The 56595-nt window shown below is 63.5% G+C and carries 54 protein-coding genes (2 of these 54 cut by a window edge); 32 read left to right on the forward strand and 22 right to left on the reverse strand.

Annotated elements, in window-relative coordinates; genetic code table 11:
• The 10 genes from CR105_RS07745 to CR105_RS07790 form a co-directional block, all read left to right on the forward strand.
• Window positions 1–39: the end of a penicillin acylase family protein gene (locus CR105_RS07745; protein ID WP_099787840.1), read on the forward strand. Its footprint begins 2172 nt before the window's first position; the window shows 39 of its 2211 coding nt (coding positions 2173–2211); its start codon lies off the left edge, out of view; the stop codon is at window positions 37–39.
• Window positions 40–183: 144 nt separating this feature from the next.
• On the forward strand, window positions 184–837 hold the full coding sequence (locus CR105_RS28250) for an FxDxF family PEP-CTERM protein (protein WP_229413716.1): 654 nt from the start codon (window positions 184–186) through the stop codon (window positions 835–837).
• A gap of 215 nt (window positions 838–1052) precedes the next feature.
• Window positions 1053–1691, forward strand: a complete 639-nt coding sequence (locus CR105_RS07755; protein WP_099787841.1) for a PEP-CTERM sorting domain-containing protein — start codon at window positions 1053–1055, stop codon at window positions 1689–1691.
• A 153-nt stretch (window positions 1692–1844) separates the two neighbouring features.
• The gene (locus CR105_RS07760; RefSeq protein ID WP_099787842.1) at window positions 1845–2393 is read left to right on the forward strand and encodes a thymidine kinase; all 549 of its coding nucleotides are present in this window, start codon (window positions 1845–1847) and stop codon (window positions 2391–2393) included.
• A gap of 12 nt (window positions 2394–2405) precedes the next feature.
• Window positions 2406–2966, forward strand: a complete 561-nt coding sequence (locus CR105_RS07765; RefSeq protein ID WP_099787843.1) for a hypothetical protein — start codon at window positions 2406–2408, stop codon at window positions 2964–2966.
• Window positions 2967–3138: 172 nt separating this feature from the next.
• Window positions 3139–5358, forward strand: a complete 2220-nt coding sequence (locus tag CR105_RS07770; RefSeq protein ID WP_099787844.1) for a carboxy terminal-processing peptidase — start codon at window positions 3139–3141, stop codon at window positions 5356–5358.
• 224 nt (window positions 5359–5582) lie between these two features.
• The gene (locus tag CR105_RS07775; protein ID WP_099787845.1) at window positions 5583–6770 is read left to right on the forward strand and encodes an acyl-CoA dehydrogenase family protein; all 1188 of its coding nucleotides are present in this window, start codon (window positions 5583–5585) and stop codon (window positions 6768–6770) included.
• 8 nt (window positions 6771–6778) lie between these two features.
• Window positions 6779–7921: an acyl-CoA dehydrogenase family protein gene (locus CR105_RS07780; protein WP_099787846.1), complete on the forward strand. Its 1143-nt coding sequence runs from the start codon at window positions 6779–6781 to the stop codon at window positions 7919–7921.
• On the forward strand, window positions 7918–8376 hold the full coding sequence (locus CR105_RS07785) for a MaoC family dehydratase (protein ID WP_099787847.1): 459 nt from the start codon (window positions 7918–7920) through the stop codon (window positions 8374–8376). Before CR105_RS07780 ends, CR105_RS07785 begins: the two co-directional genes overlap by 4 nt.
• Window positions 8369–8824: a MaoC family dehydratase gene (locus CR105_RS07790; RefSeq protein WP_099787848.1), complete on the forward strand. Its 456-nt coding sequence runs from the start codon at window positions 8369–8371 to the stop codon at window positions 8822–8824. Before CR105_RS07785 ends, CR105_RS07790 begins: the two co-directional genes overlap by 8 nt.
• Before the next feature lie 69 nt (window positions 8825–8893).
• On the opposite strand, the gene CR105_RS07795 is transcribed toward CR105_RS07790, so the two are convergent.
• From CR105_RS07795 to CR105_RS07805, 3 genes are all read right to left on the reverse strand, one after another.
• The gene (locus tag CR105_RS07795; RefSeq protein ID WP_099787849.1) at window positions 8894–10153 is read right to left on the reverse strand and encodes an acyl-CoA dehydrogenase family protein; all 1260 of its coding nucleotides are present in this window, start codon (window positions 10151–10153) and stop codon (window positions 8894–8896) included.
• Between the two features lie 33 nt (window positions 10154–10186).
• The gene (locus CR105_RS07800; protein ID WP_099787850.1) at window positions 10187–11254 is read right to left on the reverse strand and encodes a phosphotransferase; all 1068 of its coding nucleotides are present in this window, start codon (window positions 11252–11254) and stop codon (window positions 10187–10189) included.
• Window positions 11255–11318: 64 nt separating this feature from the next.
• Window positions 11319–12029: a histidine phosphatase family protein gene (locus tag CR105_RS07805; protein WP_099787851.1), complete on the reverse strand. Its 711-nt coding sequence runs from the start codon at window positions 12027–12029 to the stop codon at window positions 11319–11321.
• A 173-nt stretch (window positions 12030–12202) separates the two neighbouring features.
• On the opposite strand from CR105_RS07805, the gene CR105_RS07810 reads away from it, so the two are divergent.
• The 3 genes from CR105_RS07810 to CR105_RS07820 all read left to right on the forward strand — a co-directional run bounded on the left by CR105_RS07810 (window position 12203) and on the right by CR105_RS07820 (window position 15775).
• A complete protein-coding gene (locus CR105_RS07810; protein WP_180288123.1) occupies window positions 12203–13750 on the forward strand; it encodes a CHASE2 domain-containing protein in 1548 nt (515 codons plus the stop codon).
• 32 nt (window positions 13751–13782) lie between these two features.
• Window positions 13783–14142 carry a hypothetical protein gene (locus CR105_RS07815; protein WP_131021655.1) on the forward strand — a complete coding sequence of 120 codons (360 nt, stop codon included), beginning with the start codon at window positions 13783–13785 and terminating at the stop codon, window positions 14140–14142.
• A gap of 196 nt (window positions 14143–14338) precedes the next feature.
• A complete protein-coding gene (locus CR105_RS07820) occupies window positions 14339–15775 on the forward strand; it encodes a M48 family metallopeptidase (protein WP_180288124.1) in 1437 nt (478 codons plus the stop codon).
• A gap of 332 nt (window positions 15776–16107) precedes the next feature.
• On the opposite strand, the gene CR105_RS07825 is transcribed toward CR105_RS07820, so the two are convergent.
• Complete coding sequence (locus CR105_RS07825) at window positions 16108–17496, reverse strand: cache domain-containing protein (RefSeq protein WP_099787855.1); 1389 nt, start codon at window positions 17494–17496, stop codon at window positions 16108–16110.
• 36 nt (window positions 17497–17532) lie between these two features.
• Complete coding sequence (locus CR105_RS07830) at window positions 17533–18513, reverse strand: serine/threonine-protein kinase (protein WP_180288125.1); 981 nt, start codon at window positions 18511–18513, stop codon at window positions 17533–17535.
• A 249-nt stretch (window positions 18514–18762) separates the two neighbouring features.
• Here CR105_RS07830 and CR105_RS07835 point away from each other — a divergent pair, with 249 nt between their 5' ends.
• Complete coding sequence (locus CR105_RS07835; protein ID WP_099787857.1) at window positions 18763–19809, forward strand: asparaginase; 1047 nt, start codon at window positions 18763–18765, stop codon at window positions 19807–19809.
• 47 nt (window positions 19810–19856) lie between these two features.
• Here the strand turns inward: CR105_RS07835 and CR105_RS07840 are convergent, their stop codons facing one another.
• Entirely contained in the window at window positions 19857–20786 is a 930-nt protein-coding gene (locus CR105_RS07840) for an HD-GYP domain-containing protein (RefSeq protein ID WP_099787858.1), read from the reverse strand.
• Window positions 20787–21052: 266 nt separating this feature from the next.
• Between CR105_RS07840 and CR105_RS07845 the strand changes: the two genes are divergently transcribed.
• Window positions 21053–21496, forward strand: a complete 444-nt coding sequence (locus CR105_RS07845) for a hypothetical protein (RefSeq protein WP_218968673.1) — start codon at window positions 21053–21055, stop codon at window positions 21494–21496.
• A 52-nt stretch (window positions 21497–21548) separates the two neighbouring features.
• A complete protein-coding gene (locus CR105_RS07850) occupies window positions 21549–21995 on the forward strand; it encodes an LIC_13387 family protein (protein WP_099787859.1) in 447 nt (148 codons plus the stop codon).
• On the opposite strand, the gene CR105_RS07855 is transcribed toward CR105_RS07850, so the two are convergent.
• Both CR105_RS07855 and CR105_RS07860 read right to left on the reverse strand, forming a co-directional pair.
• Window positions 21992–23149, reverse strand: coding sequence for a pyridoxal phosphate-dependent aminotransferase (locus tag CR105_RS07855; protein WP_099787860.1), 1158 nt, complete (start codon window positions 23147–23149; stop codon window positions 21992–21994). The genes CR105_RS07850 and CR105_RS07855 overlap by 4 nt on opposite strands.
• A 28-nt stretch (window positions 23150–23177) precedes the next feature.
• Window positions 23178–23633 carry a putative toxin-antitoxin system toxin component, PIN family gene (locus CR105_RS07860; RefSeq protein WP_099787861.1) on the reverse strand — a complete coding sequence of 152 codons (456 nt, stop codon included), beginning with the start codon at window positions 23631–23633 and terminating at the stop codon, window positions 23178–23180.
• Window positions 23634–23671: 38 nt separating this feature from the next.
• On the opposite strand from CR105_RS07860, the gene yaaA reads away from it, so the two are divergent.
• Complete coding sequence (yaaA, locus tag CR105_RS07865) at window positions 23672–24439, forward strand: peroxide stress protein YaaA (RefSeq protein ID WP_099787862.1); 768 nt, start codon at window positions 23672–23674, stop codon at window positions 24437–24439.
• Between the two features lie 104 nt (window positions 24440–24543).
• On the opposite strand, the gene CR105_RS07870 is transcribed toward yaaA, so the two are convergent.
• Window positions 24544–25353 (reverse strand): outer membrane protein assembly factor BamD, encoded by an 810-nt coding sequence (locus CR105_RS07870; RefSeq protein WP_099787863.1) that lies wholly within the window; start codon window positions 25351–25353, stop codon window positions 24544–24546.
• 58 nt (window positions 25354–25411) lie between these two features.
• Between CR105_RS07870 and CR105_RS07875 the strand changes: the two genes are divergently transcribed.
• The 6 genes from CR105_RS07875 (at window position 25412) to CR105_RS07905 (ending at window position 32735) form a co-directional block, all read left to right on the forward strand.
• Complete coding sequence (locus CR105_RS07875) at window positions 25412–26464, forward strand: RluA family pseudouridine synthase (protein ID WP_229413718.1); 1053 nt, start codon at window positions 25412–25414, stop codon at window positions 26462–26464.
• Entirely contained in the window at window positions 26449–27240 is a 792-nt protein-coding gene (gene pgeF / locus CR105_RS07880; protein ID WP_099787865.1) for a peptidoglycan editing factor PgeF, read from the forward strand. Before CR105_RS07875 ends, pgeF begins: the two co-directional genes overlap by 16 nt.
• A 323-nt stretch (window positions 27241–27563) precedes the next feature.
• Complete coding sequence (gene phaC / locus CR105_RS07890; RefSeq protein ID WP_099787867.1) at window positions 27564–29303, forward strand: class I poly(R)-hydroxyalkanoic acid synthase; 1740 nt, start codon at window positions 27564–27566, stop codon at window positions 29301–29303.
• 186 nt (window positions 29304–29489) lie between these two features.
• Entirely contained in the window at window positions 29490–30041 is a 552-nt protein-coding gene (gene phaR / locus CR105_RS07895) for a polyhydroxyalkanoate synthesis repressor PhaR (protein ID WP_099787868.1), read from the forward strand.
• A 118-nt stretch (window positions 30042–30159) separates the two neighbouring features.
• The gene (rimO, locus tag CR105_RS07900; RefSeq protein WP_229413723.1) at window positions 30160–31569 is read left to right on the forward strand and encodes a 30S ribosomal protein S12 methylthiotransferase RimO; all 1410 of its coding nucleotides are present in this window, start codon (window positions 30160–30162) and stop codon (window positions 31567–31569) included.
• A 2-nt stretch (window positions 31570–31571) separates the two neighbouring features.
• Window positions 31572–32735, forward strand: a complete 1164-nt coding sequence (locus CR105_RS07905; RefSeq protein ID WP_099787869.1) for a cystathionine beta-lyase — start codon at window positions 31572–31574, stop codon at window positions 32733–32735.
• A 65-nt stretch (window positions 32736–32800) separates the two neighbouring features.
• Here CR105_RS07905 and CR105_RS07910 read toward each other — a convergent pair whose 3' ends face one another.
• Together CR105_RS07910 and CR105_RS07915 are read right to left on the reverse strand one after the other, a co-directional pair.
• Window positions 32801–33550, reverse strand: a complete 750-nt coding sequence (locus CR105_RS07910) for a response regulator transcription factor (protein ID WP_099787870.1) — start codon at window positions 33548–33550, stop codon at window positions 32801–32803.
• A complete protein-coding gene (locus tag CR105_RS07915) occupies window positions 33547–35568 on the reverse strand; it encodes a PAS-domain containing protein (protein WP_099787871.1) in 2022 nt (673 codons plus the stop codon). The genes CR105_RS07910 and CR105_RS07915 overlap by 4 nt, the downstream gene beginning before the upstream one ends.
• A 174-nt stretch (window positions 35569–35742) precedes the next feature.
• Between CR105_RS07915 and CR105_RS07920 the strand changes: the two genes are divergently transcribed.
• The 7 genes from CR105_RS07920 to CR105_RS07950 are packed head-to-tail and all read left to right on the forward strand — an operon-like array spanning window position 35743 to window position 43559.
• A complete protein-coding gene (locus tag CR105_RS07920; RefSeq protein WP_229413725.1) occupies window positions 35743–36108 on the forward strand; it encodes a DUF485 domain-containing protein in 366 nt (121 codons plus the stop codon).
• On the forward strand, window positions 36105–37781 hold the full coding sequence (locus tag CR105_RS07925; protein WP_099787872.1) for a cation acetate symporter: 1677 nt from the start codon (window positions 36105–36107) through the stop codon (window positions 37779–37781). The genes CR105_RS07920 and CR105_RS07925 overlap by 4 nt, the downstream gene beginning before the upstream one ends.
• 23 nt (window positions 37782–37804) lie before the next feature.
• Window positions 37805–39481: an acyl-CoA synthetase gene (locus tag CR105_RS07930; protein ID WP_218968674.1), complete on the forward strand. Its 1677-nt coding sequence runs from the start codon at window positions 37805–37807 to the stop codon at window positions 39479–39481.
• 9 nt (window positions 39482–39490) lie between these two features.
• Window positions 39491–39976, forward strand: coding sequence for a MaoC family dehydratase (locus tag CR105_RS07935; protein ID WP_099787874.1), 486 nt, complete (start codon window positions 39491–39493; stop codon window positions 39974–39976).
• A 28-nt stretch (window positions 39977–40004) separates the two neighbouring features.
• Window positions 40005–40754, forward strand: a complete 750-nt coding sequence (locus CR105_RS07940) for an electron transfer flavoprotein subunit beta/FixA family protein (RefSeq protein WP_099787875.1) — start codon at window positions 40005–40007, stop codon at window positions 40752–40754.
• A 28-nt stretch (window positions 40755–40782) separates the two neighbouring features.
• Window positions 40783–41715, forward strand: a complete 933-nt coding sequence (locus CR105_RS07945; protein ID WP_099787876.1) for an electron transfer flavoprotein subunit alpha/FixB family protein — start codon at window positions 40783–40785, stop codon at window positions 41713–41715.
• Window positions 41716–41756: 41 nt separating this feature from the next.
• Entirely contained in the window at window positions 41757–43559 is a 1803-nt protein-coding gene (locus CR105_RS07950) for an acyl-CoA dehydrogenase (RefSeq protein ID WP_099787877.1), read from the forward strand.
• Between the two features lie 202 nt (window positions 43560–43761).
• On the opposite strand, the gene CR105_RS07955 is transcribed toward CR105_RS07950, so the two are convergent.
• From CR105_RS07955 to trxC, 3 genes are all read right to left on the reverse strand, one after another.
• Window positions 43762–44718, reverse strand: a complete 957-nt coding sequence (locus CR105_RS07955) for a chemotaxis protein (protein WP_099787878.1) — start codon at window positions 44716–44718, stop codon at window positions 43762–43764.
• 92 nt (window positions 44719–44810) lie between these two features.
• Complete coding sequence (locus CR105_RS07960) at window positions 44811–45164, reverse strand: DUF4870 family protein (protein ID WP_099787879.1); 354 nt, start codon at window positions 45162–45164, stop codon at window positions 44811–44813.
• Between the two features lie 73 nt (window positions 45165–45237).
• On the reverse strand, window positions 45238–45678 hold the full coding sequence (gene trxC / locus CR105_RS07965; RefSeq protein WP_099787880.1) for a thioredoxin TrxC: 441 nt from the start codon (window positions 45676–45678) through the stop codon (window positions 45238–45240).
• Between the two features lie 114 nt (window positions 45679–45792).
• Here trxC and CR105_RS07970 point away from each other — a divergent pair, with 114 nt between their 5' ends.
• Complete coding sequence (locus CR105_RS07970) at window positions 45793–46569, forward strand: DUF72 domain-containing protein (protein ID WP_307189615.1); 777 nt, start codon at window positions 45793–45795, stop codon at window positions 46567–46569.
• A 9-nt stretch (window positions 46570–46578) separates the two neighbouring features.
• Here the strand turns inward: CR105_RS07970 and CR105_RS07975 are convergent, their stop codons facing one another.
• The 8 genes from CR105_RS07975 to CR105_RS08010 all read right to left on the reverse strand — a co-directional run bounded on the left by CR105_RS07975 (window position 46579) and on the right by CR105_RS08010 (window position 56139).
• Window positions 46579–47238 (reverse strand): hypothetical protein, encoded by a 660-nt coding sequence (locus CR105_RS07975; protein ID WP_131501989.1) that lies wholly within the window; start codon window positions 47236–47238, stop codon window positions 46579–46581.
• A gap of 163 nt (window positions 47239–47401) precedes the next feature.
• Window positions 47402–49612, reverse strand: a complete 2211-nt coding sequence (locus CR105_RS07980) for an ATP-binding protein (protein ID WP_099787882.1) — start codon at window positions 49610–49612, stop codon at window positions 47402–47404.
• 92 nt (window positions 49613–49704) lie between these two features.
• Entirely contained in the window at window positions 49705–50619 is a 915-nt protein-coding gene (locus CR105_RS07985; protein WP_229413727.1) for an EamA family transporter, read from the reverse strand.
• A gap of 2 nt (window positions 50620–50621) precedes the next feature.
• Window positions 50622–51350, reverse strand: a complete 729-nt coding sequence (locus CR105_RS07990) for an ABC transporter ATP-binding protein (protein WP_099787884.1) — start codon at window positions 51348–51350, stop codon at window positions 50622–50624.
• Between the two features lie 11 nt (window positions 51351–51361).
• Window positions 51362–53311: a branched-chain amino acid ABC transporter ATP-binding protein/permease gene (locus CR105_RS07995; RefSeq protein WP_099787885.1), complete on the reverse strand. Its 1950-nt coding sequence runs from the start codon at window positions 53309–53311 to the stop codon at window positions 51362–51364.
• Between the two features lie 2 nt (window positions 53312–53313).
• On the reverse strand, window positions 53314–54204 hold the full coding sequence (locus CR105_RS08000; protein ID WP_099787886.1) for a branched-chain amino acid ABC transporter permease: 891 nt from the start codon (window positions 54202–54204) through the stop codon (window positions 53314–53316).
• Window positions 54205–54300: 96 nt separating this feature from the next.
• The gene (locus tag CR105_RS08005; protein WP_099787887.1) at window positions 54301–55458 is read right to left on the reverse strand and encodes an ABC transporter substrate-binding protein; all 1158 of its coding nucleotides are present in this window, start codon (window positions 55456–55458) and stop codon (window positions 54301–54303) included.
• A gap of 246 nt (window positions 55459–55704) precedes the next feature.
• Window positions 55705–56139 (reverse strand): hypothetical protein, encoded by a 435-nt coding sequence (locus CR105_RS08010; RefSeq protein ID WP_099787888.1) that lies wholly within the window; start codon window positions 56137–56139, stop codon window positions 55705–55707.
• Window positions 56140–56236: 97 nt separating this feature from the next.
• Between CR105_RS08010 and CR105_RS08015 the strand changes: the two genes are divergently transcribed.
• Window positions 56237–56595 carry the 5' portion of a GNAT family N-acetyltransferase gene (locus CR105_RS08015; RefSeq protein WP_099787889.1) on the forward strand. The gene runs 193 nt beyond the window's last position, so only the first 359 of its 552 coding nucleotides appear in the window; its start codon is at window positions 56237–56239; its stop codon lies beyond the right edge, outside the window.

Here is a 56595-nt window from a genome sequence, read left to right on the forward strand (position 1 = left end):
GAGGCTTCGCTCGAGCGCAAATACCATCCCGGCAAATAGGTTCCCGGCAGAGTTTGCATCTTCCACTTTGCGCAAGATGTAATTAAATAAAGATTAAGGTTATTGCAATGACTTCTGGAATCGGATTAACCTGAGCCTGCTTTTATCGCTGGCTCGACCTAACCATTTCCCAGGAGTGCAAACGTGAAATCGAAATCGTTGTCGCTTAAATCCCTGTCCTTCGCTGCCGCGCTGCTGTGCGCGTCAGCGGCGGCGCAGGCCGAAATTATTTTCTTCACCGACCGCGCGGCCTTTCTGGCCGCGCTCAGTTCGTCCGGCACCGATACCTTCGACGACCTCACCGTCAGCCAGACCAGCTCGCCGTTGCTGCGCAGCGCCGGCGCCTACAGCTATCGCGCCAGCGTCGGGCCCGTGTCGAATTTCTGGCCGGCCGGCACCACCGGCGGCGATGTCTGGCTGGCGGCGACCGTCAGCAACGACATCATCACATTCGACAATTTCGGCGGCCTGCGCGCCGTCGGCGGCAACTTCTTCGGCTCGGATGCGGCCGGCGCTTTCTCGCCCAACCGCTCACTCGTGCTGACCGCCACCGGCGGCGCCACCACGCGCACGGTCAATCTGTACGACACGACCATATCGACTTTCCTCGGCTTCATTTCTACCGATGCGCTGTCGACGGTGACCTTGCAGACCGAGGGCATCCCTGGCGGCACGGCATACTGGTCGACGGCCAACAACGTGACCATCGGCATGCCGGTGCCGGAGCCGGAAACCTACGGCATGCTGCTGCTGGGCCTCGGCCTGGTCGGCTTCATGGCGCGCCGCCGCGCCCGCTGACGGTACCGGCGTCGACAGCCGCGGCAACGTGCCGCGGCTGTTTGCATTTGGCAATCCGCTGCCTCGAACTTGCGAGCGGGGAATTGCTCAGTTTCTTCGTGCAGATCAAGTTATCACTACATTAACCTTGGTTCCATTGCAGGCATTGAGCGCCTGATATCTACTGGAGCCAGCAGTCGCTGTGCTCATCCGATGTGTTCACAAGGGGAACTACCATGAAGAAGAAAACGCTTTCGCTAAACGCGCTGGCGCTAGCCGCGTTGCTATGCGGCGGCGCCGCCGCCCAGGCGCAGATCACCGTCTATAACGATCACACCGCGTTCCTGGCCGCCGTCACCAACGCCGGCACCGACACCTTCGACGACTTGCCGATGTCGCCGCTGCCTACGCCGCTGTCGCGCTCGGCCGGCATCCACAGCTATTTCGCCAGCGCCGGACCGGCCTCGATATTCTTCCCCGCCGGCACGGGCACCGACCACTGGCTGTCGACCGCCGACTCCACCGACTCGATCACCTTCTCGGGTTTCTCGCCCGGCGTGTATGCACTCGGCGGATTTTTCTTTGGCTCTGATGCCAATGGCGCCTTCCTGCCCGGTACCACGGTGACGTTGACGGCGCTGTCGGGCGAGACCCGGACCGTGTCGCTCACCGACACCTTGACCACCACCTTCCTCGGCTTCACCTCCGACGTGCCGCTGATCTCGGTGGTGCTGACCGCGTCCGAGATCGGCGGCGCCGTCTGGCCCACCGCCAACGACCTGACGCTGGCGGTACCGGAACCTGGCGCCTATGGCATGTTGCTGGCTGGCCTGGGCGTGGTCGGTTTTGCGGCGCGCCGCCGTCGCGCCCGCTGAAGGCGCGCAGGCGAACGTAGCGGCCGCGCTCCCCGCGGCCGCTTTCGGCTTGCAATGACGGCCGCCTCTGCCGGCTGCCGCTGCGCCCGATGCTGGCCCGGCAGCACACGCGCTTGCTATAATTCCGGCTTCCAACAGGCGACAGGGCAGGCAGTGGCAAAACTTTACTTCAGGTATTCGGCGATGAACGCCGGTAAATCGACCGCGCTGCTGCAAGTGGCGCACAATTACGAAGAACAGGGCCAGCGCGTCAAGCTTTTCACCGCCGCCATCGACAGCCGCTATGGCGTCGGCCAGGTCACCTCGCGCCTCGGCCCTCAGCGCCAGGTCGACACCTTCGACGCCGACTACAACTTCCTCGCCGAAGTGCCGCAGGTAGCCTGCGTGCTGGTCGACGAAGCGCAATTTCTCAGCACCGTCCAGGTCCAGCAGCTGCACCAGCTGGCCCAGGTGCGCGGCGTGCCGGTCATCTGCTACGGCCTGCGCAGCGATTTTCGCGGCGAGCCGTTTCCCGGTTCGGCTTACCTGCTGGCGCTGGCCGACGATATCGAAGAGCTCAAGAATATCTGTACGTGCGGCAAGAAGGCGACGATGAACGTGCGCATCGACGAAGATGGCCGCCGCATCCGCGATGGCGAGCAGGTCAGCATCGGCGGCAATGAGCGCTATCGCCAGGCTTGCGGCCGCTGCTTCTACGCGTAAGCGCGCGCGGCGATGTCATTCCTGGCCAGCTGCCAGACCATCGTGCCGGCTGCTGCGTGCCAGCACAGCGACCTGCTGCTGTACCTGCTGCCCTCGGCCGCGCTCGCTTTCCTGATCCGGCTACTGGCAGGCACCCATCCGTTCTTTTTCCTGTTCACCGTGGCCGGCACCATCTGCCACGAACTGGCGCATTTTGCGGTCGGGCTGCTGACCGGCGCCCGGCCCGGTTCGCTGACGATCATCCCGCGCCGCGCCGGCCACACCTGGGAGCTTGGCTCGGTGACCTTGATGCGGGTGCGCTGGTACAACGCCGCACCGGCCGCGCTGGCGCCGATCCTGATCATCGCGCTGCCTTTTCTGGTGGCACGCTGGCGCACTACGCCGGGCTGGACGTTCCAGCCGGTCGACCTGGCGATTGCCTTTGCGCTGGCGCCGCAGTTCCTGTCGTTCTGGCCGTCGAAGGTCGACTGGCGCATCGCCTTGCGCTCCTGGCCGTACCTGGTGATCGTCGGCGCCGCCGCCGCGCTGGCGTGGACCGTACGCCCCAGTCTGTTTCAATTTGTAAGACCTTGAACGGGCGTGCGGCGCGCCCCGTAAGCTTGCCACGTGAATCTACGCAAGCTGCTCCTGTGCGGACGCGCTATGCTGTTAGAATCGATCAGATAACGCGTTCGGCGCGCGCGCACCCCTTGTGTTCAGACAGTCCCGCCCGCAGTTACCAGCACCACGCATGGAGAGACCAAGAATGAAGAAGCAGATGTTCATCGTTGCACTGGCGGTCGCCTTGACCGCCCCGGCCACCTTTGCCCAGCCCGAGAAAGTCGGCACCACCCAGCTCAAGCCAATCCCGTCGCAGGCGACCGCGGCGCTGTGGGCGTCGAAGATGCTGGCGCGCCATCACTACAAGGCAATCCCGCTGGACGATGCGATGTCCGAGAAGATCTTCGACCGCTACTTCAAGACGCTCGACGGCGAAAAGATGTACTTCCTGCAGAGCGACATCGACCAGTTCGACGTCGTCCGCAACAAGCTCGACGATGCGATCAACAACGAAAACCTGACCCTGCCGTTCGTCCTGTTCAACGTCTACCAGCAGCGCTTCACCGAGCGCATGGCGTATGCGCGCGACCTGCTCAAAACCAGGCTCGACTTCACCAGCGACGAGACATACACGATCGACCGCGAAAAAGCGGCGTGGCCGAAAAGCGAAGACGAGGCGCGCGAGCTGTGGCGCAAGCGCGTCAAGAACGACTGGCTGCGCCTGAAACTGGCCGGCAAGGACGACAAGGCAATCCGCGAGGCGCTCGACAAGCGCTACGACAACTACCAGGTGCGCCTGCGCAAGCTGAACAACGAAGACGTGTTCCAGATGTTCATGAACGCCTACGCCACGTCGATCGAGCCGCACACCAACTACCTCGGCCCGCGCGCCGCCGACAATTTCGACATCGCCATGCGATTGTCGCTCGAGGGCATCGGCGCCGTGCTGCAAACGCGCGAAGAGTACACCGTGATCCGCGAGATCGTCGCCGGCAGCCCGGCCGGCCTGTCCGGCAAGCTGAAGGTAGGCGACCGCATCGTCGGCGTTGCCCAGGGCGATGCTGCGTTTACCGATGTGCTCGGCTGGCGTATCGACGACGTCGTCCAGCTGATCCGTGGCCCGAAAGACTCCGCTGTGCGCCTCGACGTGTTGCCTGAAGGTGCAGGCACCGACGGCAAGCACGTGGCCGTGTCGCTGGTGCGCAAGAAGATCAACATGGAAGAGCAGTCGGCCAAGAAAACGATCATCGAAGTGCGCGACGGCGGCGTCAAGCGCCGTGTCGGCGTCATTTCGCTGCCGACGTTCTACCTCGATTTCGACGCCCGCCGCCGCGGCGACAAGGATTACAAGAGCGCCACGCGCGACGTCGCCCGCATCCTCGGCGAGCTGAAGAAAGAAAAAGTCGACAACGTGCTGATCGACCTGCGCAACAACGGCGGCGGCTCGCTGATCGAGGCGGTCGAGCTGACCGGCCTGTTCATCGACAAGGGGCCGGTGGTGCAGCAGCGCACCGCGGAAGGGCGCATCGAAGTCGAGAGCGACACCAACGCCGGCCTGGCGTGGGATGGCCCGGTGGGCGTGCTGATCAACCGCGGTTCGGCGTCGGCGTCGGAAATTTTCGCCGCCGCGATCCAGGACTACGGCCGCGGCCTGATCATCGGCGAGCCGAGCTTCGGCAAGGGTACCGTGCAGACGATGATCAACCTCGACCGTTTCGCGCCGACGACCGAGAAGGTGCACTACGGCGAGTTGAAGATGACGATCGCCCAGTTCTTCCGCATCAACGGCGGCACCACGCAGTTGCGCGGCGTGTCGCCCGACATCAAGCTGCCGGTGACGTCCGACAACGAGAACTTTGGCGAATCGAGCTACGACAACGCGTTGCCGTACGTATCGATCAAGCCGGCCAGCTATGTCGCTTCGGGCGACCTGAAGGAACTGATCGCACCGCTGCAGAAGCGACACGAGGCGCGCATCGCCAGGGACAAGGACTTCCAGTACCTGCAGGAAGACATTGCCGAGATGCGCAAGCTGCGCAAGGAAAACGCCATTTCGCTCAACGAGTCGGTGCGCCGCAAGGAGCGCGATACGCAAGAGGCGAAGGCCAAGCTGCGTGAAGCGCGGGTTGCGTCGCAGGGCACGGCCGACGACAAGGAAGCGCGCAGCAAGGTGCCCGATCCGACGGCCAAGCCGGCCAAGGCGCTTGCCGTCAAGGGCTCGCCGCGCCAGGACGACGGCCTGCAGGCGGACGAGCGCAGCCTGGCGGCCGAACTGGCTGCCGAAAAAGCTGCCAAGAACGCCAAGGACGTGATGCTGCAGGAAGCGGCGCACATCCTCAGCGACGAAGTGGCGATGTTCAAGACCAACACCCGTCTCGCCTCGCGCGTGATGCCGTACCGCGCCGCGACCAAGCTCGCCGACTGACCGGCTGTCTCGCTGTCCCAAAAAGCCCGCCCGGCGCACCGCCCGGCGGGCTTTTTTTACGCAAAGTGCTGGTGTCAGGTCTGACATTCGGACATTCCTGCGATGAAATGTCCGAATGTCAGACCTGACACCTGCGTTTGGCTTTGCTGCGAAACCGACTTTTTCGGGTACAATTCTTGTGAACGGTCGTGCTATTTTTGATCGGCGCCCAACAAGGAGACTGTATGGATTTGAACTACACAGCCGAGGACCTGGCGTTTCGCGATAGCGTGCGCAACTTCCTCGAGCAGAACCTGCCGGCCGACCTGCAGCAGAAAGTGCGCAAGCACCTGCGCCTGGCCAAGGACGACTACGTCCGCTGGCACAAGACGCTGGCAAAACAAGGCTGGGTCGCGCCGGGCTGGCCGGTCGAATTCGGCGGTCCCGGCTGGAGCCCGGTGCAGCGTCATATCTGGGAAGAAGAATGCGCCCGCGCCGGCACGCCGCCGATCCTGCCGTTCGGCGTCAACATGGTCGCCCCCGTCATCATGGCCTTCGGCAGCCAGGCGCAGAAGGACTACTTCTTGCCGCGCATCCTGACGTGCGAGGACTGGTGGTGCCAGGGCTACTCGGAACCGGGCGCCGGCTCCGACCTCGCCTCGCTGAAGACCACCGCCGTGCGCGACGGCGACCACTACATCGTCAACGGCCAGAAAACCTGGACCACGCTGGCGCAGCACGCCGACATGATCTTCTGCCTGGTGCGCACCGACAGCGGCGTGCGCAAGCAGGAAGGCATCTCGTTCCTGCTGATGGATATGCACGCCCCCGGCATCACGGTGCGCCCGATCATCATGCTCGACGAAGACCATGAGGTAAACGAGGTGTTCTTCGATAACGTGCGCGTGCCGGTCGAGAACCTGGTCGGCCAGGAGAACAAGGGCTGGACCTACGCCAAATACCTGCTGGGCCACGAGCGCACCGGCATCGCCGCGGTGGGCCGCTCCAAGCGCGAGCTGGGCTTCCTCAAGCGCTTCGCCGCCGCGCAATCGGTCAACGGCAAGCCGCTCATGGCCGACCCACTGTTCGGCGCCAAGGTCGCCGCCCTCGAGATCGAGCTGATGGCGCTGGAGATGACGGTGCTGCGCGTGCTCTCGCAAGCGCACAAGGCGCCCGGTCCCGAAGCGTCGGTGCTGAAGGTGCGCGGCACCGAGATCCAGCAGACGCTGACCGAATTGATGGTCGAAGCGGCCGGCCCGCTGGCGCTGCCGTTCGACCCGGCCTACCTCGAAGGCGAGACGGAGCACAGCATCCTCGACGACGATGCCGCGCCGCTGGCCGCACACTACTTCAACGTCCGCAAGACCTCCATCTACGGCGGCTCGAACGAGATTCAACGCAATATCATCACCCAGATGATCCTTGGACTGTGAGGCACTGAATGGATTTCAACTTCAAAGAAGAACAGCAGCAGTTCGCCGATGCCCTCAAGCGCTGGGTGGCGAAGGACTACAGCTTCGACGAGCGCGCCCGCATCATCGGCTCGGACGCCGGCGTATCGGACCAGGCATGGGCCACGCTGGTCGAACTGGGCATGACGGCGCTGCCGGTGCCGGAAGAGCAGGGCGGCTTTAGCGGCACGGCGGTCGACTTGTTCGTCGTCATGCAGGAGTTGGGCCGCGGCCTGGTGGTCGAGCCCTACCTGGCCACCGTCCTCGGCGCCGAATTCCTCAAGCTGGCCGGCGGCCACGACGCGCTGCTCGAACAGGTCGGCGCCGGTGAACTGAAGCTGGCGTGCGCGCTGGGCGAGGTGCAGTCGCGCCATGACCTGGCCGACATCGCCACCACCGCCAGCGCCGACGCCGACGGCTACGTGATCAATGGCCGCAAGAGCGTCGTCGTGCATGGCGCGCAAGCCGGCAGCGTGATCGTCTCGGCGCGCAGCGGCGGCGCCCAGCGCGACACCGGCGGCATCTCGCTGTTCGTGCTGCCGCTGGCGAGCGCTGGCATCACCGTCACCGGCTACCGCACGCTCGACGGCCAGCGCGCCGCCGACCTCGTGTTCGACAAGGTACGCGCGCCGGCTGCCGCGCTGCTGGGCGCCGCCGGCGCCGGCTGGGCCATTCTCGACGCCGCTGCCGATTACGGCGCCGGCCTGCTGTGCGCCGAAGCGCTCGGCGCAATGGAAGCGATCTTCGCCGCCACGCTCGACTACCTGAAGACGCGTACCCAGTTCGGCGCGCCGATCGGCAAATTCCAGGCACTGCAGCATCGCATGGCCGACATGTACATCCACCTGGAGCAGGCCCGCTCGATGGCCTTGCTGGCCGCGGTCAGGCTGGCCTCGGGCGAGGCGTCCGAACGCCGGCGCGCGGTGTCGGCGGCGAAGTACCGCGTCGGCCAGGCGATGAAGTTCGTCGGCCAGCAATCGGTGCAGCTGCACGGCGGCATGGGCGTGACCAACGAGCTGCCGGCCGCGCACTACTTCAAGCGCCTGACGATGATCGAGCTGACGATGGGCGACTCGGACCACCACGTGCGGCGCTTCATGGCGCAGCCAGGCTTCGAGCAGGAAGCGGCATGAAGCAAACCAGCTGGTATTTCGAGGACTTCCATCCCGGCCAGGAGATCGCGCTGGGCAGCCGCACGGTCAGTGAAGAAGAGATTATCGCGTTCGCAACGCAGTTCGACCCGCAGCCGTTTCACGTCGATCACGACGCCGCGGCGGCGTCGATCTATGGCGGCGTGATCGCCAGCGGCTGGCATACCTGCAGCATGATGATGCGGATGGTGGTCGATACGATGATGGGTAAATCGTCCAGCATGGGCTCGCCCGGACTCGATGGCGTGCGCTGGCTGCTGCCGGTGCGCGCCGGCGACACCATCACGGCGACCTACCTGACCAGGCAGGTGAAGGCATCGGCGACGAAGAGCGACCGCGGCGTGGTCTGGTCGACCTGGACCGCGGTCAACCAGCACGGTCAGCCGGTCTGCACGATCGAAGGGATGGGCATGTTCGGGCGGCGTCCCGATGCGTGACATCGCCGACCTGGACGAATTGAAGACGCTGGTCGGCACCGAGGTTGCGGTGTCCGACTGGATCGCCATCACGCAAGAGCGCATCAACACGTTTGCCGACGCGACGTCGGACCACCAGTGGATCCACGTCGACGTCGAGCGCTGCAAGGCCGAGTCGCCGTTTGGCGCACCGGTGGCGCACGGGTTCTTGACTCTGTCGTTGCTGCCGGCGCTGTTCGAGAACGCGGTGCGCATGGTCGACGTCAAGATGGCGCTGAACTACGGCTTGAACAAGGTGCGTTTTCCGGCGCCGGTGCCGGTAAACAGCCGGCTGCGGGCCAGGCTGACCTTGGGTAGCGTGGAGCCGATTGAAGGTGGCGCGCAGCTGGTATGGAGCGTGGTGGTGGAATGCGAAGGCGCGCCGCGGCCGGTATGCGTCGCCGAATTCGTCATGCGCCGCTACCCGTAAAACATCCGGCGGCGTTCGCCGAGGGGGCTGACCCTGACGGCAAAATCGGGTCAGACCCCTCGCCTTCAGTCAGCTGCGGGTGATTGGCAGCGACAGGTCCTCGCCCAGCGAAATCCACTTGGCCAGCTCCAGCTTGGCCACCGCGTTGCGGTGCACTTCGTCCGGGCCGTCGGCGAGGCGCAGCGTGCGGTTCATCGCCCATTGCGACGCCAGCGGGAAGTCGTCCGATACGCCGGCGGCGCCGTGCGCCTGGATCGCCCAGTCCAGCACGTCCTGCGCCACGGTCGGCGCCAGCACCTTGATCATCGCAATCTCCGCCGCCGCCTGCTTGTTGCCGACCGTGTCCATCATGAACGCCGCCTTCAACGTCAACAGCCGCGCCGTGTCGATCCTGATGCGCGACTCGGCGATCCGCTCGCGCCAGACTCCCTGTTCGGAGATTTTTTTGCCGAACGCGACCCGGCTGTTGAGGCGCTTGCACATCAGCTCCAGCGCGCGCTCGGCCACGCCGATCGCCCGCATGCAGTGGTGGATGCGGCCAGGCCCCAGGCGCCCCTGCGCGATCTCGAAGCCGCGCCCTTCGCCCAGCAGCAGGTTCGCCACCGGCACCCGCACATTCTCGAACAGGATCTCGCAGTGGCCGTGCGGCGCATCGTCGTAGCCGAACACCGGCAGCGGGCGCACGATGGTGATGCCCGGCGTATCGGCCGGCACCACGATCATCGACTGCTGCGCGTGGCGCGCCGCGGTGAAGTCGGTCTTGCCCATCACGATGAACACCTTGCAGCGCGGGTCGCCGGCGCCGGAGATCCACCACTTGTGTCCATTGATGACGTAGTCGCCGCCATCGCGCTCGATGCGCGTCTCGATGTTGGTCGCGTCCGACGAGGCGACGTTCGGCTCGGTCATCGCGAACGCCGAGCGGATCTCGCCGCGCAGCAGCGGCTCGAGCCACTCGCGCTTGTGCGCTTCGCTGCCGTAGCGCTCGATCGTTTCCATGTTGCCGGTGTCGGGCGCGGCGCAGTTGAACACTTCCGGCGCCCACACCACGCGGCCCATGATTTCGCACAGCGGCGCATAGTCGAGGTTCGACAGGCCTTCCGGCGCGCGCACCGACTGCGGCAGGAACAGGTTCCACAGGCCCTGTTCCCGCGCCAGCGGCTTGAGCCGCTCGATCAGCTCGGTCGGAATCCAGCGGTTGCCTTTTTCCACGCCGTTGCGGTCGATCTCCTGCTTGAACGCTTTTTCATTCGGATAGATGTGCTCGTCCATGAAGGCGAGCAGGCGTCCCTGCAGTTCCTTGCAGCGCTCTGAATAGTCGAAATTCATGTGTCGGTCCTGGGAGTGGAGAAGAGGGGAGAATCAGGCCATGCGGGCCAGCGCGTACTGCCAGCCCATTTCGGCCATCGGCCGCGCGGCCTTGCCGTTTTCCAGCGCCTGCGCGCTCGACGCGGTGCCGTCTACATAGCGTTTCATGATGCCCTGCATGATGCCGGCGAGCCGGAACATGTTGTAGGCCAAGTAGAAGTTGAAATCTTCGGGCCGGATGGTGGCGCCGGTGCGCGCGCAATACGAGGCGATGTACTGATCCTGCGACGGAATGCCGAGTGCTTCCAGGTCGAGCCCGGCGATGCCGCGGAACTGCCCGGGGCGGATGTGCCAGCTCATGCAATGGTACGAAAAGTCGGCCAGCGGATGGCCCAGGGTCGACAGCTCCCAGTCCAGCACGGCCAGAATACGCGGCTCGGTCGGGTGGAAGATCATGTTGTCCATGCGGAAGTCGCCGTGGACGATGGACGTCGCTTCGCCGGCCGGGATGTTCTGCGGCAGCCATTCGATCAGCTTGTCCATCGCCTCGATGGTTTCGGTGGCCGAGGCCTGGTACTGGCGCGTCCAGCGTTCGATCTGGCGGCCGAAATAATTGCCCGGCTTGCCGTAGTCGGCCAGGCCGATGGCGGCGTAATCGATCGTGTGCAGCTGGGCGATCACGCGGTTGAGCTCGTCGTAGATGGCGGCGCGCTCGGGCGGCGTCATGCCCGGCAGCGCCTGGTCCCACAGCACCCGGCCCTCGATAAATTCCATGACGAAGAAGGCGCGCCCGATGACCGCTTCGTCGTTGCACAGCAAGAACTGGCGCGGCGCGGGGAAGCCGGCCTTGTTGAGCGCGTCCATGACCCGAAATTCGCGGTCGATCGCGTGGGCCGATGGCAGCAGCTTGGCGGCCGGGCCCGGCTTGGTGCGCAGCACGAACGACTGGCCGCCGGCGGTCAGCTTGAAAGTCGGGTTCGACTGGCCGCCCTTGAACTGCTCGACCGATAAATCGCCTTCCGGAAAACCGGCGATGTGCGCGCGCAGGTAGGCGCCGAGCGCCTCGACGTCGAAGCGCTGGCGCTCCGACACGGGCTTGGTGCCCATCATTTCTTCGAACATGCTGTCTCCTGCTTTTCTTGTGTGATGGCTTATTCTAGCCGATGAAATGGAACGATCGTACTATTTATTTTGGGCGCGATTTCTTGTACTGGTCGAACAACGCCTCCATGGTCGTGCTGCGCGATTGCCCGTGCAGCGGCGCCGGCGGGGCGTAATTGACGAAGCGCACCACCCAGTCGGCGTCGTCGCTGCCGACGTCGAGCGCGTTGATGCAGCCGGCCGTCTGCGCCAGGCCGCCGAGGAACATGCGCTGGCCGGTCAGTGCCAGCGACAAGATGGCGCAGTTGACGCCGCCGTGCAGTACCAGAAGCACCGTGTCCCAGTTGGGATCGGCGCGCAGGCGGGCGATGGCCGGGTGGATGCGGTCCATCAGTTCGCCGACCGACTCGCCGCCGAGGAAGCGCTTGTCGGCGCTGACCATGCCCTCGAAGGCACCGGTGAAGGCGTCGCGCAGGTCGGCGTCGGCGATGGTCGACAGGCGCCCGCCGCGGATTTCTTCCAGCTCGGGCCAGGCGTCGATGGCGATGTCCTGACCGGTTTCGGCCAGCACGCGGCGCGCCGTTTCGACGGTGCGCGGCAAGCCGGAGACGATCACGCGGTCGAAGCGCACATCGTGCGCGGCAAACGCCTGGCCGGCGGCGCTGGCCTGCTCGCGCCCTTGTTCGTTGAGGGGGACCGATTCGGGCAGGAAGGGCTTGCCGGATTCGTCGAAGTAGGTGACGCTGCCGTGGCGCATCAGGAAGACGCGGCGGCGGGTGGAGAGTGGGCTGGTCATGCCTCCATAGTACACCGGCGACCGTGTGGCCAAGAAGTTGCCGGCTTTCCTGAGTGATTTCAGTTAATAAAAATATAATGAACAGAGCGGGAATTAAATGCTATCCTGTCGCGTGTAACATTTGTAACAGCCGGAGGCTGGAACAAATATGTACCCGTTCACGCTAAATGCATATGCACTCAACAATAAAGAAACTCGCGCAGTCGACATGGAAGTCATTTGAACAGGCAATGCACGTTGGGGATATTGCCCGAGAGCGTCGCCGGTTAACCTTTTCGGTCTTTATCTGGTCGTTCCTGATATTGAGCGTCTTGTCTATTACTATGCTGTGGCTGGGCGATAAGCTCAACGCCAGCGGCATGGTGGTTACCCGTTTCCTGGCAGGTGCGCAGGCGCCGGTAACATCCCAATACGGCTATCCTGCCGCCGCCCGGGAGCAGATCACGGTCGTCATGTACGACCAGGAATTCCTTAACAGTAACGGCAGCGCTTGGCCGATCAGCTACCAGGACCACGCCGACTGGCTGCTGCGCCTAGCCGGTGATCCTGCCGCCCGGCCCAAGGCGATTTTGCTCGACATCTCGTTCGGGCAGGACCGCGTCGATGCCACGCTGCCGATCCTCAAGCAGGCGCTGTGCACAGTGCAGAATGAGTACAAGGTGCCGGTATTCCTGGCGGCATTGCCGTCGGCGAAGGACGGCAAGCTGGCGGTACGCTCCGGGCTGGCGGCCGCCGGCGAATCTGCCTGCTTCACCCTTGTGGGCGTCGACTACGTTGCCGATCCGCTGGACGGCCTTGCCTGGGGCTACCAGCTCACGCGCCATCGCACCGAAGCGGGCTGGCAGCCGGGACCTGCCGATGCTCCGGCTCAGCCTTCATACCGTAGCGCCGCGATGGCGATGGCGCAGGACGTGGCAAAGATCGAACTTGGCGAGGAAACGGTACCCATGGCGCTAGTCTGGGGCAACAATTCGGCCCCGCAAAACGAGCGTCCCGACCGCCTGAAAAGCTGCACGCCTGGTGAACGCCAATTGTACAAGTTGATTCCCGGCGTGCTGCGCCAGGTCTGGGAGAGCGCGCCGGCGCAGCCGCTGTGCCCGTATCACCGCACATTATCGATGGCCCAGCTGGGCCAGCTGTCGGAACAGGAGTTGGCGCCGTACCTGGCGGGGCGCTACGTGATGGTGGGCGCAAATATCCCCGGATATAACGATTTCGTCGATTCACCGATTCATCGCCTGCTGCCCGGCGTCTACCTGCATGCCATGGCACTGGATAATTTTCTCACCTATAAGGACGGCTATAAGCTCAGCGCGGAATGGACAATTCCGCCGTCGCTGGCATTACTGCTGCCTGGTGCGCTGACGATATTCGCCGTCTTGCTGGTGCACCTGGCCTGGACGCTGATGCTGCATAAATTCTTCCGCACCACCCGTTTCCACCGTTGGCGCAGGCAGCGACTGCGCTCGGCGCTATCGCGCCGGATGTCGATGCATGCGATTGCAGTACTTGCGTGGATAGTGCGGCTGACGCTGCAAAGTATCGCCGCAATGGCAATGATCGCCTTCCTGCAGCATTTTTTCCGCATCGGTATGCTGCCGGTCGTCGAATTGATCGGCATGACGCTATTGGCCGAAGGCCTCGGCTACATGAGCAAATTGCGGATATTCATATTCGGCGAAGAAGTTCGCGTTCGGCCAGTTCTATCAAGTCAAGTTTGAATAATAACGCTGTCAACCAGGAAGGAAGTTCCATGAAACTTACATCGCCGATGGTTTTTGCCGTCCTTGCGCTCGCCATTCCCGCTGCCGTTGCGCAGGACAGGATCGTCGCGGCCAGCCCGGGCAGCAGCCTTACGCTTGACCTGTACGAGTCGCCCGCCGCTGCCCAACCGGTCAAAACGATTAATGTGACCGAGGCCGGACTGCCATTGGCAATTCAGTCGAAGCAGCCCGGTTTTTATCAGGTCGCCATCGCCGGCAAGGATTACTGGGTGCGCGGCGCCAAGGTTCGCATCAGCCGCGACACCAGCGCCAACTGCGGCCCGATCGCCCTGGCATCGGGCCAGCCGACTGCCGCCACGCCGGGAGCTGGTAAAAATGCCTGTAACTAGCTTGGTATCGCCACGCCGGCGACTGTTGCAAGGATCCGCGTTCGCCGTCAGCCTGGCATTGTTGTCGGGATGTGCGAATGCGCCGAAAAGCATGGCGGAAATTCCCTTCATCGGCAAGAGCAGCGGCCCTGTTGCCAGCCCGGTCGGCGAACTGGCGGCGCCGGTCGCGCGCACCTGGCCGGATGCCTCGCAGGACGTGCTGAACCAGCGCGCGCGCGGCTTTGGCCTGGTCAATGCGCCCGACATGCAGCGCTATCTGAACGCGCTGTATGCCCGCATCAAGACCAAAGCGGGTGTGCCGGCGTGGCCAGGCTCGGTCCATATCCTCGCCAACGAAGCGCTCAACGCTTATGCCACCGGGGCCGGCAATATCTACGTTTCGCTGCCGTGGCTGACGTCGGCCGAGAGCGAAGATGAACTGGTCGCGCTTCTCAGCCACGAGTTCGGCCATATTTACCTGCACTACCACCAGCTCGAGGGAGCGGTGGAAGATGCCAACACGGCGGTCGGCGTGATGGGCATCGGCATGGCCCTCATCAAGAAGACCGGCCAGGCCGCAGGGTGGACGCAGCTCGACAGCCTGTCGACGGCGTATGCCGTCGGGCGTGGCCTGGTGACGACCGTGTACAGCCGCTCGCAGGAGAGCGCGGCGGACAACTTCGGTCTGAATCTGTCGATGAAGCTGGGTTATTCGTACGAGCACGGAACCAAGGCTTTCCTGGAGCGCATTGCAACGTGGGAAGAACGCAACCAGAAGCTCGACAAGGAGAAGGAAGAGCAGTTGCTGAAAGCGATCAAACAGCAATCGATGAATGACGCCATGAAAACCGCTGCCAAGCAGCCGAATAATGCGGTCAGCGTCAGTTTCGCCCAATCGACCGGTGAGATCAGCGGCGGCATCAACTCGGCGATGCAGCAGATTGGCTTTGAGGTGAACAAGGCTGCCGCCAAATTGCGCAGCGATCACCCGGAAACGACGGAGCGCATCGATGCGCTGGCGTCGGCGGTGGAGCCATTCCCCGAGATTCAAGCAAACACCGAGCCGGTGATCAAGCCGTTAAGGAATGCGCTGCAAGAAAAGCGGACGGCCGCCATTTTGAAGAACTATGCGCTCGCCTTCAAGGCGATCAATGCGCCGAAGGATCCGGCATCGCTGATCGCCGCCAAAAACGCGACGGCGGCGCCGACAGCCACGCATGCGGTGCCGCTGTTTGCGCTGTATTCGGTCTTGAATGAGCAACCGGAGGCAAACGGCAGGAAGAGGGCAGATCCGAGCCAGGTGCTGGAAGCGAATTTCAGTTCGGAGCCAGACCGCGCCTGGAAGGCCTACCTGGAGCGCGGTTCGAAGCTGAAAGATGGCCGCCAGACTGCCGCGGCCAAGAAAGTGATGGAGTCGGGCCTCGCGTATTTCCAGACCGCGGAGGAAGCCTGGCCGGATGCCATCCGCTTTCAGGGTGAAACCAAGGGTTGGCCAGAAGCGAAGACCATGGCCGCCAACTGCGGCAAGACGTTTCGCCGAATGTCGCAGCGCTGTACTCAGGCCGCCGCAAGCCCAGCGGAATTGGCCGACGTAGAAAAAAAGAACAAGGCGAAAACCGAGCAGCTGGCCGATAAAATGTTCAAGAAAAAATAGGCTATGTCACCGCTATCGGCCAGAAGCGGTCATCCGCTCAGATACAAAAGTTCATCTGGCTTTTTCGTTCTGTTATCTCGGAGCGAAAACGTGAGAGAGTAGTTAATCCCGCAGATTATTGCGGGCATGATAAATCTTTCAACAACATTTTCGCAGAATATCGACCGCCCCCCTCTTAGAGGTGTTGGGCAGATCCATCCCTTTCGGGGCGCAGTTTCACGAAAACAATTTCCGCTTGTTCAACGTAGGTTGTTGCCGTGGTGGGGCACTATTCGTATGGCGATTCCATGACGGTTATTCTTGCAAGTGGATTGGTCCAATCAGCCAAGATTTTAAAGCCAACCTGGAGCGTAAATGAAAGACGAATATGTGATCGAGGAGCCCGGAGATCTCAATCCTAGTGACATGAATGTGATTGTAGAGGGATTAACCGACATCACCATGCTTTGCAGCACATTTGAGAACAGCTGCTGCAACGGCGCCTCGAATACCTCGCGCGATTCGGTCAGCGCCACGACCCAATCCTGTCCCAGTAAGGGCGCATAACCGGCGTGTTCCTCCGTCCCTGACAAGGTCGACATGTAACTCAGGCTGCCCGGCTGTTTGGCTTTGATGAGCGTGCGCGCCAGCACCGGCATGCCCAGGCTCTCGATGCGCGGATGGCGAAAGCGCTGATCGGCGGCGATGCGCTGCTGCGCGCTTTCGCTAAGTGTATCCAGGCTGTGATTGATCTTGGCCGCATTCCGGTAATGAATCAGCAAGCCGTCGCCATCGATCATCAGCGGCACCCGGTCGGTACCGCGCGTGGCAGCATGCAGAATGCTGTCGAACGTTGCAGCCTCGATGCGCATCACCAGCACGCCAATGACGACACCGCCCTGGTCAACTACCGGATGGGCGTAATACATCCCGCGCTCGCCATGAATGACGCCCCTGATAATACTGGTCTGATATGCGTGTCCGCGCATCGCCTGGCTGAAGTATTCGCGCGAACTGAAATCCCTGCCCACCAGCGCCGCTTCGCTCGAGATGAGCGCAATTCCCTTGGTATCGACCAGCGAAATCAAATGGAGGTTTGGATTTGTCTTGACCAGCACGCCAAGTTTGGCCTCGGCTTCCTTTTTGCGCGCGGCGTCCGGCTGTTTCAGGTAGTCGATCAGGTCCTCTTCGGTGGCGAGAAACTTCGCCAGGTTCTCGTTATCGGTGATCAGCTGGGACAGGTGCCCCGCGGTGCTTTCGGCCATCCGCGTCAGGTTGCGCATCTCGCCGGCCGACACCGCTTCGACGGAGCCGTTCAGGTTGTAGTAGGCGGTAATGAGCATCGGCAGCAGCGCCGCCAGCACCATCGCCGCCGCCATCTTGGCCACCATCGGCCACGACGCCGGATGGAGCAGGGCGCGCAGGAAATGTAGCGAGCGCCTGGCGAACAACTTTGGCGAATTGATCAGCGCCCGGAAGCTTTCGTTGGCCAAGCGCGGTGCGGCCTCGCCGTCATTCAATGCGTCGCGCAGCGCCAGGCTGCCGGCGTGCGATGCAAACAGCTTCTGCGAGAAAGCCCGCAGGTCTTGCGGCCGCGCCGCCGGGTCCGGTTGCAGCGCCCAGTCGACCGCGGCCAGGAACGCATCGCTGAACTGGTCTGTGTCCGCTTGCTGCGCCGGCGTCATCTGTGCCGCGCCGCTGATCCGGGCCGGCGCTTCCGGCGGCTTGGTGCCGGTAATCATCCAATACAATGTGGCGCCGAGAGAATAGAGATCGGTCTACGGGCCCTGCGCGCCGTTGTCGTACTGTTCGGGCGGCGCATAGCCTGGCGTGACGACGTCGGCCAGCGCGCCGGCGTGCCCGACCGCCTGGCGCGCGGCGCCGAAATCGAGCAGCACCAGGCTGCCATCGTCCTTGCGCACGTAGATGTTGTCGGGCTTGATGTCGCGGTGCAGGAAACCGGCGGCGTGCACCACGGCCAGCCCATCGAGCAGCGGCTGCAGCAAGCCGAGCAGCTCCGCCTCGCGGACGCGCTTGCGGCCCGGCCACCATTGCTTGAGCGACTTGCCGCGTTCGTATTCGAGCACCATGTACGCGGTGCGGTTCGCTTCGAAAAAGCGCGCCACGCGGACGATGTTTCGATGACGAAAGGTGGCCAGGATGCGCACCTCGACGAGGAACCGGTCCAGTCCGGCCTGGTAGATGGGCGCCTCATCCGGCCAGCGCGGCCACACCGACTTGTCGCCTGAGCGTTGGGCATAGCCGGCCGGCAGGTATTCTTTGATGGCGACTTTCGCATTGAGGTGAATATCGGTGGCAAGGTAGGTGATGCCGAAGCCGCCCTGGCCCAGCACCGAATCGATGCGATATTCGAACAGCTGAGATCCTGGTGCGAGAACCAGCGCGTTGCTGGCCGGCGTTTGCGCCATCGGCTCTGCCGCGCCATAGGTCGGATTGGCGTTCCGGTGCAATACAGTCGAATCGTCGATCGGCGATCGTGAAGGTCTGGTGGAGTCCTCGCCAACCAATTCCCAGCGCTGCTTCGTTACGACGGTAGCGTCGTCGGACTGAGGGAAGGGTGGCGCAACTGCAGCGGATGCGTGCACGCTGGTGCGCGCCTTTGACAGTTCGCGCAGCCGCCGCTCGATGGCGACTACCCTTCCCAGCGCTGCGACTTGCCGTTCCAATACGGGAACGCGAAGCAGCGCGGCTGATGATTCGTCGCCGTCAGGTTCGCCGGCCTCTTCCCTGTTGTCCATGGCATGACCTTCACCAATGCAGCAAGCCATCGAGGGTCAGCCGTCACCAACATACGTTTCGCGACCGCCGCCTCGTCGAGCAGACATACATGATATCAACTGCGATATCGGGGCCAACCTATCACGGCTGATAGTGATGAATCGGGAAAGGTGCGGCAACGTTGCAAATGGCATAATAAGCTGCCCGGTTATAGTCAGTGGGGGCTAGATGGTTTCACCATGCGTTACTTCGCACCTTCAGGAGACAATATGAAATTGAAAGCTACGGTATTGGGCGTCGCCTTGGCGGCTGCCTCCACGGCATTCGCGCAAAACAAGCCGGTAATTCAGTTTATCGCCACCGGCGGCACCATCGCCATGAAAATCGATCCTGTTAAGAAAGCACCGGTCCCTGCAATTTCCGGCGACGATTTACTGGCCACCGTTCCTGATATCGGCAAGTACGCCACCATCGAGGTCAATAACCTGTCGAACGTGCCGTCTGACTACATGGATCCGCCGCGCTGGATCCAGTTGACGAAGGCAGTACAAACCGCGTTGGCGCGTCCGGAAGTATCTGGCGTGATCGTCTCGCACGGTACCGACACGCTGGAAGAAACCGCCTACTGGCTGGATCTGACCGTCAACTCGAGCAAGCCCGTTGTCCTGATTGGCGCACAGCGAAACGCCTCGTCGGCGGACTTTGACGGCCCGCGCAACCTGCTCAATGCAGCCCGTATCGCGGTTGACGCGCAGTCGAAGGACAAGGGCGTCATGCTGGCGATGAACAACCAGATCAATGCTGCGCGCTACGTGACGAAGACCCATACCGGAAATGTGGAGACGTTCAATTCAGGCGACTTCGGCTTCATTGGCGAGGTGTACCCGGACCGCGTAACGTATGCCAGCGCGCCGATGCGGCGGCAGCATATTGCAATCAGCGCCGACAAAATGCCGGCGGTTGAAATCGTCGCGATGTACGGCGGCGCTGATGGCATGGCCCTGCGCAGTGCCGTCGACCGCGGCGCCAAAGGAATCGTCGTGCAGGCCTTGGGCATGGGTAACATGAACGAGCCGATGTATGAAGCCGTCAGGTATGCGCTGTCGAAGAAAGTGCCGGTGGTCGTATCGACCCGAGTGCACAATGGGCGGGTGCTGCCAAGCTACGGATTTGTCGGGGGAGGCAAGACCACGTTCGACGCTGGCGCTGTCATGGCCGATGATTTGAAGCCGGCCAAAGCGCGTATTCTGCTGATGTTGCTACTGCAAAGCGGCGTCACCAGCCAGGCCGACTTGCAAGCTGCTTTCAACAAGTAAGCCGACGGAACGCCCCGCAAGCATTGCCTTGCGGGGCATTACTGCTGTTATAACGTGGCCAATTGACCCCAAACCGTTTTCATGCTGAACCTTAAGCGCGCTTCGTCTTCGTGAAGGGCGGCGCAAATTTCATGCATGCGCCCCTCAGCGTTGCGAACGATTGACAATGGCGCCCCTTCTGCATCTCGTAGCGCGTGTACAAATAACGCATCCCTTCCGGTCACTACTCCGGTATCGCCATTTGCCAGTTTCACCAGTGTCCCCGGCGGATACCGCCCCATCCGCTCAAGGAAATGTCGCGTCAGCTCCGGATCGTTGCCGGCATCGCGTCGAAGAACGTCAAGCGTAACCGGCGGCAGCATCGATCTGCGATAGTTGCGGGCTGAAACGCACGCGCAGTAGCGATCCGCCAGTCCGATCAACCTGGCGTTGGCGGAAATCGCGTTTTCAGGTCGCACCGCCGGGTACCCACTCCCATCGTCGTTTTCATGATGATGCATCACGCACACCAGCCAGTCTTCGTCCGTTACGCCGGCCTCTCGCAGCAACGCCACGCTCTGGCTTGGATGTCGCCGCACGATTTCCCGCTCGTCCGGCGTCAGCGCGGACGGCCGGTTCTGAAACGTTTCAATCTGCCGCATCATGCCGACATTCATCGTCAGCGATGCCGCCGCGATGGTCAGCACTTCCTCCGGCGGCCTGCCCATTCCCTGGGCCACCACGCAGGCAATCACCGCCGTGTCGACGCAATGCCTCACGGCGTAACGCCCGGCAATCTGATTGAGGAGAACGGAAGCGACGACAACGTCAGCGGACAGCGCACAGGCCGCCGTCAGTTCATGCGCCAGCTGACGCAGCGCCCGGTCGGCGTCGCTGTAGGCGGACAGCCCCGACAATACCCGGTCCAGCTGTGCGGTGACCAGGTTCAGCGTGCGCAGCACCGAGACCGGTGCGATGGGAGGGTTTGCTGTCGTCATTCATACTTGGCCAGCCGGTCCAGCGCGAGCCGCAACCTCTCGTCTTTTTTGCAAAGCAGAACCGTGCGATGGCCGGTTCCGTCCCTTGGCTGATGAACGCCGATACAGGTATCGCGGCGACCTTGACTTCACGCGTCAGCCATTCGGCAAAGTCCGCTTTCAGTATAGAGGAGATTGCTTCGACTTTGACGCATCAAAACAGATGCCGTCGGCTGGCAGCAACGTGATGCGGGCGCCTTGAGTCCGGCGCGGAGAAATCGGTCTACATGTCATTACAACATGCTATTCTCGCTGCTGCCCTGGCGCTTAAAACTATGGAAATGAAAATGGTCAGCAATCTGGCAGCGGTGCTTTTCGCTTTTCTCACTTTAGCTGTTGTGGTTTTCCAGCTTGCCTTGGTATCCGGTGCTCCCTGGGGAGAGTTCACGCTTGGCGGTAAATATCCTGGAAAGCTTCCACGCCCGATCCGCATCGTATCGATCTTCTCCGCCATCCTGCTCATCGCTTTTGCAGCGATCGTTTTGGCACGCGCGGGAATAGCGTTCAAATCCATTCGAGAATCTTCACACTGGATGGTGTGGGGTGTCATTGGCTATTGCGTGGTCGGTACCGTATTAAACCTCAAGACGCCGAGTCGACGCGAGCGGGCGCTGTGGTCGCCGGTTGTGATGCTCATGCTGTTGAGCAGCCTGATCGTCGGTGCGTCATAAGAATGTGCCGATTTAAGATTTCCCGAACCTCACCAATCGAAAGAAAAACATCATGGCGACAACGCTCGTATGGCTCGGTAATGCGCCATCTGTGGGAACAACCCTCATTGCGGTCAGCGCGGCAATCGTTTTACTGATGGGCGCAGCCCACCTGTTCTATACGTTTTTCTCTCGCATGTTTCACTGCCGCGACCCCGCCGTCAACGTGGCGATGCAGTCGGCGGCGCCGCGCATCTCGCCCGATACGAGCATGTGGCGCGCCTGGACCGGCTTTAACGCCAGTCACAGCCTGGGCGCGATGCTGTTCGGCCTGGTCTACCTGCAGCTCGCGCTGGCACACCCGGCCTTGCTGGCCCACGGCTCCTATTTCGCGCTGCTCGGCGCCGCCTTGCTCGCCGCCTACGCGGTACTGGCCTGGCGCTACTGGTTCCGCGTGCCGCTGGTGGGCATTACGCTCGCGCTCGGCGCCTACATTGTCGGCCTGGTGTTGCTAGGCTAAAGCTTGGCCAGCCGCTCCAGCGCAAGGCGCAAGGTCTCGTCTTTTTTCGCGAAGCAAAACCGCACGATGCCCGATTCCGTCGCCTGGCTATAGAAGGCAGATACGGGGATCGCGGCGACCTTGACTTCGCGCGTCAGCCATTCGGCAAAGTCCGCTTCCGGTATCGCGGAGATGGCGTCGTATCTGACGCACTGGAAGTAGGTACCGTCGGCCGGCAGCAAGCTGAAGCGGCTGCCCTGCAGGCCGTCGCGGAACAGGTCGCGCTTGCGCTGGTAAAACGCGGCCAGCTCGAGGTAGGGCGCCGGATCGGACATGTACCCGGCGATGCCGTGCTGCATCGGCGTGTTCACCGTGAAAACGTAGTACTGGTGGACCTTGCGGAACTCGGCCATCAGAGCCGCCGGCGCCGCCACGTAGCCGATCTTCCAGCCGGTGACGTGATAGGTCTTGCCGAAGCTCGACACGACAAAGGCGCGCTCGGCCAATTCCGGATAGCGGCACACGGACTCATGCACCGCGCCGTCGTACACCATGTGCTCGTAGACTTCGTCGGACAGCAGCAGGATGTCGGTACCGCGCACGATCGCGGCCAGGGCATCGATGTCGGCACGCCGCAGCACCGAGCCGGTCGGGTTGTGCGGCGAATTGATGACGATGAGCCGCGTGCGCGGCCCGGCGGCTGCGGCCACCTTGTCCCACGGGATGCTGTAGCCGTCCTCGCCTACCTGCATCGACACCGGCACCATCACGCCGCCGGCCAGCTCGATGGCCGGCGCGTAGGCGTCATACGCCGGCTCGATGACGATCACCTCGTCGCCAGGATGCACGCAGCACAGGATCGCGGTGGTGATCGCCTGGGTGGCGCCGGCCGTCACCGTGACTTCACTCGCCGCATCATAGCTGCGCCCATACAGCGCGCTGACCTTGCTGGAAATTGCCTCACGAAGCAGGGGCACGCCGGCCATCGCCGGGTATTGGTTGTGGCCGGCGCGCATGGCGTCGGCCACCATGCCGGGCAGCGCCGGATCGCACTCGAAGTCGGGGAATCCCTGGCCCAGGTTGACGGCGCCGTGCTCGTTGGCCAGCGCCGACATGCGGGTGAAAATCGTGGTGCCGACCGCCGGCAGTTTTGTGCGAAGAACGGGTGTCGTCATGATGTGCGATTGCGTAGTATCGATATGGCTATTCTAGCGCAGCGGCGGCCTGCGCCTTGACCCATGCCTCCGGCAGCATGATGCGAAACAATCCGGCCTGGGCGGTCTTGCGCGCCAGTTTCAGCAGCGCCTTGTCCTTGGTGATGAGCACGGCGGCCTGGCTGTCGCGCGCCACTTCGAGAAACTTCTGGTCGTCGCGGTCGGTGCACACAGGCAGGCGCACCGGGCTGACGGCCGGCGCCACCACCTTGACCAGCGCGTCGAAGCGCGCGGCGGCCACGGGCCGGCTGTCGTCGTCGAGCGGCAAATGGGAGTAGTGCAGCACGATGTTGTATTCGTCGCGGCAATCGGCGCGCGTGACCGCCTCGACGGCGCCGCTCTCGAGCGCGGCGAGCAGGCTGGCCCAGCGCGGGTCGTGGAACACCAGCAGGTCGAGGCAAACATTGGTATCGATGACGATGCGTTCGGCTGGTACGGGTATCATGTCGGCAATTCTAATTTGTTGGATGTTGATCGAATCTTATGCTGATTGTCTTGTCGCCTGCAAAATCCCTCGACTTTGAAAGCCGCCCCACCACCAAACTGACCACCACCCCCGACATGCTGGAGCGTTCCAGCGCGCTGATCGACGTGCTGCGCGGCTATTCGCCGGGCCAGATCGCCGACCTGATGAAGCTGTCCGACCCGCTCGCCGTGCTCAACGCGGCGCGTTACGCGACCTGGTCGCCGGAGCCGAAGGATGCGCGACAGGCGATCATGGCCTTCAATGGCGACGTCTACCATGGCTTCGACGCCCGCACGCTCAAGCCGAAGGCACTGGCCTTTGCCCAGGCGCACGTGCGTATCCTGTCCGGACTGTATGGCGTGCTGCGCCCGTTCGACCTGATCCATCCGCACCGGCTCGAGATGGGCACGCGCCTGCCGACCGCAGGCGCCAAGGACCTGTACAGTTTCTGGGGCGACAGCGTGACGGACCGGCTCAACGAGGCGATCGCCGCGAACGGCGCCGAAACGCTGGTCAACCTGGCGTCCGAAGAATATTTCAAGTCGGTCAGGCCGAAGCTGTTGCCAGTGCCGGTGGTGAACCCGGTGTTCGAGGACTGGAAAGATGGCAAGTACAAGATTATTTCGTTCTATGCGAAGCGGGCGCGCGGCATGATGGCGCGGTACGCGGCGGAGAAGGGGATCGTGGACGCGCAGCAGCTGAAGCGCTTCAAGGTTGACGGCTATGCGTTCAGCAAGCGCGATTCGACCGACAGCGACTGGGTGTTCCGCCGCAAGCTCGACTAGCCGAAATGGGGGGGCATCCGGTCGCTCAGCCTGCGCCATTGCTGCCAACCAAAAAAACAAAACGTCATCCTCGCGAAGCGGGGATGACGTCTATTTCGGCTTGCTTAATCGGCCTTCTTCGCCCAGAAATTCCACCACGCCTGGTGCTTCGCATTCGGGTTGAGGAAGCGGCTGTTCGGGTAGTTCTTCAGGAACACGCGGCGCGCATCGTCGCGCAGTTCCGGCATGTCGAGCTTGTCATATGCGCGCACCATCAGGAACAGTGCTTCCTCGCGCGCCGGCGCGTCGGTAAATTCGGTCACCGCGCCCTGTGCCCGGTTCAGCGCGGCCAGATAGGCGCCGCGGCGGAAGTAGTAATTGGCCACGTGCACTTCGTACTGCGCCATCGCATTGACCAGGTAGCTCATGCGCGCGATCGCGTCCGGCGCGTATTTGCTGTTCGGGAACTTGTCGACCAGCGCCTTGAACGCGGCAAACGATTCACGCGTCGCCTTTGGATCGCGCTCGGTCGGATCCTGCGAATAGATCGCCGAGACGAAGCCGATCTGGTCGTTGAACGTGATCAGGCCGCGCAGGTAGTACATATAATCGGCGGCCGGATGGTTCGGGTGCAGCTTGATGAAGCGCTCGACCGCCGCCAGCGCCTGTGCCTGGTCCTGCGCCTTGTAATGGGCGTACGCAATTTCCATCTGCGCCTGGGTGGCGTAGGTGCCGAACGGATAGCTCGACTCGAGCCGCTCGAACAGCTTGATGGCAGCCTCGTAGTGGCCGCCGTTCATTTCCTCACGCGCCTCAGCGTATAATTTCGTTACCGACCAATTTTTGGTCTCGTCGATTTTTTCCGGCAGTAAGCCGCAAGCTGACAAACCAAGCAGTGCGAACGAAGCAACAAACAGAGATAATTTTTTTTGCATGACTTTTTGCAAGAGACCGAGATTCAACGAAAGGCTGATTATAGCCGATGGGACTGCTGTGATATTAACTCCAACGCCGAATTCGGCGGATTTACCTTTAGACCCTGATTTTGAAGACGAGATCGACGCCGACTTCGCGTCCCTCGAGCCAGGCATCGACCTGTCGCCAATTACCCTCGAACTGACCCCGGAAGCGTGCGGCCAGCGCCTCGATAAGGTCATCGCCGGCCTGGTGCCGCAATTCTCGCGCAGCCGCCTGCAACTGTGGTTCGACGCCGGCCACGTGATCGTCGACGGCAAGCCGGCGCGCGGCAAGGATACCGCGTATGGCGACGAAACGGTAGTCATCACACCGCAGAGCGCGCCGGAAGACGCCGCCTACACGCCGGAAGAAATTGCCCTCAACATCGTCTACGAAGACGAACACATCCTCGTCATCAACAAGCCGGCCGGCCTGGTGGTCCATCCTGGCGCCGGCAACTGGTCGGGCACCTTGCTCAATGGCTTGCTGTTTCACGCGCCGCAGCTGGCCGGCGTGCCGCGCGCGGGCATCGTCCACCGCCTCGACAAGGATACCAGCGGCCTGATGGTGGTCGGCAAGACGCTGGCCGCGCAGACCGACCTGGTGCGCCAGCTCGCCGCGCGCAGCGTCAAGCGCGAATATTTCGCACTCGTGTGGGGCACGCCGCGCATCAGCGGCACCATCGACGCGCCGATGGGGCGCCACCCGAAGGACCGCGTCAAGATGGCGGTGTCGAGCAGTTTCTCGGCCAAGCCGGCCATCACGCATTTCCAGCTGATCGGCAGCGGCCTGCTCGACCGCCGCCCGGTCAGCCTGGTGCAGTGCCAGCTCGAAACGGGCCGCACCCACCAGATCCGCGTGCACATGCAGCACCTCGGCTTCGCGCTGGTCGGCGACTCCGTGTACGGCAAGCAGCACCTGGTGCCGGTGTTCCCGCGCCAGGCGCTGCAGGCGCGCCGCCTCGGCCTGGTCCATCCGGCCACCGGCGAGGACTGCGAATGGATCGTGCCGCTGGCCGACGATTTTGCCGAACTGATCGAAAAGGCCGGCATCCCCGAGCCCGACCTGGTGACATGGACACCGGACTGATCCGCCCGGAGTGGCCCGACGCGCCGGCCAATGTCGGCGCGCTGGCCACCACCCGCCAGGGCGGCAACAGCCGCGGCCCGTATGACGACGGCGCCGGCGGCGGCGGCCTCAATCTGGGCATGCACGTCGGCGACGACCCGGCCACGGTGCAGCGCAACCGCGCTGCGGTGGCGGCCGAACTGCCCGGCCCGCCTGCGTGGATTTCACAAGTGCACGGCGTCGCCGTGGTCGACGCTGCCAGCGTGCAGCCGGGCCAGCCGGTGCGCGTTGGCGACGCCAGCATTGCCACCGCGCCTGGCGTCGTCTGTGCGGTGATGACCGCCGATTGCCTGCCGGTGCTGTTTGCCGACCTGGCCGGCACGGTGGTCGGCGCCGCGCATGCCGGCTGGCGCGGGCTGGCCGGCGGCGTGCTCGGTGAAACGGTGGCCGCGATGCGCGCCGCCGGCGCCGGCGAAATGACTGCCTGGCTGGGACCGGCGATCGGGCCGTCGCAGTTTGAGGTGGGCGCCGATGTGCTCGACAGTTTCCTGTCCGCCGCACAAGGCGATGCTGAAGCGGCGCAGGTGAGGGCATCGTTTCGTCCGTTCGACGGCCGTCCGGGCAAGTACCTGGCCGACATGAACGCGCTGGCGCGCATGCTGCTGGCGCGCGATGGCGTGACGCGCGTATGGGGTGCCAACTACTGCACCGCGACCGCGCGCGACCTGTTCTATTCCTACCGGCGCGACGGCGTCACCGGCCGGCTCGCCAGCATGGTGTGGCTCAAACCAGTGTGACCGGGCCCGGCTTTCACCTGGGCTCTGGCCCTGGTGGCGTCGGCGGCTCTGCGCCGGGGTCAGACCCCTCAGCGTCGGCCGCCGCTATCTGGCGCATGCGCTCGCGCATGGCCGCTTCATTTCGCAACCGTCTGCCTTTCGACCCCGAGAGGTAGTACAGTATAGATAATGGCAACACGCAGTAGAACAAAAAGGTCATAATTCCGGCGACCACAGACGTTTCGGTCAGAGCCATCAGACCGACCACGTAGATCCAAGCAACGGCGACAATCCACATACATTTCCTTCGGTAGAAACCGACATTGTAAACATTGGACGAACCCATGAATAAGCCCGATCCGCAAGCCATGACCAGCAACTGGATGAGCCAGTTTGCCGATCCCGCCACCTGGCAATCCTGGATGAAGCTGCCCGAGCCGGATATCAATCCGCTGGCCGGCATCCTGAAAGACGTCGGCGCCCACATCAGCCCGTCCGCGCTCGACGCCATCAAGACCGACTACCTGCAAAAGGCCGCTGCATTATGGCAGGACATGGCCATGATGAAAACGCCGGAGCTGCAAGACCGCCGCTTTGCCGCGCCCGAGTGGCAGTCCAATCCCTTGTCGGCCTACAGCGCCGCGTCCTACCTGCTGAACTCGCGTTTCCTGCTGGAGATGGCCGAAGCGGTCGAGGCGACGCCGCGCGACAAGCAGAAGATCCGCTTCGCCGTGCAGCAGCTGGTCGACGCCATGTCGCCGGCCAACTTCCTGGCCACCAATCCGGAAGCGCAGCAGCACCTGATCGAAACGAAGGGCGAAAGCCTGACCAAGGGCCTGACCAACATGCTGGCCGATTTGCAGAAGGGCCGCATCTCGCAGTCCGACGAGTCCGCTTTCGAGGTCGGCCGCAACGTCGCCACCACGCCCGGCCAGGTCGTGTTCGAGAACGAACTGTTCCAGTTGATCCAGTACGCGCCGTCGACGGCCACCGTGCATGCGGTGCCGCTGGTGATGATTCCGCCTTGTATCAACAAGTTCTACATCCTCGACCTGCAGCCGGAAAACTCGGTGGTGCGCTACGCGGTGGAGCAGGGCAATACGGTATTCCTCGTATCCTGGCGCAATCCCGGCAAGGAAATGGAAGCCGTCACCTGGGACGACTACGTCGAGAAGGGCGCCATCGAGGCGATCAATGTATCGCGCGCCATTTCCGGCAGCAACAAGGTCAGCGTCTTCGGATTCTGCGTCGGCGGTACTATCGCGAGCTCGGCGCTGGCGGTGCTGGCCGCGCGCGGCGAGCAGCCGGCCGCCAGCCTGACCCTGCTGACCACCTTGCTCGACTACGAAGACACTGGCGTGCTCGACGTTTTCATCGACCTGAACCAGGTTGCCAAGCACGAGAAGAACCTGGCCAACGGCGGCCTGCTGCCGGGCAAGGACCTGGCGACGACGTTTTCATCGTTGCGGCCTAACGACCTGGTGTGGAATTACGTGCAGTCGAACTACCTCAAGGGCAAGAACCCGGCGGCATTCGACCTGCTGTACTGGAACGCCGACAGCACCAACTTGCCGGGGCCGATGTTCACGTTTTACCTGCGCCAGATGTATCTCGAAAACAACCTGCGCGTGCCGGGCAAGGTCACCACTGCCGGCGTGCCGCTCGACCTTGGCGCGATCGACGCGCCGACCTTCATCTATGGCTCGCGCGACGACCACATCGTGCCGTGGACGGCCGCGTTCAAGTCGATGGGCTTGCTCAATCCCCGCAAGCCGAAGAACAATCGCTTTGTGCTGGGCGCGTCCGGCCACATCGCCGGCGTGATCAACCCGCACGCCAAAGGCAAGCGCAGCCACTGGATCGCCAACGCCAAGCCGAACGGCAAGGGGCCTGCAGCCGATCCGGACGCCTGGCTGGCCTCGGCCAGCGAGCTCAAGGGCAGCTGGTGGTCGGCCTGGGCTGGCTTCCTGGCCGAGCACGGCGGCAAGGATGTCAAGGCGCCTGGCAAACTTGGCAGCAAGCAATTCGCGCCGATCGAAGCGGCGCCCGGCCGCTACGTCAAGGTCAGGGCTGAAGAGGCGTGATGTGAATGGCAATTCTAGTTGCCATGTATTTACCACTAGTTGCGCTGCAATAAATGCTGCATCTGCGCGCGCAACATGGTATTTTGATCGAATATACGAACCTGCGATGGATGAAGCAGGCTGCCAGGAGCGGGTGACGTCCGCTTTTTCAAAGCAAGCGCTGCGGCGCAATAAGTGGAACTCGAGATGAGTAGTGCGAAAAAAAGTACCGAACGCCTGATCAAGAAATACCCTAACCGTCGGCTGTACGATACGCAGACCAGCTCGTACATCACGCTGACGGACGTAAAGCAATTGGTACTCGATGCGGACGAGTTCACCGTGGTCGACGCCAAGTCGAGCGAGGACCTTACGCGCAGCATCCTGCTGCAGATCATCCTCGAAGAAGAGGCCAATGGCGCGCCGATGTTCTCCAGCGTGGTGCTGTCGCAAATCATCCGTTACTACGGCCACGCGATGCAGGGCATGATGGGCTCCTATCTCGAGAAAAACGTCCAGGCGTTCACCGACATCCAGGCCAAGTTTACCACCGGCCAGGCCGGCGGCTTCGAGGGCAAGCCGTTCAGCCCTGAAATGTGGACCCAGTTCATGAACGTCCAGGGCCCGATGATGCAAGGCATGATGAACAACTACGTCGACCAGAGCAAGAACCTGTTCGTGCAGATGCAGGAGCAGATGCAAGCGCAAAGCAAGAGCATCTTCGGCGCCTTCCCATTCCCGCCCGTCGAAAAGAAATAAGCCGCAGCTCTACCCGGGTGGCAAGGCGCGATCAGACCCAGGTCTGACCCCGTTTTGCCTTCCAGCCCCTGGGCGCGGTACAATGGCAGATTCGTCTGCCTGCGTCCCTCCCCATACCATGTCCGAACTTCGCCGTATTCCTGTCGTCGCCGCACCCAACTCCCTCCTTACCGCGCCGATCGCCGCTCCCAAGGTCGGCTTCGTCTCGCTCGGCTGCCCGAAAGCGCTGGTCGACTCCGAACAGATCCTCACCCAGCTGCGCGCTGAAGGGTATGAAACGGCCAAGTCGTACGAGGGCGCCGACCTCGTCATCGTCAACACCTGCGGCTTCATCGACGCCGCGGTGCAGGAGTCGCTCGACGCCATCGGCGAAGCGCTGGCGGAAAACGGCAGGGTCATCGTCACTGGCTGCCTCGGCGCCAAGAAGGACGCGGCCGGCGACGACATCATCATGAAGGTGCACCCGAAGGTGCTGGCAGTGACCGGCCCGCACGCGCTGGCCGAAGTGATGGACTCGGTCCACCTGCACCTGCCGAAACCGCACGAGCCGTTCTTCGACCTGGTGCCGTCGCAAGGCGTCAAGCTGACCCCGAAGCACTACGCCTACCTGAAAATCTCCGAAGGCTGCAACCACCGCTGCAGCTTCTGCATCATCCCGTCGATGCGCGGCGACCTGGTGTCGCGCCCGATCGGCGACCTGATGATCGAAGCGGAGAACCTGTTCAAGGCCGGCGTCAAGGAGCTGCTCGTCATCTCGCAGGACACCAGCGCCTACGGCGTCGACGTCAAGTTCCGCTCCGGCTTCTGGAACGGCCGCCCGGTCAAGACCCACATGACGCAGCTGGTCGAAGCGCTCGGCCAGCTCGCCGCGCAGTATGGCGCCTGGGTGCGCCTGCACTACGTCTATCCGTACCCGCACGTCGACCAGGTGATCCCGATGATGAGCGGCGGCCATGTGCTGCCTTACCTCGACATCCCGATGCAGCACGCCCACCCGGATGTCTTGAAGCGCATGAAGCGCCCGGCCAGCGGCGAGAAAAACCTAGACCGCATCCAGGCCTGGCGCGCGATGAACCCGGACCTGACGATCCGCTCGACCTTCATCGCCGGCTTCCCCGGCGAGACCGAGGCCGAATTCGAGTACCTGCTCGACTTCCTGAAGGAAGCGCAGATCGATCGCCTTGGCTGCTTCGCCTATTCGCCCGTCGAAGGCGCCACCGCCAACCTGCTCGACAACCCGGTGCCGGAAGCCGTGCGCGAAGAGCGCCGTGCCCGCGTCATGCTGCTGCAGGAAGAGATCTCCGCCAAGCGCCTGCAGGCCAAGGTCGGCAAGACCGTACGCGTGCTGATCGACGAAGTCAACGCCCGCGAAGCGGTTGGCCGCTCGTCGGCCGATGCGCCTGAAATCGACGGCGTGGTCCACATCAAGCGTTCGCTCATGCCGGGCAAGAAGCTGGTGGTCGGTGAATTCGCCGATGTCGTCGTCACCTCCGCCGACGCCCACGACCTGTGGGCCTCGGTGGCTTGACCATGGCGAAGAAGTCCGCGCAAACGACGCTGATCCACAGCGACTACGCCGCTCCCGAAGGCTTCAGCGCATACCCGACCGCGATCCACCACGCCTCGACGGTGCTGTTCAAGGACGTCGCGGCCATGCGTTCGGGCGAGTGGAAAGAGAAGAACGCCTATACCTACGGCCTGCACGGCACGCCGACCACGTTCACGCTGGAAGCGCGGCTGGCCGAAATCGAAGGCGGCAGCTTCTGCCTGCTGGCGCCGAGCGGCCTGGCGGCGATCGCCATGGCCGACTTCGCGCTGCTCAAAACCGGCGACGACGTGCTCCTGCCGGACAACGTCTACAACCCGAACCGCGAGCTGGGCACCTGGCTCACGCGCGACTTCGGCATCACCGCGCGCTATTACGATCCGCTGATCGGCGCCGGCATCGGCGCCGAGATCCAGCCGAACACGAAGCTGATCTGGACCGAGGCGCCCGGCTCGGTGTCGATGGAGGTGCCGGACCTGCCGGCGATCTGCAAGGCGGCGCACGACAAGGGCGTGCTGGTCGCACTCGACAACACCTGGTCGGCCGGCCTCGCGCTGCGCGGCTTCGACCTTGGCGTCGACATCATCATGCAGGCGCTGACGAAGTACCAGTCGGGCGGCTCGGACGTGTTGATGGGCGCGCTGATCACGCGCGACCGTGCATTGAACGATCGGCTGGCGCTGGCCCACATGCGGCTGGGGATGGGCGTCAGTCCCGACGACGCCTACCTGGTCATGCGCGGCCTGCCGAGCATGAAGCTGCGCTTCGAAGCGCACGACGCCAGCGCGCGTCAAGTGGCAACCTGGCTGAAGGCGCGCCCGGAAATCGCCAGGGTGCTGCACCCGGCGTTCGCTGACTGCCCTGGCCACGACATCTGGCAGCGTGACTTCAGCGGCGCCGGCGGCTTGTTCTCGGTGGTGTTCGACGCCAAGTACACCGAAGCGCAGACCGACCGCTTCGTCGACCAGCTCGAACTGTTCGGACTCGGTTACAGCTGGGGCGGCGCCAACAGCCTGGTGATGCCGTACCGGATCCAGGCAATGCGCAGCGGCTGGAGCGATGGCGGGGTGCTGGTGCGCTTCAACATCGGCCTCGAAGACACCGCCGACCTGATCGCCGATATCGAGCAAGCGCTCTGCGCCCTCTGAGCCACTACACTCAACACTGCAGCGACTTCAGAACGCACCGTACCGCCTCCAGGCACGACGATGCGCTACGTTGAGACAGCAACGCTTGCCGGCCAGGTGACCGTCGCCAGGAACAGGTAGCCGGCGCCGTACACCGTCTTGATGAATGGATGGTTGCCGGCTTCAGGGTCCAGCTTTCGGCGCAGGCGCGAGATGCTGACGTCGATACTGCGGTCGGTGGATGTCAGGTCTCGCGTGCCCAGCAACTGTTCGCGCTGCAGGATGCGGTTCGGGTTGTTGACGAACATCTTCAGCAAGTTCGCTTCCGACGTACTAAGCTGACTGCTCTCGCCATTCGGTGCGCACAGCGTGTTGTTGGCAAGATTGAACCGCCAGCCGCCGAACGCGGCCACCTGCCGCTGCACCGAAACGCTGGCGGCCGGCGCGGCTTCATGGCGGCGCAGGATGCTGCGCACCCGCGCCACCAGCTCCCTTGGCTCGAACGGCTTGAGCACGTAGTCATCCGCGCCCAGTTCCAGTCCCATGACGCGGTCGCTCAGATAGGCTCTTCCGGTCAAAATGAGAATGCCGCATGGCGACTGGGTGCGCACCCGCTGCATCAGTTCGAGGCCATCCATGTCGGGCAGGCCGAGGTCGATGATGCACAGGTCCGGGGCGAGCGATGGCAGCCGGTCCAGAAAATCGGCAGCATTGCGGCACCAGGCTGTGCGAAATGCAAAGTCACTCAGCACCTGTTCGATCACGCGCGCGACATCGGGATCATCTTCGACGATGGCGACGAGCTCCTGCGCTGCCGGTTCATTGTTCGATTTCAAAGGGTTCCTTTGCCGGTAAGCAGCAGCGCTCGGGCGAGATCTTGCCGCGTAAACGGCTTGGTGAGCAACGGCGGATCGCCTGGCCCTGCCTCGGCCGCATCATCGTTGTATCCGCTCATCAGTAGAATGCGCATCTGCGGGTGGCTGGCCGTGACCTGCCTGGCCAGTTGAGCGCCGCTGATGTCACCGGGCATGACCACATCACAAAGCACGATCGCGATCGCTGCGACCTGGGTGACCATCTGCAGTGCCTGGACACCATTCTCGGCCTCGATCACCGGATGGCCCAGGTCTGTCAACTGCTGGCGCACGACGCGCCGCACGTCGGGCTCGTCTTCCACCAGCAACACCAGTTCGCGCGCGTGGAGTAGCGCCGTGTCGCTCGGAGGGCAGGGCGCTTTGGCATCGCCATGGGTCAAGGGCAGTACCAGCCGCACAGTGGTGCCTTGCCCGGGCTGGCTTTGCAGCAGAATGCCGCCACCAGACTGCTTCACGAGGCCGTACGCCATCGACAAACCGAGCCCGCTGCCGCGGCCGAAACGCTTGGTGGTGAAAAACGGTTCATATGCGCGCGCCAGGGTAGCTGCATCCATTCCGCAGCCGCTGTCGGCCACTTCGATCATCGCGTAAGCGCCAGGCGGCACGGCGAAGGCGCAGGCCTCGGCGCTCAGGTCGACCGCGCGGGCGGAAATATGCAGGCGTCCGCCTTGCGGCATGGCGTCGCGCGCGTTCATGATGAAATTGAGCAGCGCGCTTTCGAACTGTGCCGGATCGACCATGCATTCAATCGCGACCACGGGGAAATCGGTCGAGACCGTGATCGCGTCCGGCAGAGAACGGCGAATCAGCGTGCCCATGTCGCCGATCATCTGCGCCACGTCCACCGCCGCCGGTTCCAGCGGATGTTGGCGCGAAAATGTGAGCAGGCGTTTGATCAGCTGAGCGCCGCGGCGCGCCGATTGCAGCGCCGGCGCGACGAACTTGTTGAGCTCGGCAGCATGGAGGGGATGTTCTTGCAACCCGACCAAGGTCCCGATGATGACGGTCAGCAGGTTATTGAAATCGTGGGCAAGACCGCCGGTCAGCTGCCCGAGTGACTCCATCTTTTGCGCCTGCACCAGTGCCGCCTGCATCTGCTTTTGCTCGGTCATGTTTTGCGAGAAGGTGAAAAATCCCAGGGTCTCGTTGTCCGGCGAGATCTCCGGCACCAGGGTGCTGCGGGCATACACCGTCTGGCCATCGCGCTGCATCTGGTACTCGTACGTCAGCTGCTTGCCGGCCAGCGCCTGCTCGATATACCCCTTCAACTGGGCATACAGCTCGGCGCCGATCAGATCGGGCAGGTAGCTGCCGACGACGGCATCGATCGGCACGCCGAACCAGTCCGAATAGCCCTTGTTCGCATACTGATAGTGCTTGTCCTTGTCGACGTAGCCGATCAGGAACGGCATGTTGTCGTTGATCAGGCGCAGCCGCGACTCGCTGCGCTGCAGCGCGGCGGCGATGCGCTCGTTCTCGTCATTGGCCAGCGACAGCCTGGTATTGGCGTTCTGCAGCTCGGCGGTGCGCAGCAGCACCCGGTTTTCAAGCTGGGCGTTCTGTTGCTGGATCAGCGCTTCGATACGGCGCTGCGCCGTGATGTCGGTGTACAGCGTGATGAAGCCCTTGTCGGGCAGCGGTTCGCCGCGCAGGCGCAGCACCTGGCCGTTCGGGCGCACCCGTTCGGTCGTGTGCGGCGCGAAGCCGGCGGCGGTGGCGACGCGCGCGCGCACCTGGCTGTCGGCGTCTCCCGGCCCGTATTCGCCCATCTTGGCGTTGTGGCGGATAAAGCTTTCGAAGGTGGCGCCGACGAAGGCCAGTTCGGCGGGAAATCCGAGCAGGCGCAAGAACGGCGCGTTCCACGCCACCAGGCGCAGGTCGGCGTCGAATACGGTCATCCCCTGGTCGAGCAGATCGAGCCCCGCCTGCAGCATCGTGAAACGCTCCAGGTCGGCCCGCGGACGCTCATTTATTTCCATACTGAAACCCTGCAAAGTTGCGATCACCGCCTGCAATCATTCGTCACATTTTGGCAATACTTGTGCAAGTATTTTTTACCATACTTGATAAAAATAGTCATTACAAGAGTTGGTCAACCCCGCCCGCGCTGGGCAAACAAGACCTGTCATCCATCCATCAACGAGGAGATCGTCGTGCCATCTAACGCCAAGCAAGCCACCGTGTTACCCGTCCGCGCGGGAGCGAAACCGCCACTCACTGTTCAGGCCCGCATCCGCCAGAACCCGAAGTTCGCCGAACTTGTCGCCAAGCGCACCCGGCTGGCGATACTGCTGTCGCTGATCGTGCTGGTGCCGTATTACGCCTTCATGATGGTCACCGCCTTCAAGCCGGCCCTGCTCGCGCAGCCGATTAGCGAAGGCAGCATCATCACGATCGGCTGGCCAATCGGCGCGCTGATCATCATCGGCGCCTGGCTGACGACGGCGGTATACATCCGCCGCGCCAATGGCGAATTCGACCAGCTGAACCAGGAAATTCTTGCCGAGGCCGCCCAATGAAACGTTCCTCACTGACCGCAATCCTGGCCTGTTGCCTGATGGGCGCGGCGGTTGCCGCCTACGCCGCGCCGGGCGCGCTCGACGCCGTGACCAAGCAGCCTGTCAACCTCAGCGCCATCGCCATGTTCATGGTGTTCGTGCTCTCGACCCTTGGCATCACCTACTGGGCCTCGACGCGCACCAAGTCGACGGCCGATTTCTACACCGCCGGCGGCGGCATCACCGGCTTCCAGAACGGCATGGCGATTGCCGGCGACTACATGTCGGCGGCGACCCTGCTCGGCTTGAGCAGCCTGGTGTTCGCCAAGGGCTTCGACGGCTTCATCTACACCATCTGCTTTTTTGTCGGCTGGCCGGTGATCCTGTTCCTGATCGCCGAACGGCTGCGCAACCTCGGCAAGTTCACCTTCGCCGACATCGCCTCGTACCGGCTGGACCAGAACCGCATCCGCACCTTCGCCGCGTTCGGCTCGCTGACGGTGGTGTGCTTCTACCTGATCGTGCAGATGGTCGGCGCCGGCCAGCTGATCCAGCTGCTGTTCGGGCTGGACTACAACTACGCCGTGGTGTGCGTCGGCATCCTGATGATCGTCTACGTCACCTTCGGCGGCATGGTCGCGACCACCTGGGTGCAGATCATCAAGGCCGGCCTGCTGCTCGGCGGCGGCACGGTGATGATGCTGCTCGCCTTCAGCAAGTTCGACTTCTCGTTCGAAACCATGTTCACCCAGGCGGTGGCGGTGCACAAGAGCGGCCTGAAGATCATGGGCCCCGGTTCGCTGATGGCAGACCCGGTCTCGGCCGTCTCGCTGTCGCTGGCGCTGTTGTTCGGCACCGCCGGCCTGCCGCACATCATGATGCGCTTCTTTACTGTGCCGAACGCCAAGGAAGCACGCAAGTCGGTGTTCTACGCCACCGGCTTCATCGGTTTCTTCTTCCTCATCGTGATAGTGCTGGGCGTGTCGGCCATCGTCATCGTCGGCAACGACCCGCAGTTCTTCGAGAACGGCGTGATCGGCGGCAAACTGATCGGCGGCGGCAACATGCCGGTGATGCACCTGGCCAAGGCAGTGGGCGGCGACGTCTTCCTCGGCTTTATGTCCGCGGTCGCCTTTGCCACCATCCTGGCCGTGGTGTCGGGCCTGGCGCTGGCCGGCGCCTCGGCCATCTCGCACGACCTGTATGCCCGCGTCATCAAGAAGGGCACCGCCACCGGCGAGCAGGAAATGCGCGTGACCAAGTACGCCACCGTCGCCATCGGCCTGGTGGCCATCGTGCTCGGCATCCTGTTCAAGGACCAGAACGTCGCCTTCCTGGTGGCGCTCACTTTCGGCGTGGCCGCATCGGTCAACTTCCCGATCCTGATCCTGTCGATGTACTGGAAAGGCCTGACCACCCGCGGCGCGCTGTGGGGCGGCATCGCCGGCCTGGTCTCCTCGGTGGGCCTGGTGATCCTGTCGCCGGCGGTTTGGGTCAAGGTGATGGGGCATGCGAGCGCCATCTTTCCCTACGACCATCCGGCCATCATCTCGATGACCGCGGCCTTCGTGGTCACCTGGCTCGGGTCGGTCACCGACAAGAGCGCGCGTGCCGCCAGCGAAATTGCCGCCTACGAAAACCAGTACATCCGCGCCCAGACCGGGCTGGGTGCGGCGACCGCATCGGCGCACTGAACGCCCCACTGAGGACATCGATCATGTCAACGACCATTGCGACAAGATTTGCCAGCCCCTACGGCGCCGGCATGGAAAAGAACCAGGCTAACTACGCGGCGCTCTCCCCGCTCAGCTTCTTGGCCAAGGCGGCGGCCGTGTATCCGGCGCGGATCGCCCTGATCCACGGCGAGCGGCGCATCAGCTGGGCCGACACCTACCGCCGCTGCCGGCGGCTCGCCAGCGCGCTGCAGCGACGCGGCATCCAGGCCGGCGACACCGTGGCGGTGATGGCGCCGAACATTCCGGCGACGTACGAAGCCTGCTTTGGCGTGCCGATGATCGGCGCGGTGCTCAACACGCTCAACATCCGGCTCGATGCCGAGGCGATCGCGTTCCAGCTGGCGCACAGCGAAGCGCGCGTGCTGCTGACCGACCGTGAGTTCAGTGCCACCATTGCGCGCGCGCTGGCATTGCTGGAGCACCCGCCGCTGGTGATCGACATCGACGACGCCCTGTATGAAGGCGGCGAAAGGCTCGGCCAGCTCGGGTACGAAGAGCTGCTGCTCGAAGGCGACCCGGAATTCGCATGGCAATTGCCGGTCGACGAGTGGGACGCGATCACGCTGAACTACACCTCCGGCACCACCGGCAATCCGAAAGGCGTGGTGTACCACCATCGCGGCGCTTACCTGAATGCCGTGTCGAACATTGTTTCCTGGGGCATGCCGCAACACGCGGTCTACCTGTGGACCTTGCCAATGTTCCACTGCAACGGCTGGTGCTTTCCGTGGACCATGGCGGCCAACGCCGGCACCAACGTCTGCCTGCGGCGGGTCGACGCCGGCCTCGTCTTTGAGGCGATCCGCGCCCATCGCGTAACGCACATGTGCGCCGCGCCGATTGTCTACAACATGCTGATCGATGCAGCGCCGGTGGCCGGCACGGCGATCGGGCACACCGTCAGCGGCTTCATCGCCGGCGCGGCGCCGCCGGCCTCGACCATCGAAGGGATGGAGCGTCTCGGCTTCGACATCACCCATGTGTATGGCCTGACCGAAACCTACGGCCCGGCCGCGGTGTGCGCCAGGCATGACGCCTGGGCCGCGCTGCCGCTCGACGAACGGGCCCGCCTGAACGCGCGCCAGGGCGTGGCCAGCCCGATGCAGGAAACGATGTCGGTGCGCGATCCGCACACGCTCGCGGCGGTGCCGTGGGACGGCGACACGATGGGCGAGATCATGTTTCGCGGCAACGTCACGATGAAGGGCTACCTGAAGAACCCGGTCGCCACCGCGGAAGCGTTTGCCGGCGGCTGGTTTCACACCGGCGACCTCGCCGTGGTCGATGCGGACGGTTATGTGCGCATCAAGGACCGTTCGAAGGACGTGATCATCTCAGGCGGCGAAAACGTGTCGTCGATCGAGGTCGAGGAGGTGCTGTACCGGCATCCGGCCGTCGAAGTGGTAGCAGTGGTGGCCAAGCCCGACCCGAAATGGGGCGAAGTGCCGGTGGCGTTCGTCCAGATCAGGCCGGGCGCGGCGACCTCGGAAGCGGAAATCCGCGCTTTCTGCCGCGAGCACCTGGCCCATTTCAAGGTGCCCAAGGAGGTGGTGTTTTGCAGCATCCCGAAGACGGCCACCGGAAAACTGCAGAAATTCTTGCTGCGCGATTTGCTCAACGAGCAAGCGGCGCCTGTCTCGGACCTGAAATCGGCATAGGAGAAACACATGAATATTCTGGGCGGGTACGACATCGAGGACTTTACGGTCGGCATGAACGCGACGTTTTCGAAGACCATCACCGAGGCCGACATCGTCTTGTTCGCCGGTGTTTCGGGCGACAACAATGCGCTCCACATCAACGAGGAATATGCGCAGGTTACGCAATTTGGCGGACGCATCGCGCACGGCATGCTGACGGCCAGCGTGATTTCAGCGGCGGTGGCCAACAAGCTGCCCGGGCCTGGCGCGGTGTACATGAGCCAGAGCCTGATCTTTCGCGCCCCGGTGCGGCCGGGCGACACCGTGCATGCCACGGTCACGGTCAAGGAAATTTTCACTGATCGAAAACGCGTCGTGCTGCAGACTACCTGCACCGTGAAAGGACACGCCGTGATTGACGGCGAGGCGCTGGTCAAGGTCGGCTCGCGCCAGCCGGCCGCTGCGGTGCAGGCGGAGCTCGACAGGATCAGAATTGCGGCCAAATCCGCCTGATTTTTCATTCTCTTACAAAGGCAACATCATGAAAGTGCTGGTACCGGTCAAACGCGTGGTCGACTATAACGTCAAGGTGCGTGTCAAGAGCGATGGCAGCGGCGTCGATATCGCCAACGTCAAGATGTCGATGAATCCCTTCGACGAGATCGCCCTGGAAGAAGCGGTGCGGCTGAAGGAAGCGGGCAAGGTCCTTGAGGTGATCGCAGTGTCGTGCGGCGTTGCGCAATGCCAGGAAACGCTGCGCACGGCGCTGGCTATCGGCGCCGACCGCGCCATCCTGGTCGACACCGCGGCCGAACTGGAACCGCTGGCGGTGGCCAAGCTGCTGACGGCGCTCGCCAGGAAGGAACGGCCGCATTTGATCATCCTGGGCAAGCAGGCAATCGACGACGATTGCAACCAGACTGGCCAGATGCTGGCGGCCTTGCTGGGCTGGCCGCAAGCGACCTTTGCCTCGAAAGTGGTGCTGGACGAGGAAACGGTGACAGTGACGCGCGAAGTCGACGGCGGCCTCGAAACGCTGACGCTGGTGCTGCCGGCGATCATCACCACCGATTTGCGCCTGAACGAGCCGCGCTACGCGACGCTGCCAAATATCATGCGGGCCAAGAAGAAGCGGGTCGACACCTACACGCCGCAAGCGCTGGAGGTCGACTGCGCGGCGCGCCTGGCCACCTTGAAGATTGTCGAGCCGGCCCGGCGTTCGGCCGGCATCACGGTGCCCGATGCGGCAACCCTGGTGGCCAAACTGCGCAACGAAGCAAAAGTCATCTGACGAAACCGTTTGAAAAATAGGAAAAATCATGGTCGCATTGGTTATTGCCGAGCACGACAACAGCTCGCTCAAAGGAAGTACCCACCATACCGTCACCGCCGCGGCGCTATGCGGCGGCGAGGTGCATGTGCTCGTTGCCGGGCACAACTGCGCTGCCGTTGCGGCGCAAGCGGCTGGCATGGGCGCGGTGACCCGGGTGCTGGTTGCCGATGCGGCCTGGATGGCAGATGGCCTGGCCGAGAACGTGGCCGCCCAGGTTGTGGCGCTGGCAGCGGGCTACAGCCATATCCTGGCGCCGGCGACTGCCTACGGCAAGAATATCGCGCCGCGCGTTGCGGCGATGCTGGACGTGGCGCAAATTTCCGAGATCACCAAGGTCGACTCGCGCGACACCTTCGAGCGACCGGTCTACGCCGGCAACGCGATAGCCACAGTGCGGTCGGGCGACGCCATCAAGGTGATCACGGTGCGCGCCACCGGTTTCGATGCCGCCGCTGACGGCGGCGCGCTGGCCGAGGTCGAGCGGGTCAAGCCGGTTGCAGATTCGGGAAAGTCGGTATTCGTCGGGCGCGAACTGGTCAAGTCGGACCGTCCCGAACTGACCGCCGCCAACATCGTCGTCTCGGGCGGGCGCGGCATGGGCTCCGGCGAGAACTTCAGGATCCTCGAACCGCTGGCCGACCGGCTCGGCGCGGCGATGGGCGCCTCGCGCGCCGCGGTCGATGCCGGTTTTGTGCCAAATGACTGGCAGGTCGGCCAGACCGGCAAGATCGTCGCGCCCAGCCTGTACATCGCGGTCGGCATTTCCGGCGCGATCCAGCACCTGGCCGGCATGAAAGACTCGAAGACAATCGTCGCCATCAACAAGGATCCGGAGGCGCCGATCTTCGCGGTGGCCGATTACGGCATCGTCGGCGACCTGTTCGACGTCGTGCCGCAACTGGTGACGGAACTGGGCTGACCGCCCGCACCAGCCAATCAAGTTTTCCTGGAGAGTAAAAAATGACGTACACCGCCCCATTGAAAGACATGCTATTCGCCATGCGCGAGCTGGCCGGCCTCGACACCGTGAATGCCTTGCCCGGCTGTGAAGACGCCACCGTCGACACAGTCGAGGCCGTGCTGGAGGAGCATGCCAAATTCTGCGGCAGCGTCGTCGCGCCGCTGAACTGGCCAAGCGACAGGGAACCGAGCTACTGGCACGACGGCCAGGTAACGACCGCCAGCGGCTTCAAGCCCGCATTCAAGGCGTTCGCCGAGGCTGGCTGGCAGGGCGTGCAGCATCCGGTCGAGTTCGGCGGGCAGGGCTTGCCCAAGCTGGTCGCCACGCCGTGCATCGAAATGCTCAATGCGGCCAGCATCTCGTTCGCGCTGGTGGCGCTGTTGTCGGACGGCGCCATCGAAGCCTTGCTGACGGCCGGCAGCGACGCCCAAAAGGCGGCCTACCTCGAACCGCTTGTCTCCGGCCGGTGGACTGGCACCATGAACCTGACCGAGCCGCAGGCCGGCTCCGACCTGTCGGCCGTGCGCAGCCGCGCGGTGCCGCAGGACGACGGCAGCTACAAGGTATTCGGCACCAAGATATTCATCACCTATGGCGATCACGACATGGCTGAGAACATCGTCCACCTGGTGTTGGCGCGCACGCCCGATGCGCCAGCGGGGGTGAAGGGGATCTCGCTGTTCGTGGTGCCCAAGTTCATGGTGAACGCCGACGGCTCGCTTGGCGCGCGCAATGACGTTGAGTGCGTGTCGATCGAGCACAAGCTGGGCATCAAGGCCAGCCCGACCGCGGTGCTGCAGTTCGGCGACCATGGCGGCGCCGCCGCTACCCTGGTGGGAGAGGAAAACCGCGGCCTCGAATACATGTTCATCATGATGAACGCAGCCCGCTTCGGCGTCGGCATGCAGGGCATCGGCCTGGCCGAGCGCTCCTACCAGCAGGCGGTGGCGTTTGCCAGGGACCGGCTACAGTCGCGCGACCTGTCAGGTTCCCCCGGGCCGGTGGCGATCATCCATCACCCCGACGTGCGGCGCATGCTGATGTCGATGCGCGCACACACCGAAGCGGCACGCGCGCTGGCCTATGTCGGCGCCGCCGTCAGCGACATCGCCCGCCATCATCGGGATGCGGCCACGCGCGCCGCCAGCCTGGCAGTGTATGAGTACCTGGTGCCGATCATCAAGGGCTGGTCCACCGAAATGGCGCAGGACGTGACGCGCGATGGCGTGCAAGTGCACGGGGGCATGGGCTTTATCGAAGAAACCGGCGCCGCCCAGCATTTCCGGGATGCCAAAATCCTGACGATTTACGAAGGCACGACGGCGATCCAGGCCAATGACCTGGTCGGCCGCAAGACGCTGCGCGATGGCGGGGCCACGGCGCGTTCGATCATTGCCCAGGTGCGCGCGACCGAGGCCCAACTGGCCGCACTCGCCGGTGGCGCGCATGGCGCCGACTTTGCGGCGATTTTACGACGGCTGTCGGAAGGCAGCGTCGCGCTCGAAGCGGTGGTCGACTACGTGGCAGGGAGCGCCAAGACCGACATCAAGGCTGTGTTTTCCGGCAGCGTGTTGTACCTGCGCCTGGCCGGTATCGTGCTCGGTGGCTGGCAGATGGCGCGCGCGGCAATTATCTCTCAGAAAAAACTTGACGCTGGCGACTCCGACGCGTCGTTCTACCAGGCCAAGATCGGCACGGCGCGTTTCTTTGCCGACCACATCCTGTCGCAGGCGCCTGGCCTGCGCGGCGCGATCGTCGACGGCAGTTCTGGCGTGCTGGCCTTGAGTGCAGAGCAGTTCTAGCGCCTGGAATCGTATGCACAACCGAGACAGTCTTCATGAAGCTGCCGCCGGCGCGTCGGCCGACTTGCTCGAAAGGCTGACCCAGCAGGTGCCCTGTGCCCTGTTCGTTCCGCGATGCATGGGGCGGCGATTGCCGCCTGAAGCCATCGTTGCCGCGGAGTAAACGCTTAACCGTTGCGGTCCGGGGGCTCGACAACTGCGGTCAGGTCCCTCGCACCACCGCGCGAATCGCCTCCGCCAGCTCCTCCGACGAAAACTTTGCCACATATGCATCGGCCCCGACATTGCGCACGTGCTCCTCGTTGGTCGTCCCCGACAGCGACGAGTGAATCACCACCGGCAGGTTGTTAAAGCGCGCGCTCTTCTTGATGCTGCGCGTGAGCGTAAAGCCATCCATCTCCGGCATCTCCAGGTCGGTCAACACCAGCGCCACCTTGTCGTAGACGGTCTTGCCCTCGGCTTCGGCCTGCTGGGCGATGGCGTGCAGCTGGTCCCATGCTTCCTTGCCGGTCTTGGTCATGATGAACGGCACGCCGACGGCGTCCAGCCCCTGTTCGATCAGCGCGCGCGCCACCACCGAGTCGTCCGCGGCCAGCACCACCGCGCCCGGTTTGAGTTTGATCACCGGGCCGATCGTGCCGGGGTTGACGTCCGGCCGGTCGGTCGGCGTCATGTTGCGCAGGATGGTTTCGAGGTCGAGCACTTGCGCCAGCCGGCCGCCATCGTCGTCGAGCCGCGCGATGCTCGTCACCAGGCCGCCGTTGCCGGCGCTTTGCTCGGCCGACAGCACGCGGCTCCAGTCGAGCCGCACGATTTCTTCCACCGATTCGACGGCGAACGCCTGCGTGGTGCGCGCAAATTCGGTGACCAGCATGATATTGAGGCCGGTCTTCGGCACGCTGCCGGCAATCGCCGGCAGGTCGAGCACCTGGATGATGGCGCCGCGCAGGTTGACCACGCCAAGCACGTGCGGCATCGAACCTGCAATCGCGGTGATTTCCGGCATGGCGACGATCTCGCGGATCTTGAAGACGTTGATGCCGAACAGTTCGCTACGGTCGCCGTTGTGGTCGCCGCCGAGGCGCAACAGCAGCAGTTCGAACTTGTTGGTGCCGGCCAGATTGCTGCGCTCGTCGACTTCCTGCTGAACTGATTTCATGTCGCCCGTCCTCGTGTGGTGAATGTCCTTTGGGACAGTAATTCACCAAGGTAATGAACACCTTGCTGAAAATCATCACGAGGCGACGGCGGTCAGACCGGCATCGGGCGGTTGTTGTTGAGGTCGACGAAGCCGCGGATCAGGCGATATGCCTTCCAGACCCAGGCCACGCCCCATACAATCCAAGGGCCGACGATGGTAATGAACAGCGCGGCGCCGACCACTATCCAAAGTACGTACCACCAGAATGACCGGATCATCCAGGTATGGTGGCTGTACACGAGCGTGCCTTCCGTATATGGCCGTTTGACGTAGTTAAAAATAACCGGAACGATCGAGAGAAGACCGAACGAGAAGAAAAAGGTTACCGCGTGGGCGATATACATCAGCCGCGCAAATTGTTTAGCGTCTTCGCTGTTGCGGTCTAATACCAAGTCCTGCGACATGTTTTCTCCTTTGATGGCTATTCAACAATTGTAGCAGGACTGCTTAACATTTCGACATTGCTGTCGTACGCGCCTACTTGGCGCCGTGCGCCTGCGCCCACGCGACGATGCTGCCGGCATCCATGGCCCCGGCCTTGCGCGCGATTTCCTTGCCGTTGAGAAACAGCGCCATCGTCGGGATGCTGCGGATGTTGTAGCGCGCGCCGAGCTCCTGGGCCTGCTCGGTATCGACCTTCAGCAGGCGCATCTTTGGCTCGAGTTTTTGCGCCGCCTGGTTGTAGGCCGGCGCCATCATCTTGCACGGGCCGCACCACGGCGCCCAGAAGTCGACCAGCACCGGAATATCGTTGCGCCCGATGTGCTTGCTGAAGCGCGCGCTGTCGACGTCGAGCGGCCTGGCCACGAACAGTCCCTTGGCGCACTTGCCGCACACCGGCTGGTCGGCCAGGCGCTCGGCACTGAGGCGGTTTACCGCGTCGCAATGCGGACATACTACGTGTACAGGGTCGCTCATCGATGCCTCCATCATGCTGGTGTGATCGCTATTGTAAGACCAGCGGCGCGTGCTGTGCGTTCCGTTCCAGCGTCAAGCGTGCCACGGCCTTGTTTTCAACTGTCGTAGAATTTAATGATGACTTCCACTGACAACCAGCCCAGCCATCCGCTGATGGTCGAACCGGGCCGCGCGCTGATCGGCTGCGCCGGCTGGACCATCCCGCGCGAAAACAAGCCGTCGTTTCCGGAAGAGGGCAGCCACCTCGAACGCTACGCCGCCACGCTTCCCATCGTCGAGATCAACTCGTGCTTTTATAAGCCGCACCGCGCGCAGACCTATGCGCGCTGGGCCGCCAGCGTGCCTGAGCACTTCCGCTTTTCGGTCAAGCTGCCGCGGGCGATCACGCACGACGCCCGCCTGCTGGCGTGCGGGCCGCTGCTGCGCCAGTTCGCGCTGGAGTCGGGCGCGCTCGGCGAAAAGCTCGGCTGCGTGCTGATGCAGCTGCCGCCCAAGTTCGAGTTCGACGCCACCGCGGCGGCCGATTTTCTGAAGCTGCTCAAGGAGTCGTTCGGCTGCATGGTCGCGTGCGAGGCGCGCCATCCGAGCTGGTTCGGCGACGAGGCCACCCATGTGCTGGCCGACCATAACGTCACGCGCGTGATTGCCGATCCGGCCAAGGGCCAAGTCGGGCCGCACGTGCCGACCACCGCCGACATGTACGTGCGGCTGCACGGTTCACCGCGCATCTACTATTCGTCGTATGAGCCGCACTACATCGCCGAGCTGGCGGTCGACCTGCGGTTGCATACCGCGGCGGGGCGCACCGTGTGGGTCGTGTTCGATAATACGGCGGCGGGAGCGGCGACGACCAACGCGGTCGCGCTGCAGGACCTGCTGTCGCCGGGCTGACACCAGCTGTTAGCAGGGCAGGCTGGCGCGCGCGCTGACCCACGGATAGCCGATCGCGGCGGCCGACGCTTGCGCCTCCGTCATCGACAACTGGGGATTGAGGCTCTTGACGATCGCCGGCGTCAGCGGCGCCATGCTGTAGATGTGGTCGATGCTGGCGATCGGCGGCTCGCATTCGAAGTAGTCGGTGGCGTAGTCGTAGTAGCAGTCGGCCGGCGCGAGCAGGATCGACAGGTAGTCGGCAGAGCCGTCGGCGCACTGCGCCAGGCCTGGCTCCGGGTGCGCGACCTTGGTCCAGGCCTCGTCGCCGCTGCGGCGCCAGTAGAAGTAGCTCACCGCGTCCATCGCGAACGACGGCTCGTGCAAGAAGGCGTTGAAGTCGGCCGGCACGCGGCGCTGCACTTCGCGCGCCAGTGCGCGCGTGTCGCTGTGCTCGAGCTCCTGCACGTATCCCTTCAATGCCGCGCCGCTGTCGGACAGGTGCAGGAACCAGTGGTCGCCATCGCCGTTGCGCATCGCGCCCATCTGCTCGTCGTCGCCCCAGGTGGCGTCGAACGTGAAATAGCGGTACTGGAATTCGGGGCAGATCAGCGCGTCCAGCATGGCCAGCGCCATGGCCCTGTTGCCCAACGTGCGCGGGTCGGGGAAGGACAAGGGGTCGAGCTGCATGGCGGCCTTTGGCGGTAGCACAAGTTTGCGCGCAAAGCCGGAGCCGCGCGTCGTTTCACCGGGTTGAGGTGGAACAAGGAAGGGCTATACTCCCACGAAAAACATTTCTCCCGCAATCACAAAGTGTCGGCTATCGCCTCAGGCGGCCTTATCAGTTGTGCGCTCACAACGCAGTTGGCGAGAGTGCAAGCTCAAGTTGTTCGATCGAGATCGGCTTGGTGAAGTGGTGTTGGAATCCGGCATCGAATGCGCGCTGGCGGTCGGCCGCGCTGCCGTATCCGGTCAACGCAATCAGCGCGATCCGCGCTGTCGCCGGGTCGTCCTTCAAGGCCTTGGCGATCGCATAGCCGTCCATGCCGGCCAGGCCGATGTCGATGAAGGCGATCTCCGGATGGCGCGCCTGCGCCAGCGCGATGCCTTGCGGGCCGCTGGCGGCGGTGGTCACGTCGCACGACAGCAGCTCGAGCAGCGCCGCCATCATGTCGCGCGCGTCCTCGTTGTCTTCGATCAGCAGCACGCGCCGCAGCGCCGCCTGGCTTGCGGCGGCGTGCGCCGGCGCGCTGTGTGCCTGGTGCGCCAGCAGCGGCAGGCGCACCGTCACGCTGGCGCCTTTGCCGCTGCCGGCGCTGTCGATCGACACCGTCCCGCCGTGCATCTCCACCAGCCGGCGCACCAGCGACAGGCCGATCCCCAGGCCGCCTTGCACGCGCTGCAGCGACTGCGCACCCTGCACGAAAATCGTGAATACCGTCGGCAGCAGTTCGACCGCGATTCCCATGCCCGAATCGCGCACCACCAGTTCGGCCCAGCCGTCGGCGTGGCGCACGGTGACGTCGACGCGCCCGCCGTCAGGGCTGTACTTGACGGCGTTGTCGAGGATGTTGTCGATGATCTGCACCAGCCGGGTGGGATCGGCGTCGACCGTCGCGGCCACCGTATCGACGTGAAACTCGAAGTGCGCGGTGCGCGCGCCCGATTGCAGCGTCTCGACGCAGCGCCGCGCCACGTCGCCCAGGTCGACCGGGGACTTGTCGAGCGTGAGCTTGCCCATCAGGGCGCGGTTCACTTCGAGCAGGTCGTCGACCAGCTTGCGCAAATGGTCGGTCTGGCGCCGCACCACCTTGCGCGCGCGCGCCAGCAGCGACGCGTCGACTTCGCGCTCGCTGTCGAGGATGTGCACGGCGCTGGCCACCGCCGACAGCGGATTGCGCAGCTCGTGGCCGAGCATGGCGAGAAATTCGTCTTTCGCCGCATTCTGCTGTTCGGCGCGTGCGCGCGCATCCCTCTCGAGTACCAGCAACTGGTTGCGTTCCCGCTCCGCGGCCGAACGCGATTGCACCTCTTCCTGCAAGCGGTCGCCCGCCTCCAGGATCGCATCGTTGAGTTCATCGAGTTCGACGATGCTGGCAGCTTCCAGCTTGAGCACGTGTCCGCCCTGGCCAAGCCGGCGCGCCGCCTGCGACGCGCTCGAGACGAACCTGACCAGCCGGCGACCGGTCAGGATCGTCAGCGTCAGCGCCGCCGCCATCGCGATGAACAGGCCGATGGCGATGGCGCCGATGCCGCGCCATACCGAGCGGTCGATTTCCGCCACCGGCGCGCCAACCATGATCGACCACTCCGATCCTGCCATGCGCGCGTAGACGTCGTACACTTCAACCCCTTCCGACGTGTCGTGGCGCAGTACGCCGGCAGGGGCGTTGGCGACCGCCTTCAGCAATTCCGGTTTTGCCTTGGTGCCGACATACGCGGCCGCGTTGATGCTGCGCGCGATCACCGTGCCGGACGCATCGAGCACCATCACGCGCCAGCCTGGCGGAATCGCATTGCCGGCGAATGAACGGGTGAAAAACGCCGGCGAAAACGCCTGGCCGATGATGTACTGTTCGCCCGAGCGCAACTTCATCGGCACTTCGACCATGACGAAATTGTTCTTCAGTTCCGCACCCCAGCGCATGCCCGAAACGTGCGCCTTGCCGGTGGCGAGCAGGGTGGCCACCTGCTGCGGATCTGGCCTGAGCGGCAATTTCCCGCCGCCGAATGCGTGGCGCGTGTTGACCAGCTGCTGGCCGTTGCGGTCGTACAGGATGATCCACGCGCCGGTGCCGGCATTGACCGCATGCGCTTCATCGTGGAAGCGGCGCAGGTCGCCGTCGGCCAGGGCGCTGGAGCCGCCCAGTGCCCGCAGCACCGCCTCGGCGCGCCGCGTATCCCTGTCGATCACCATCGACGCCAGCCGCACGCTGCCCTCGATGCGTTCGATCGCCGAGTCGTGCTGGGCTTCGAGCAGTACCTTCAGGGCGATGGTGCAAAATACCGCAGCCGGTAGTACGATCGAAAACGCCAGCAGCAGATAGTAGGTACGCAGCTTCATGAGTGCTGCGGGTCGATGATCGGCATGGCAGGAGGGGACGGGCACGGAGTCAGGCGCCAATTTTACCGCACTAAAAGTCGCTGGTGGAGGCGCTATCCGCGCTTTTCGAGAAAACGCGGGCCAAACATGACCGTTGCCAGCGCGGCCACCACCAGCGTGACGCCGGCCCACTGCCAGGCGCTGACCGACTCGCCCAGAACCAGCATGCCGGAGCTGATGCCCACCACCGGCACCCCAAGGCTGAACGGCGCCACCCGGTTCAGCGCATGCCGTTTCAGTAGCCCGGTCCACAGCGCATAGGCGAGGATGGTGGCGAACCAGCCCAGGTAGGTCAGCGACAGCCATGTCGACAGCGGCGCTTGAGTCCATTGCCAGCGCGTGGCCGGCGCGTCGAACGCCAGCGACAGCAAGGCAAACGGAATGATCGGCACCAGCGAACTCCACACCATGAACGGCACCACTTCGAACTGCGGCGTGGCTTGCTGCGCGCGCCGCACGACGATGTTCGATGCCGCCCACATCGCCGCCGCGCCGAGCACCAGCACGAAGCCGGCGACGGTGGTGCCACCGGTGTCGGCGCCGGGCGCCAGGTAATTGAGCGCGAAGCAGGTGATGCCCAGCGCGGCGAGGAACAGGCCGGCCAGCAGCGAACGGTTGGCGTGCTCGCGCAGCAGCACGAAGCCGAACAGCGCGGTAAAAAATACCTGGGTCTGCATCAGCACCGAGCCGAGCGCGCCGGACATGCCGACATTGAGGGCGATGAACAGGCAGCCGAATTGGCCGACGCCTTGCAGCAGCCCATACAGCACCACCCATTTCCACGGCAGCTTCGGACGCGGCACGATCAGGATCAGCGGCAGCACCGCGAACAGGTAGCGGCCGGCGCCGAGCTGGAACGGCGTCATGTCGTGCAGGGCGAACTTCATGGCGATGAAGTTGGTGCCCCAAATTAGGACGACGCCCAGCGCGGCGACGTAGTCGCGCAGGCTGAGCGTCGAGCCGCTCACGATTAGTGCGACTGTCCGCCGCCGAGGTAGGCGGCAATCACTTTCGGATCGGTCTTCAGGCTTTCGGCCGGCCCGTGCACCGAAATGCTGCCGTTTTCCAGCACGTAGCCGTAGTCCGCCACATTCAGCGCGGCGGCGGCGAACTGCTCGACCAGCAGCATCGTCACGCCTTCGCTTTTAAGGCGCGTGATGATGCGGAACACTTCCTCGACCAGGATCGGCGCCAGGCCCATCGACGGTTCATCGAGCAGGATCACCTCCGGGTTGAGCATCACCGCGCGCGCCATCGCCAGCATCTGCTGCTCGCCGCCCGACAGTGTGCCGGCCAGCTGGTGCTGGCGCTCCTTCAAGCGCGGGAACAGTTCGAGCGCCTTTTCCAGGTCGTGCTTGACGTCGCCTTTCGGGCGCGAACGGGTAAACCGCGGGAAGGCGCCCAGCAGCAGGTTGTCGGTCACGCTCATGGTCGAGAACACGCGCCGGCCTTCCGGCGAATGGGCCAGGCCGCAGCGCGCGATCTTGTGCGACTCGAGGCCGGTGATGTCGCGCCCGCCGAGGGTGACGGTGCCGCCCTTCGGCTTGATCATGCCGGAGATGGCGCGCATCGTGGTGGTCTTGCCGGCGCCGTTCGAGCCGATCAGGGTCACCAGTTTGCCTTTCGGGACTTCCAGCGAAATGCCGTGCAGGACTTCGACTTTGCCGTACGCGGCGTGCAGGTTTTCAATCTTTAACATGGCAGTCCTTATCAATGCGCCGCGAGAGCGGGCGCGGTGTCGTCGCTGCTGCCGCCGAGGTAGGCTTCGATCACTTTCGGATCGCTCTGGACGGAAGCGGGCGTGCCTTCGGCGATCTTCTGGCCGAAGTCGAGCACCGTGACGGTGTCGGAGATCGCCATCACCACATCCATGTGGTGCTCGATCAGGATGATGGTGATGCCGTGGTCGCGGATCTTGCGGATGATCGCCATCAGCTCCTTGATGTCGGGCGCGGTCAGGCCGGCGGCCGGCTCGTCGAGCAGCAGCAGGCGTGGATTGAGGCCCAGCGCGCGGCCGATTTCGAGCAGGCGCTGTTTGCCGTACGGCAGATTGCGCGCTTCCTCGTTGGCGAGCGAACCGAGGCCGACGAATTCGAGGATGCTGGCGGCGCGCTGGCGTGCCGCGTGTTCTTCGCGCTTGTAGCGCGGCGTGTGCGCCATCACGTCGGCCACGTTCGAGTCGAACGTGTGGTGCAGGCCGACCAGCACGTTCTCGGTCGCCGTCATCTCGCCGAACAGCTGCACGTTCTGGAACGTGCGGGCAATGCCGCCGAGCGCGATCTCGGACGGCGTGCGCCCGGTGATCGCGACGCCGTCGAATTCGACCTTGCCGGCGGTCGGCTGGTAGATCCCGGTCAGCACGTTCATCATCGTGCTCTTGCCCGAGCCGTTCGGGCCGATCAGGCCGTGCACCGAGCGCTCGGCCACGTTCAGGTCGACCATGTTGAGCGCCTTCAGGCCGCCGAACTGCATCAGTACCTTGTCCACCTTCAGCAAGGTGGCGCCGGCAGCGCCGGTCTTCATGCCGGCGAACGGGTCGGCGTTGGCCGCGGCCACTGCCAGCGACTTGTCGTGCACCGCGCCGCGTCCGAGCATGCCGCGCACCCAGCCGACGATACCGTCCTGCAGGTAGTAGACGACGAACAGCGTCATCAGGCCGAAGATGGTCAGGCGCCAGTCGGTCACGCTTTCGAGCTTGTACGAGAACACTGCCATGCCGATGGTGGCCACCAGCGGCACCAGCGCGGTGCGCGGGTTGATGCGTTTGCGTGCGATCGCAATGCCGGCGCCGATCGTGCCCAGCACCGCGGCGGTGACGGCGATCTTGCGGAACAGTTCGATGTCGGACAACAGGCTGGGCAGCATTACCACGATCAGCGCGCCCAGCAGCGAACCGATGCGGCTCTTGCGCCCGCCCATGATCACCGCCAGCAGGAACAGGATGGTCAGCTCGAAGTTGTAGCTGCTCGGCGAGATGTACTCTTCCGAATATGCATACAGGCTGCCGGCCAGGCCGGCCAGCGCCGCGCTGATAACGAATGCGTAGACCTTGTAGCGGTACACCGACACGCCCATGCAGTCGGACGCGATCGGGCTGTCGCGCAGCGCTTCGAAGGCGCGCCCGAGGTGCGACTTGAGGATGCGGTGCACCAGGATCAGCGACAGCACCATGAACGCGGCCACCATGTAGAAGTAGCTCACTTCATGCAGCTTCTCGCCCATGATAACGGGTTTCGGGATCTTGATGCCCATCGGCCCTTCGGTCAGCCAGGTCATCTCGTTGATCAGGATCGCGATGATGGTGCCGAATGCCAGCGTGACCATGGCCAGGTAGGGGCCCGTCACGCGCAGCGCCGGCAGCGCCAGGATCGCGCCGAACAGCGCGGTGCCGGCGATACTGGCCGGGATCGCCAGGTACCAGGCCAGGCCCACTTTGAACACCAGCACGCCGGTGATGTACGAGCCGATGCCGAACAGGCCGGCGTGACCGAGCGAGACCTGGCCGGTGTAGCCGACCACGATGTCGAGGCCGAACAGCAGGATCGCGTAGATCAGCACCGTCTGCGCCAGGTGGATGTAATACGGGTTGGTGACGATTTGCGGGAACAGCGCCAGCGCGGCGACTCCCGCCACGCCCAGCAGCAATGATTTGGTCTTCATGGTCACACCTTCTTGATCGTGGCTTTACCGAACAGGCCCGCGGGCTTGATCGCCAGGACCAGCAGCAGCAGCAGCAGGCCCGGTACTTCCTTGTAGCCGGTCGAGACGTAGAAACCGGTGGTCACTTCGGCGATGCCGAGAATCAGGCCGCCGACAACGGCGCCCATGCCGGAGGTCAGGCCGCCGATGATCGCGACGGCGAACGCCTTCAGGCCGAGCGAGGCGCCCATGGTGGCGCCGGTCAGCGTCAGCGGCGCGACCAGCACGCCGGCAAACGCCGCGGTGGCCGACGACAGCGCGTACGAGAACGTGATCACCATGCTGGTGTTGATGCCCATCAGGCCGGCCGCGTCGCGGTCGTTGGCCGTTGCCACCACCGCTTTGCCGTAGATCGACTTGCGGTTGAACAGTTCGACCGCCAGCATGATCGCCAGCGCGCCGACGATCACCGCCACCTGCATCGGCTGCACATTGGCGCCGAGGACCTGGAACGGGGTCGAGCTGAGGGGGGAAGGGAAGGTCAGGTCGTCCTTGCCCCAGATATTTTCGGCCACGTTCTTGAAGATGATCGCCAGCGCGATGGTCGACATGATCCAGCCGAATTCCGATTTGATCTTGATGGCCGGGCGCACCCCGATCCATTCGACGAACATGCCTTGCAGCGCGCCGAACACCAGGACGATCGGAATCATCAACAGGTAGCTCATGTACGGGCCGCCGTGAAAGGTGCTCACTAGCGACAGGCCGACCAGTGCGCCGAGCATCAGCGATTCGCCCTGGCCGAAGTTGAGGGTGCCGGAGGTGGCAAATGTCAGTTGGTAGCCGAACGCGATGACGGCATAAATCATGCCGAGCGCGATCCCGCTAAAGACTAGCTGTAAAAGAATTTCCATGATTTCATCCAATGGGGGGCGCGGACGCCACCGGTCAACAAGAAAATGGCCAGGCTTGACTGCGCAAGGCTGGCCACGGAAACGCGGGAACGGTACTTACTTTGCCAGGATGACGCGGCCACCTTTGACTTCACCGAACACGGTGTTGTTCAGGTTGATCGCTTCGTGGTCGTCCTTGGTGTATGGCTTGCTGTAAGTGGTCACCACGCCTTCGACTTTCTCGGACAGGTTTTCCAGTGCGGCCTTCACTTTCGGGCCGTCGGTGGAGCCGGCCTGCTTCATGGCCGCGGCCAGCAGGTAGACCGAGTCGTAGCCCTGCGCTGCCGACACGCCGGAAGGCATGCGGTCGCCCGTCGGCTTGTACGTCTTGATGTACGACTCGATGAACGCCTTGCGCTTTGGCGTGCTGGAGTCCTGGATGAAGGTCTGCGGCATGCGGGTGCCGTCGCCGTTCTTGCCGGCGTTGTCGATGAAATTACCCATCGCCAGTGTCCAGCTGCCGATCAGCGGTACTTTCCAGCCCAGTTTTTCCATGCCGTTGGCGATCTGCGCCAGTTCCGGGCCGATGCCGTAGGTCAGCACGACTTGCGCGCCGGCCTGCTTCGCTTTCAGCAGCTGGGCCGTCATGTCGACGTCCTTGATGTTGTATTTTTCGACGGTGACGGCGGTGATGCCTTTCAGCTTCAATGCTTTTTCGACGTCTTCGCGGCCCAACTGGCCGTAGTTGGTCGAGTCGGCCAGGATGGCGACCTTGGTGAACTTGCGGCGGCCGACGGCTTCTTCGACGATCATCGACGACTGGATCTGGTCGTTGGCCGAGTTGCGGAAGATGTAGTTCTCCGGCTCCTTGGCGAACTGCTGGGTGATGATCGAGCCGGTTGCCACGTTGTTCATGACAGGGATCTTCGCTTCCTGGTAGAAACGCTGCGACGCCAGCGCCACGCCGGTGTTGATGTAGCCGACCGTGGCGACGACTTTTTCCTTGTTGATCAGTTCCTGGGCGATCTGCACGCCGCGCTCTGGCTTGGCTTCGTCGTCGCGCTCGATAAGCTGGATCTGGCGGCCCAGCACGCCGCCCTTGGCGTTGATTTCGGCCGCGGCCAGCTTGACGCCGTCACGCATCGATACGCCCATCGGCGCCGAGCCGCCGGTAAATGGTCCGGCGACGCCGATCTTGATCGGTTCCGCGGCCATGGCCGACATCGAAAAACCCAGTGCTACGCCCGCAACGATTGCTTTCAACTTGAAATTCATTTTTGCTGTCTCCGAAGTGTTTTTATAGTGCCGTACGCTGGTGCAGCTCGCCCCATCGATGATTCATTGTATGGGAGCATTTTGCTATCAGCAATGATTTGATGTGACAATTCACGCATCGCAACCATGTAAGGAAATGGTAAGCAAACACAGGTAGGAACTAGGGGAGGCGCGGCGCAAATACAGAAAGGCCGCAACTGTGTGCGGCCTCCCCAAAATGGTGCGAAATGTGACTTGTTTAGCCGCTTAGCGATGCCAGCGGGAGCCGATGCCAACCCCGCCCCAGCTGCGCCCGCCGCGGTGGCCATGCCGGCCCCAGCTGCGCCCGAACATGAAGTCGAGTCCGATCGATACCGGCGGATAATAATAAGCCGGCGCTGGCGCGTACATCGGCGGCGCCACGTAGACTGGTTGCGGCGCGTAGTAGTTGTTCGGCGCATAGCCCGGCTGCTGTGCATAGGTCGAGATCGGCGGCGCGCTGTACTGGACAGAGGAGCCATTGTCGTAGCCGGCGCCGTAGCGCTCGCGGGTGCCCGGCGGCACTGGCGTTACCGAAACGACGTGCCACTGGCTCGGATCGGCCGGCGGCGGTGCATACTGGGTGGAATAGTTACGCGAGGCCGGCGCCGTCGCGCAGCCCGCCAGCACCGCGGCGGCGGCAATTGTCAGCAAGATTTTCATAGTGTCCTCACGAATTTGATACCAGTACTATAAGAAAATTCAAATTAGCCTGCCACACAATTTGGCCTTTGTTACAAACCACATGGTACGGAAACATATGGAACAGACCTTTCTGATCCGCCCGGCAACTGTCACCGACAGTCCGGCACTGCGCGCCCTGATCGAGCGTTCGGCGGCGGCGCTCAGCGTCGGCTTTTATACTCAGCAACAAACCGCCACGGTCACCCGCGAAGTGTTCGGCGTCGACAGCCAGCTGCTGGCCGACGGCACTTACTGCGTCGTCGAAGCGGCCGGCGCCATCGCCGCCTGCGGCGGCTGGGGCAAGCGCTCGACCGGCTTCGGCGGCGACCAGGCCAAATCGGCGCCGGAGCGGCGGCTCGACCCGGCCACCGAGGCGGCGAAGATCCGCGCCTTTTTCGTCGAGCCGGCGTGGGCGCGCCGCGGCCTCGGCTCGCT

Source organism: Massilia eurypsychrophila, assembly GCF_002760655.1.
Lineage (GTDB): Bacteria > Pseudomonadota > Gammaproteobacteria > Burkholderiales > Burkholderiaceae_D > JAFCUW01.

Excerpts from the sequence above, each read along its gene's own strand:
- CR105_RS07830 (WP_180288125.1), bottom strand. The coding sequence starts at position 18,513 with ATGGACAACAGGGAAGAGGCCGGCGAACCTGACGGCGACGAATCATCA.
- CR105_RS07955 (WP_099787878.1), bottom strand. The coding sequence starts at position 44,718 with ATGAAATCAGTTCAGCAGGAAGTCGACGAGCGCAGCAATCTGGCCGGC.
- CR105_RS07975 (WP_131501989.1), bottom strand. The coding sequence starts at position 47,238 with ATGCAGCTCGACCCCTTGTCCTTCCCCGACCCGCGCACGTTGGGCAAC.
- rimO (WP_229413723.1), top strand. The coding sequence starts at position 30,160 with ATGTCCGAACTTCGCCGTATTCCTGTCGTCGCCGCACCCAACTCCCTC.
- CR105_RS07845 (WP_218968673.1), top strand. The coding sequence starts at position 21,053 with ATGTCATTACAACATGCTATTCTCGCTGCTGCCCTGGCGCTTAAAACT.
- CR105_RS07925 (WP_099787872.1), top strand. The coding sequence starts at position 36,105 with ATGAAACGTTCCTCACTGACCGCAATCCTGGCCTGTTGCCTGATGGGC.
- CR105_RS07930 (WP_218968674.1), top strand. The coding sequence starts at position 37,805 with ATGTCAACGACCATTGCGACAAGATTTGCCAGCCCCTACGGCGCCGGC.
- CR105_RS07980 (WP_099787882.1), bottom strand. The coding sequence starts at position 49,612 with ATGAAGCTGCGTACCTACTATCTGCTGCTGGCGTTTTCGATCGTACTA.
- CR105_RS07770 (WP_099787844.1), top strand. The coding sequence starts at position 3,139 with ATGAAGAAGCAGATGTTCATCGTTGCACTGGCGGTCGCCTTGACCGCC.
- pgeF (WP_099787865.1), top strand. The coding sequence starts at position 26,449 with ATGGACACCGGACTGATCCGCCCGGAGTGGCCCGACGCGCCGGCCAAT.
- CR105_RS07805 (WP_099787851.1), bottom strand. The coding sequence starts at position 12,029 with ATGACCAGCCCACTCTCCACCCGCCGCCGCGTCTTCCTGATGCGCCAC.
- CR105_RS07810 (WP_180288123.1), top strand. The coding sequence starts at position 12,203 with ATGCACTCAACAATAAAGAAACTCGCGCAGTCGACATGGAAGTCATTT.
- CR105_RS08010 (WP_099787888.1), bottom strand. The coding sequence starts at position 56,139 with ATGAAAATCTTGCTGACAATTGCCGCCGCCGCGGTGCTGGCGGGCTGC.
- CR105_RS07795 (WP_099787849.1), bottom strand. The coding sequence starts at position 10,153 with ATGAATTTCGACTATTCAGAGCGCTGCAAGGAACTGCAGGGACGCCTG.
- CR105_RS07850 (WP_099787859.1), top strand. The coding sequence starts at position 21,549 with ATGGCGACAACGCTCGTATGGCTCGGTAATGCGCCATCTGTGGGAACA.
- CR105_RS07765 (WP_099787843.1), top strand. The coding sequence starts at position 2,406 with ATGTCATTCCTGGCCAGCTGCCAGACCATCGTGCCGGCTGCTGCGTGC.
- CR105_RS07945 (WP_099787876.1), top strand. The coding sequence starts at position 40,783 with ATGGTCGCATTGGTTATTGCCGAGCACGACAACAGCTCGCTCAAAGGA.
- CR105_RS07840 (WP_099787858.1), bottom strand. The coding sequence starts at position 20,786 with ATGACGACAGCAAACCCTCCCATCGCACCGGTCTCGGTGCTGCGCACG.
- CR105_RS07970 (WP_307189615.1), top strand. The coding sequence starts at position 45,793 with ATGATGACTTCCACTGACAACCAGCCCAGCCATCCGCTGATGGTCGAA.
- CR105_RS07800 (WP_099787850.1), bottom strand. The coding sequence starts at position 11,254 with ATGTTCGAAGAAATGATGGGCACCAAGCCCGTGTCGGAGCGCCAGCGC.
- CR105_RS07835 (WP_099787857.1), top strand. The coding sequence starts at position 18,763 with ATGAAATTGAAAGCTACGGTATTGGGCGTCGCCTTGGCGGCTGCCTCC.
- CR105_RS07860 (WP_099787861.1), bottom strand. The coding sequence starts at position 23,633 with ATGATACCCGTACCAGCCGAACGCATCGTCATCGATACCAATGTTTGC.
- CR105_RS07995 (WP_099787885.1), bottom strand. The coding sequence starts at position 53,311 with ATGAAGACCAAATCATTGCTGCTGGGCGTGGCGGGAGTCGCCGCGCTG.
- yaaA (WP_099787862.1), top strand. The coding sequence starts at position 23,672 with ATGCTGATTGTCTTGTCGCCTGCAAAATCCCTCGACTTTGAAAGCCGC.
- CR105_RS07870 (WP_099787863.1), bottom strand. The coding sequence starts at position 25,353 with ATGCAAAAAAAATTATCTCTGTTTGTTGCTTCGTTCGCACTGCTTGGT.
- CR105_RS08005 (WP_099787887.1), bottom strand. The coding sequence starts at position 55,458 with ATGAATTTCAAGTTGAAAGCAATCGTTGCGGGCGTAGCACTGGGTTTT.
- phaR (WP_099787868.1), top strand. The coding sequence starts at position 29,490 with ATGAGTAGTGCGAAAAAAAGTACCGAACGCCTGATCAAGAAATACCCT.
- CR105_RS07855 (WP_099787860.1), bottom strand. The coding sequence starts at position 23,149 with ATGACGACACCCGTTCTTCGCACAAAACTGCCGGCGGTCGGCACCACG.
- CR105_RS07960 (WP_099787879.1), bottom strand. The coding sequence starts at position 45,164 with ATGTCGCAGGACTTGGTATTAGACCGCAACAGCGAAGACGCTAAACAA.
- CR105_RS07785 (WP_099787847.1), top strand. The coding sequence starts at position 7,918 with ATGAAGCAAACCAGCTGGTATTTCGAGGACTTCCATCCCGGCCAGGAG.
- CR105_RS07790 (WP_099787848.1), top strand. The coding sequence starts at position 8,369 with ATGCGTGACATCGCCGACCTGGACGAATTGAAGACGCTGGTCGGCACC.
- CR105_RS07815 (WP_131021655.1), top strand. The coding sequence starts at position 13,783 with ATGAAACTTACATCGCCGATGGTTTTTGCCGTCCTTGCGCTCGCCATT.
- CR105_RS07935 (WP_099787874.1), top strand. The coding sequence starts at position 39,491 with ATGAATATTCTGGGCGGGTACGACATCGAGGACTTTACGGTCGGCATG.
- CR105_RS07905 (WP_099787869.1), top strand. The coding sequence starts at position 31,572 with ATGGCGAAGAAGTCCGCGCAAACGACGCTGATCCACAGCGACTACGCC.
- trxC (WP_099787880.1), bottom strand. The coding sequence starts at position 45,678 with ATGAGCGACCCTGTACACGTAGTATGTCCGCATTGCGACGCGGTAAAC.
- CR105_RS07780 (WP_099787846.1), top strand. The coding sequence starts at position 6,779 with ATGGATTTCAACTTCAAAGAAGAACAGCAGCAGTTCGCCGATGCCCTC.
- CR105_RS07990 (WP_099787884.1), bottom strand. The coding sequence starts at position 51,350 with ATGTTAAAGATTGAAAACCTGCACGCCGCGTACGGCAAAGTCGAAGTC.
- CR105_RS07950 (WP_099787877.1), top strand. The coding sequence starts at position 41,757 with ATGACGTACACCGCCCCATTGAAAGACATGCTATTCGCCATGCGCGAG.
- CR105_RS07940 (WP_099787875.1), top strand. The coding sequence starts at position 40,005 with ATGAAAGTGCTGGTACCGGTCAAACGCGTGGTCGACTATAACGTCAAG.
- CR105_RS07755 (WP_099787841.1), top strand. The coding sequence starts at position 1,053 with ATGAAGAAGAAAACGCTTTCGCTAAACGCGCTGGCGCTAGCCGCGTTG.
- CR105_RS07915 (WP_099787871.1), bottom strand. The coding sequence starts at position 35,568 with ATGGAAATAAATGAGCGTCCGCGGGCCGACCTGGAGCGTTTCACGATG.
- CR105_RS08000 (WP_099787886.1), bottom strand. The coding sequence starts at position 54,204 with ATGGAAATTCTTTTACAGCTAGTCTTTAGCGGGATCGCGCTCGGCATG.
- phaC (WP_099787867.1), top strand. The coding sequence starts at position 27,564 with ATGAATAAGCCCGATCCGCAAGCCATGACCAGCAACTGGATGAGCCAG.
- CR105_RS07825 (WP_099787855.1), bottom strand. The coding sequence starts at position 17,496 with ATGATTACCGGCACCAAGCCGCCGGAAGCGCCGGCCCGGATCAGCGGC.
- CR105_RS07775 (WP_099787845.1), top strand. The coding sequence starts at position 5,583 with ATGGATTTGAACTACACAGCCGAGGACCTGGCGTTTCGCGATAGCGTG.